We start from the raw sequence: 57671 nt of genomic DNA, 5'->3' as shown, positions 1-57671 counted from the left end.
CAATGGCTAGCAGCAGCATGGAGGCGTATGCGCCAGCGCGGCCACGGTCCCGGAACAGCCCCAGTGGGACCAGCGGCGTGCTGCTGCGGGATTGCAGGGCGATGAAGGCAGCCAGCAGCAGGGCTGCAGCGGCTACCAGACCAAGGCCCAGAGGGTCAGCGAAACCCTCCTCGCCAAAGCGGGTAATTGCGTACACCAGGGCGACCATGCCGCTGGTTCCCAATACGGCGCCCCTGACATCGAGACTCCCGGCGTGCCGTCCTGCGCTCACCAAGGTCCGGCTGCCCAGGAGCACGAGGATGCCGATGGGTACGTTGATGAAAAAGACCCACCGCCAGCCGAGGGTGTCGGTCAGGCCGCCACCAAGAAGCAATCCCACCACAATTCCGAGAGCGGACATCGCGCCGTACAGCGACAGGGCTGCATCACGGGTCTTGCGTTCGGAGAAGGTTGTCGCAATGAGGGCCAGGGCGTTGGGCGCAACCAGTGCTGCTCCCAGCCCCTGAACCGCTCAGGCGGCGATGAGGGTCTCGCTGTTGGGGCCAAGACCCCCGGCCAGCGATGCGATGACGAAGAGGGCGAGACCGGCCTGCAATGCATGCCGCCGTCCGTAGAGATCGCCAAGCCGACCGCCCAGGAGCAGCAGAGCCCCGAACGTGAGGTTATAAGCATTCACAATCCAGGGCAGATGCACGGCGTTCACCCCGAGTTCCTGCTGGATGCTAGGCAACGCGATGTTCACGATGGAGTCGTCGAGCACCAGCATCAGCTGTGCGGTCGCGATCACCAGCAACGGCACCAATCCGCGCCGCTGTCCTGTTTTTCCGGTCATAGCATGTCCTCTACAAATTGGCGGGCAGCAGAGCCCGCAGAAAGTTCAGGGGGTACCCGAGTCGGGTGTTTTTTGGGGTTGCGCGGCCTGCTGGGGTTCGGGTGGACCCCGCTGGCCAGTTGTGGAGGGATTCATTCGCCCGCGGGCGCGCTTCGATGCCTCCTGTTTCGGGAGGGGGCGCCAACTTCTGGGCCGTTTTTGCGGCGTGAAGTTCCAGGGAATTACTAGCCGCTAACCACGTAACCGGCGGCAATGACGGCTTGGCGTACAGCAGCCGCGGCGGCTTTGCCGCCCATCAGGAGGCGGGAAAGGCCACCAGGAACGAGCTCAATAGCCACAGAATCCACTCCCTCAAGGACCAGGACGGCCTTCTCGACTGTCTGGGCACAATGCCGGCAGGTTAGGCCCTCGAGAGTGAGCTCAGCAGCGGAGGAGGTGGGCTGCGAAAAGACGTTGGCTGTGCAGCAACTGCATCCCGCACTCGAGGCGAGGGGAAGCTCAGTGCGGTTTCCAGATTCAAACATGTCAGTTTCCATTCCTTGATGGAGCATCAATGGGCGCTGGGGTTGACGGGCCGTGAAAGCGGGTGTTGGCACCGGCCGGGACATGCCTTGTCACTGACAACGCATCCACTATACCCCCCGGGGGTATAGTGCGCAACGTGGGTAGATTTGAGCGCCGTTTATGCGTGCCTGCGGTATGGGGGTCAGTACAGCTTTCGTACTTGTCCGGTAGAGAGAGCAGGTCGCTGAATTGAAACAAGGCGTCACTGCGGACGCTTTACACGACGAAGGAGCAGAGGAAGAACTATGGCTGTAGACCTCACACGTATGCAGAAGGCCAATTTTGTCGACGAGGACAAGTACGAACTCATTACTATCGGGCGGATCACGAAAAGGATGGTGACCCTTGACGGGGCCAGCGCCCTTCTCGTCCGTTTCCCGGTGGGAGCATCAGTGACGGAGGATGCGGTCAAGACCGGAATTCTCGACACGGATATGTGTCCCATGCCGCATGTCGCCTACATCCTGGAAGGCAGTTTGGGGGTGCGCCAGCGTACCGGATCCGAGGAGGAATTCTCAGCCGGAGATCTTATGATGCTGCCGCCGGAGCATGAAGCATGGACCGTCGGGGACAGGGACTGCGTCTTTATCGAATTCATGCGTGGGACCAGTGACGTCTACGACTACTGGCCGGAGCACTGAGCGGGCGCGTAGGCGCCATGTGAAGTGCGGGCACGATGAGCGCTGAAGATAGCGCTCATCATGCCACGTCTCCCGTTGGGCAAGTCGCCGCGCCTAACGGGAGGCGTGCCAGAAGTCATCATCTAACTGTTCGCCGGCTTCGTCCCAGAGGGGATGGCGGCGCTGTAACATCGAGGGTGTCGACGACAGTCAGGCTGCCTACTTCCGTCGTCGGCGGTCTGCCTGTTCGACCAGTTCCGTAATCCATGGCCGATGTCCGCGTCGAAATTCCATCCACTCAGGCAGGCCCTGAATAGAGGGGCCGGACCTATCGATGTCGATGGTGATCCGGCCGCCACCCACAGGTGCGTTGGTGATGTGCAGATCACCATAGGCTTCCGGAAGCACAGGATCCATCCACAGTCCCCGACGGGAGACATGAACGTCGTACCGCATCAGGTTCGTCACCAGGAGGATCGGGGCCGTTGCTGCCCAAGCCTGGGGCGAACACGCCGTTGGATAGGGTACGGGTTCGGCGAACTGATCACGGCTGAAGCCGCAGAAGAGCTCGGGCAAGCGCCCGCCCGAGAATTCGGCGGCTTCCAATATCGCAGTGGTAATGCGCTGTGCTTCCGCCACGAAGCCGTATCGCAACAGACCGGCAGCGATGATTGCATTGTCGTGGGGCCATACCGAGCCGTTGTGATAGCTGGCCGGGTTATATGCGCCCATGTTGCTGGCCAAGGTCCGTATACCCCAGCCGCTGAACATCTCCGGAGACATAAGCCGCTCGGCAACCTGCGGAGCCTTGTCCTCGTCTACGAGTCCGTAGACCAGACAGTGGCCCATGTTGGAAGCACACGCGTCCACCTGTCGCTTCCTGCCGTCGAGTGCGATTGCATAGTACCCCCGGTCCGGCATCCAGAACTGCTCGTTAAATCTCCGCTTCAGTTCCGCCGCCCGATCGGCGAGATCATCTCCCCGTGCCGTGTCGCCCGCGTCGTATGCCATCCAGGCACGCGCGGTATACGCAGCATAGACATAGGCCTGGACTTCACAGAGCGCGATCGGGGGCTCCGCAAGTGTTCCATCGGCAAAATTGATGCCGTCCCAGGAGTCTTTCCAGCCTTGGTTTATCAGGCCCTGGTCGTTGAGCCGTTCATATTCGACGAAACCGTCGCCGTCCTTGTCCCCGTAGTGACGTATCCATTCCAGGGCGCGGTCCGCGTGGGGCAGCAAACCGGCGATAATATCTGCTCCGAATCCCCACCGGCTGACGGCTCCGAGCACATCCACAAATAACGGAGTCGCGTCGACGCTCCCGTAGTAGGCTGAGTTGCCTCCAAGGGCCAAACCGGCATTGAGGCTAAGCCTTACTTCGTGCAGGATCTTGCCGGGCTCCTCCTCGGTCAGCGGGTCCACGATGGTTCCTTGCCGGTCCGCCAGCGTCTGCAGCGTCCCCAAAGCCAGTGAGGGATCCACCGGTAACGCCATTTCCGAGGCCCACAGGGAATCCCGGCCAAAGAGCGTCATGAACCACGGCGCACCTGCCGCCACCACAACGCGTTCGGGATGATCCGGATCCTCGATCCGGAGGGCACCCAAGTCGTCGTAGCTCCGCCGTAACGTACGCTCAATGGATCGGTTACCCATGCGAACGACGGGAATCCTGGCAACCCATTCCTTGCGGCGCCGGTCACTGGGGGACAACTCCTCCCCCTCAGGGTGGACAAGGGTGGCGCTCCGGCCAGAGCCTTCAACCTCAACCCGGGCACTGACGACAGCGCTCCAGTCCCCTTGCGGTGGGACAGATACCAGAAAGGTGACCCCCTCCGGCTTCACCTCTGCTCCCGGAGCCTGAATGACGACCCGTTTTCGCATGCCTTGCCAGACACCGGAAATGGTCAGCTGGTCCCCATCCACGTACCGGGTTGCGTCCCACGCACGCTGGATCCGGGCTTCCTTCACTTCAAAAAGGTCCGCGAAGTCAGCTTCAACCTCGAGGGAAATCGCGCATTCGACGGGTTTGGTTGAATAATTGCGGACGGTAAGTCGCTCCTGAATACCCGCGCCGACTTCCCGCAGGCGCTCCACGATCAGCGGGCTGTCGGCATATCCGTCGGAACGGGGAACGCGACCTGCAAACAGGGCCCGGAACGGCTCGCGCGTCTCGGCAGCGAGGGACTCAAGCGGATGACTGTTGACTGTCAGGTTCCAGCGGGACAGGAATCGGGTGTCCTGCACGAACAGGCCATGCGGGTGCTCGGGATGAATGTCGCCATTGGGCAAAGAAATGCAGAACGAGGTTTCCTCGACCAGGGTGACGGTCCCTGCCCCTACTGGGCCGGCAGCCGTGTCAGCATTCCATCCAGCCATCCTGGTTCCTCCAAGAAAGCAGCGCCGGCACAACGTGGTCTCTTAGACACGCTTGGGCGACGGCACCTCTGTTTACTTGACCCTACTCTCCCCCGGCTAAGGGGTGTAGACCCTGTTTCATATCCCTGCATGGCATCCAGAAACAGGACCCAGTGCAACGTACCTGTATAGCAGGAAGCCGGGAAACGGCGGGCCTGTCAACCGCGGGGCACCGTATGGTGGGCGCTGACCGTTAGGAAGCTGCCCGAGGGGCGAACCAGCCGGAGAAGTCCGCAGCCCACTCTTGCGGGCCAACAAACCCGATGGAGCCCAGCTGCCGCGCCTCCTCACAGCGGCGCAGACCCCACCAGAGGTCGTAGAGCACCCGCGGGGCGACATGAACCTGAAGATCCGGGACACGTTCTGCGCGGCCGATGCTCGCGGTTGTCTTGCTGTTCTCTGTGCAGATCCAGCCATGAAGGGGAGCTCCCCTGACGTTGTCGAACTCGAACCCCAGGACAATCGACTTCCTGGGCAGGGAATCTGTCACAAGGCTGCGGCCCATGTGTTCGAGCAGCGTGCCAAGCCCTGTCCGCAGGTCATTCTCAAAGGGCGCATGCCAATGACTCGCCCAGAGGCCCAGCGACTCCAAGGTCTGCCGCAGCGCGTAGCCGACCGGCGTCAGTCTGTAGCGTCGTGAGCCGCGGGGGCCGGTTTCATCGTTGCGAACGACAAGCTCCAGCTGGACCAGGCGCTTGAGCCGCTGGGAAAGCAGTGTCCGCGAAAGGTCAGGCAGGGCCCGGGACATATCGTTGAACCCCATTTCACCGCAGAGGAGTTCGCGCACGATCAATAGGGACCAGCGGTCACCCAGCAGCCGCAGCCCTTGTGATATCGACCAATAATCGGCACTCGGGCGCCCTGCTGTTTTCGCCAGGTCGTCTTGTTCCCGGGTGAACTGCTCCGCAATGGTCGTCATCGTCCCTGAGCTCCAAGCGATCCGTGAGTTGTGCTGCCACCATTCTTCCCGACCCTTCGAGGTGCTGTGTGTGCGCCACGCACATAAGTTGATGCCCGCCTGTCCGTCGCAGGCCTTCACCGGTTCTGCCTTTAAGCAAGAATCGAAGGTTGGCCGATAACCGTCCAACCTTCGATTCTGCGGTCCGTTTGCTAGAGCCGGATGTCTGCAGACTCCCCCGGTTTCAAGGCGATGAGGAGTTCGCTGAGCCCGGCATCGGCGAAAAGCTTGCTGATCTGGTCCGCATTCTGGCTGAAATGTTCCCACGAATCCTCGTGCACTGGAACGACCTTCTTGACACCCATGATCTTGGCCGCCTCCAGGGCCCGGTCATTGCTGAGGGTGATGTACGCGCCATCTGCGATCACATCGAATTTTGCGCCGCCGACGAAGAGCACAGCGATATCAATGGCTGGAAAACGATCCGCAATTTCGCGCACGATATCCAGCTCGGAGTTATCACCGCTGATGTAAATCGTCGGCATGCCCTCTGCTTCGAGGACAAAGCCAATAACGGGCCCGAGTGCGTCCCACACGCCCTCCGGGCCATGATGCGCCGGCACTGCCGTGATTTTCATCTGCCTGCCATCGGGAAGCGTAACGGTATGAGTCTCGTAGTCGCTGGTCCCGCGGACGTTGGGGCCGAAGTTCTTCGCAGCCTCCGTCGTGGTGAGGGCAAGCGGCACCATCGTCAGAAAACCCCGGCCGGCCACGTCCAGGTTGTCGATGTGCTCGTGGGAGGCGAGTGCCAGGTCAACGTGGCCAAGCTCCTCGGGGGTGGCGCTGGGGGCGAGCTTCTTGATGACGGGTCCGGCGATTGGGTGGTGGTAGACCTGGGGGGAATCGAAGGTGGGGTCAGTGATCATCCGGTAGCCGGCGATCTCGAGGAGCAGGGTCGGTCCTCCAATGAGGGTTGCTTTGACGTCGTCCATAATTTCAGTCCTTTATCGGGTCGGTGGCGGCCGGGGTTCAGCTCTTGCTCGTCATTTGAGCCGTGATGTCTTCCGCCCCGTGCAGGACATAGACGAGCTTGCCGTCATCGTCGAAAGCCGGAGCGTTCAGGGGCTGGAACCACCGGGGCTCGAAAATCCCGTCTGAGTTCTCGATGTCATAGCGAACAGGCGGAAGAATATCGATCTTGCCGGTTTCGACAACACGCTCGATGGAGCTGCGCAGAATCTCTGTTCCCTTGGCGTCAGGGTTGTCCGGGTTGTCCGGAAAAGCCTCGAGGATGTCCATGCCGACGATTCCCTCGCGGCTCTTTCCCGTAGATGCAAGGAACGAGTCAGTGGCAGCGACGATCGTTCTGTCGGGGGTGACGATGATGTATTGGTTCGGCAGACTTTCGAAGATTTTCTGAAAGTCGGGGTTATGTGCATCTGAGGATGACACTTCGACTCCTTTCCCTGATGAGCGACTCTTTCGCGTCTCGTATTGCCATTGCAGCAGGTGGGGCCGCCCCCCACTAGTGCAATACATGGACTGGAAGGAGTCAGCGTCCCTGCTGTTTCGCCGACCAGGGCCTGCCGCAGATGTCGGGAAAAACGGGGATGCCCTTTGGCTTGGGCCATCGGCGGCATTTGTCCCAGATCCCTAGAGTCCGAAGGCGGTTCCGTGGCCATGCTCGAACACGAGGTTGGTCTGGGTGCCTGCGACGGCAGGATTCGATGACAGATGGTCCAGTACGAATTGACGGATGTGCTCGGTATTCCTGGCCGTGATGTGGATCAGGAAATCATCTGCACCGCCAAGAACGAAGAATTGCTTGATCTCGGGCAGGTCCCGCAACTCATTTCCGAAGGCATTCATCAGGTGCCGGGCCCCAGGCCTAAGCCGCACGCTGACCAGGGCCTGGAGGGGCAGGCCCATTGCTTCGGGTGCGACTTCGACGGTGAAGCGCTTGATTACCCCCGACTCTTTGAGCGCCTTGAGGCGGGCAAGACAGGTTGACGGCGCAAGTCCGAGGGCCTCCGACAACGACTGATTGGTACGCCTTGAATTATTGGACAGCAGGCCAAGAAGCTTGTGGTCCACTTCGTCCAATGGCACCTGTTGCAGTTTCTGCGAGTCCGACACCCTGTAACGCTCCTCACAATGCAGGAATTAATGAGCTGCTTCCATTCTGCCGCAGATCCTGCGAGCAGGGCTCACGTTTCCGCATTTTCTGTCATTCTTTTGCCCACAAGCATCAATCCCCTCAGAAAGCATGAGTCATGATCATCTCCGTCCCCAAGGAAATCAAGAACAACGAGTTCCGCGTCGCGATCACTGCCGCCGGCGTCCACGAATTCAAAGCAAACGGCCACGACGTGCTCGTGGAAACCGGCGCCGGCGCCGGTTCCGGCATCAGCGATCAGGAGTACGCCCTTGCCGGAGCCGAGATCGTCGAGACCGCAGAGGAGGCCTGGGCGCGGGCCGACATGGTGATGAAGGTCAAGGAACCCGTGGCATCCGAATACCGGCACTTCCGTGAGGGCCTGCTACTTTTCACCTACCTGCACCTTGCAGCGGAACCCGCACTGACCCAGGCGCTTGTCGAATCCGGTGTCACCGCCATCGCGTACGAGACCGTTCAGGAAGGCCGGGCACTGCCGCTGCTCGCCCCGATGTCCGAAGTGGCCGGCCGGCTCTCCGTCCAGGTCGGTGCGACCTCGCTCATGGCGCCGGCAGGGGGCAAGGGTGTGCTGCTCGGCGGCGTTCCGGGCGTCCGTCCCGCCAAGGTTGTCGTCCTCGGTGCAGGCGTCGCCGGCACCAACGCCGCGGCCATGGCGCTCGGCCTCGGCGCCGACGTCACCATCCTGGACATCAACATCAACCGGCTGCGCGAGCTGGACGCCCAGTACCAGGGCCGCCTGAAGACCGTAGCGTCCAACTCATACGAGATCGAAAAGTCCGTTATCGATGCTGATCTCGTCATCGGCTCCGTCCTGATCCCGGGCGCCAAGGCACCCAAGCTCGTCACCAACGACCTCGTGGCCCGGATGAAGCCCGGCTCGGTGCTCGTTGACATCGCCGTGGACCAGGGCGGCTGCTTTGAAGATACCCACCCCACCACGCACCAGGAACCCACGTACAAGGTCCACGAGACGATCTTCTACTGCGTGGCCAACATGCCCGGCGCTGTCCCGAACACCTCCACCTACGCCCTGACCAACGTCACGCTCCGCTACGCGGTGGCTTTGGCCAACTACGGCGTCAAGGGTGCTTTCGACCGGCTCCCCGCTCTCGCCGGCGGTCTGAACGTGGCGGCAGGCAAGGTCACCCACAAGTCTGTCAGCGATGCCCACGGGCATGACCTCGCCGACTGGCAGGACCTGGTAACGGTTTAAGGCATCGGCCGTGTCTGCCCGATAGAAGGCAGACACGGCCCGCTTCACAGGAAGGGAAAGCATCGAATGGCATTTCACCTGCAACCCAAGTGGCAGCCGCTGATTGGCCAGCCGGTCATTGTTAAACTTCAGGATGAGGAGATCCGGCGCGGAGTTGTCGATGCAGTCACCGACGATGATCAAATCCTGTGGCTCGACAGTGACGGCGCTGAGCCCCGCCGGCTATTTCACCGGGCAGACGGTTTCAACGTGTGGGTCGACTACAAGTGGGAAACCGAGAGGTTCAGCCGTTGCCCTGACTTCCAGCGGGAGGCTGCATCATGAGGGGCGGGCAGTCCAAGGCGGCTGGATACGTACAGCATCGGGAACGGTTTCACAGTGATAATGAATTGTCAGCAGCAATCACCAGGCTGCGTTCCCAACGGGACAACAGTGAAGCGTCAGGTGTTCTTGTCACCTGGCACGGCCCCTGGTCCTACACCCTGGAGCTCTGCCACCGGATTCCTCCCGGGCTCGTCTACGAGTGCATCGCGTCTGAACGACTGAATATGGCACTCTAATTCAGACCCGGCCTGACGGGCCGCGCCCATCAGCGCTCCCCCAGCAGGCTCGTAACCTCAACGACCGTCCTTTCCGATGGGCGCCAGGCACACGGTCCGCGCGAATGATGTGCCCGCAGTACATGTCGATCACCTGAACCGCCACGAAAATGGTCGAAGATGAACAGCCGCAAGCCCCTCCCCTACCTGGTGTGTCAGAGAGCGGGGAGCGCCACCGGCCCTGTGCAACCTGGCAACGACAAAGGAACCCTGATGTCCGAACTCACTGTTGAAAGAGCAGATCTCGGCATGGCATGGGCGGTCAAAGACAGCTTTGTCCGCTACGTGCAGTCCATGCATGACGGACGCATACTCTTGCGTGACGGTGCTGCCGTGACCAATACCCGGCAGTTCTATTTCCCGTTCAAGAGCCTGGACCAGTCTGCCGGTGACCACTTTGTGCTCCAGTTCGGTGGGGAGGCGCGCTTCCTCGCCCACCATGGGCTTATGTCGGTCGCAATTTGCAACCCAAAAATAGAAGTCGGGCCGGACGGGGCATGCCTGTCCATCGAGCAAGGAAACGAGACGGTGCAGCTCGCCGATCTCCGTTTGCCGGCGGTGTCGGTGGAAGACGGCGTAACCATGTGGGCGAATGTCCAGGTAGCGTTGACCAGCGCAGGAGCGGCTGTCTTCGCAGACAGCTACTCAGCCGGAGAGACCCTGGCTCCGCTGACCATGAGAGCACCATCCTTCGTGAAAGTACCGTGACGTCGTCTTTGAGGGAACCTGTTCGACACCGCTTGGGGCCGGTGCTGGGAAACACCTGAAGACACGGGTGCGTTTGTTTGTTGCAAGGAGCTCAAGATACGTAGGCGCTTCAACATACCTGGCCCTTCGCGTTTAGGCATGGTTCGTTTGTTTGATCCGGTAGGGGCGGTGGCCGCCGGCGGCGAGTAGGCATCTAAGTCTGTAGTTAGTGAAGTTGCGGAAGCCACGGGCGATTCTGCGGGTGGTTTCGATGACGCCATTTATCGCTTCGGTGGGTCCATTGGAGGCGCCGTTGGTGTCGAAGTAGGCCAGGATCGCTGCCTTCCATTGTTTGAGCGTCCGGCCCAGTCGTGAGATTTCCGGGATCGGGCAGGACGGGAACGAAGCGATCACTTCGTTGATTAGTTCCCTGCCTCGCTCGGGTCTGGCGTGGTAGATGTTGCGGAGCTTCTGGTAGCACTGCCAGGCCAGGGTGACCTCGTGGTGCGGGTCCCCGAGGGTGAGCTTCGCGTCGAGCCGGGCGGTTTGTTTGTCGGTGAGGTGTTCGGCGCCGACTTGCAGCGCCCGGCGGATGCCGTAGAGCGGATCGCCCTTGCGGCCGCGGTGTCCGAGGGTGTCCTGCTGGACGCGGCGGCGGACCTCATCGACCATGGCCGATCCGAGTTTTACGACGTGGAACGCGTCCAGGACGGTGATGGCTTCTGGCAATTCATCGCGGATTGCGTTCGCGTAGCCACGGAACGGATCCAGGGCCGCTGTCTTGATGCCGGTGGTGAAGGCGGCACCGCGCTCTTTGAGCCAGTCGGCGTAGGCCTTCCCGGACCGTCCTGGAACGAGGTTCAGCAACCGGGCGTGAACTATGCCGCGGGCGTCCCGTGTGTGGTCCACGATCCCGGTGACCATGCCGGATCCCGGCGGGCCCGTGTGTGACCAGACATGCTCGTCGACGCCGAGCGCGTTCACGCCGGCCAGCCGTTCCGTGATGCCGATGCGCCTGGTGGCCTCTGCCTTGATGGCGTCCCAGACGGTGTGCCAGGAAAAGCCGAGCTGATGGGCCAGGGCTGAAACGGAAGTGTCGAAACGCTGCAGCGCGTCGGTCGCCCATGCCACTGCCCGGGCGGTGAGTTTCGCCCGCGGCCCGGCCAACGGGTGTTCCTCGGTGAAGGTGTTCCCCCGGACAGTCCGGGTCGGGGCAGCGCCAGACGCGATTGGCCCACAGCAGCCGCACCGGACGACCGAAACACGGGGTGTCATGGAGACGAACCGGCCGGCGGCCGTGCCCGACCGCGACGACGCCGCAGCCCGGACAGCCACTGAGGGTTTCACCGGTTTCGACGTGCAGAACCAGGCCGTTGGCGGTTGCTGTGACGGAGTTGATGTGGAGGCCCTCGACACCGAGCAGCGCATCCGGCGCGCGTGCACCAGCGGCCACCGGAACAAGACATAGAGTTATTCATGTCAGGGTCTCTTTTGGGTGTTGGTTTGCTTGGCCGCAACCAATTCAAAGAGGCCCTGACCTTATTCCCACCGCACCACGCCGCACCGACAACATCCAATGCCCGGCGGGGACAGTCTCAGCCAGCACTAACCACGCTCATCTGCGAAGGGCCACATACCTGGCGCATCCGATCACGACGGATATGGCATGTTCCCGCCCCCTTGGAATGACTGGTGCCGGGGGCAGGAGGCGCGGCGCCGGATGTCCAGGACACGTCCAAGCCGCAACGGCAGCGCCGCCACACCACTTGGTCTACTGGGAAGCCACTGTTGCGGTCGTTCGGACCAGGTGGGCGAAGCGTCGTGCCATTGCCTCAGTATGCTCCCTCACAATCTGGTCTTGATTCTCGAACGCCTGCATACCATGCCCTGCCCGCTCCATGGCAACCGCGTCATTCTCGTCGACCAGGGATAGCCACTGGCGGTAGACCGCCGGCGACAGCTCAGGGTGAAACTGAACTCCCCACGACATTTCGCCTACCCGGAAAGCCTGATGCGGATATTGGGCGGTCATCCCGAGCCAGACCGCCGAAGGTGGCAGGTGGTCGATCATGTCCCCATGCATGGCCCCGGCGCAGAAAGGGCCCGGTAACCCGGCCATCAGGGGATCCCCGGCCGCCTCGGACCGTAATGCTACCTCTACGACTCCCGCCTCGAGGCCCTGGTCGCCCCTGGTCACCGTACCGCCGAAAGTCTGTGCCATCAGCTGAGCTCCGAGGCATATCCCAAGTGTGGGCTTCCTGTGGCTGGCAGCAGCTGCCATAAGGCTGCGGATGTGGGCAAGCCAGTGATAGACATGGTCGTCCAGCGAGCTCATGTCACCGCCCAGGACCACCAGGGCGTCCTCCCGAAGTATTTCCGGGATCACGTCGTCATTAAATGGCTGGACAATTCTGGTGGTTATACCCTCATCGTGCAGCCACAGGCCGAGACGGTCGATCGGGCAATAGGGATCCGGCTGTATGACGAGGGCCTGCAAAGTGCCGGCGCCTCGGGAAAGATCTGGCTGGTAGGTCATGCTCGAATTCCTTATCGGGCGATCGGAGTTTCCAATACTTCAAGGTAGCGAACGGCATCGCCGCGACCGCAGTGCCATTTGCACATGGAGATCCGAATGTGTGTGCTTGCAGAGCTGAGGCATTGGCGCTTCGGATGGCTGGGGTCGACACTATTCACACCATGGGACGGTCCTTGAACAGGAATTTAGTTTGGGCGGCCGTTGCCGTCACTGAAGAACCGCGCGCTGGCCTTCCCGCACCGCCAACCGTGCGGCAATGCCTGTGGGTAGCCAGTCTCCGGATTCTTCGAAGGAATGACCGATGAGCTGCTCTACGCGCTGGAGGCGTTGCCGGAGCGTGTTGCGGTGGATGTGCAACTTGGAGACCGTGTCCGCAATGGATCCCTTGTTGGATAGCAGCATGGCAACTGTTTCGGCCAACTGGGTTCCATTTTCTGCGTCGTAGCGCATGAGGGACCTGAGTTCAGCGAGCACGTCCTTGATCTCCGCAGACATCCCTTCCCCTACGAGCGGCACGTCCTGCAGATGTTCTATTTCGCTGAAAGAGGTGACCCGTCTCCCGGACGTCCTGGCAACCAGTTCTGTCCATGCCAGTGCGGTCTCGGCGTCGGAAAGCGCAGGCTGCAGGGAAGCGACATCGCGGGCCACCGGACCGAGGCCGGCGAAGGCTGAGACGCCGCGGTGTTCGTCGAGCTCAGAAAGAGTTGTCTCCAGCTTCGCCTTGATCTCCTCTCCCGTACCGGAGGGGGTATCAATAAAGAGCAGGCTGAGGGGTCCCTCCGTGAAGACGAGGGACCGTGGGCCGGCCAGTTCCTGCAGGTAGGGGGCAATGCGCCTGGACACCGCATCCGAGTCGAATTTCAGCCGTTTCACCCGTACCAGGACAGGCAGTGTGCGGCCCTTTGACCAGCCTGACTCCTCCAGAATGCGGGCGAATGTGCTCGTGCCGACGCTTCGAAGCAGGCGTGAAGCATGGGAGGAACCTACCGATTCCAGTTCTACTGCTTCAAACAGGGCGGCCAGTTGGGAGCAAATGGCGCTGAGTCGGTCAAGTTCCCTGGCGGAATAGCGGCGTGGACGGTAGCAGGTGACGATGCCCCGGGTGCTCGTCAGGCCGAAGGAAACAGATATCCGCTCATGTCCGGCGAAGTTGGATTCGATAAATTCGGAGGTTGCTGTTCGTGAGTGAGTGGTTCGAACCACTGTTCCGCTTCGCTCGCCCTTGTCCATTGCGATGGCAGTGGGCGGGGATGTGGCTGGACCACGACCGAAATATTCGATGACGCAACCGTCGGAGCTCATGTGCTTGAGGATCGACTGGGCGGCCACTTGAGCGCATTGCAGAACCGAAGTGGCGGAGTTGATCGGGAAATCTACAAGGAAATGTGCTGCTGCAGACTGACGCCGCAAGTCATCAACAGTCTCAGCCTGCAGCAGGCCGCTGGCAAGCAGCATGCCCACCTCGTCGGCAATCAGCTTTGACTCCCACGTGAAGGTTTCCTCGACATACGACCAGAGGCTGAATACACCCAGGAGCGTCCCGGTCGGAGCCACGATCGGGACTACCAGCATCGAGTTGAAATCTTCTTCCTGCAGTTCGCTGATGCTGACGAACCGCGGATCCTGCTGAATGTTTTTGTTAAGGACAACTGACTGCCGGGTAAGCCCCACCCAGCCGGTTACCCCCTCGCCGAGGCGAAGGGTGACCCTTCCAACTTGCTGGCTCTGCACTCCAGCGGTACCTGCACGCATAACAAGAACTTGTTCCTGTTCATCCCACAGGTAGACGAAAACCCCTGCTGAGTTTGTTGCCCTGGCAACCAGGTCCACTGCCCTTTGAGCAAGCGCGAGCGGATCGGGTCCTTCCATCATGAGCTGCGTGAGCTCAGACAGGGTATCTGCCCGGAGCTCTGCTATTTGGAGTTTTTGGCGATAGTCAGCCGGCAGGACCTCGTTCGGTTGCGGCGCCGCGGGCTCAGCAGGGGTATTCATCTTTTCAGCTTAGGAGGCTCATGCCCATGGAGGCCCGACTGAACTGCCTTGGCGCGTTGACGCCAATCCAGGCCGCCTCCTCCTCCGCGGATCCGATCCGGTACAAGGCGGCGTTGCGTTCCTCGGCAGCGTAGACCTGCACAAGTTCGCCTTCCGGCGGAAGCATCCCGTGTACCTGGACCTTTCGACCAAACTGCTCCGTCCATCCGTACGGAGCCTGTTCCAGTTCCATGGATTCGAAGCCGGCGAAGTATTCAGCCAGGGCTGCACCGTGCCGTTGCGCCTGAGTCCAACTCTCGAACCGCCGAAACGTTCCGTCCTCGGCCTGCCGTGCCGAAACGTCTCCGATAGCGAAGATCCCGTCAGCGATTTCACCGCTGGTCAGCAGCGCCTTCCCGTCGGCAGTGCAACGGACTCCGTTGGAAATGTCGAGGTCGCTGTAGGTCAGCCATTCAGTATTGGGCCGGGCGCCGACAGCGCTGATAACAAGGTCGGCGTGCAGGTCCAGGCCGCTGACCTGGACTGTCCATGCGGCATCGGTTTTCTGAATGGACTCCACAGCAACTCCAAAGTGGGTTACAACACCGGCCGAGTGCATCCATGCCTTTGCTTCTTCCCCCAGATGTCCTGAAAAGAAGCGCTGCATTGGTTGCGGAGCCAGATCCACTACGGTGACCGCAAGCCCACGCTGGGCCAGTGTGGAGGCGAGCTCCGCACCAATGGTTCCGGCGCCGATGATGATCGCACTGGCAGCCCCTGCATCCACGGCATTGCGCAGGGCGAGGGCATCCTCGGCGGTTCTCAGGCTGAGAACGCCTGCCGGCTCTTTTGGCAGTCTGATGGAACCGGCTCCGGATGCGATGACGACCGCGTCAGCCGCCACTTCTCCGAGCTTGTCCAGCAGAACAGTCCGCTTGTCAGGGAGCAGCCCGATCGCCTTTGCGTTGAGGATCGGCGTAGCCTCCGGCCACCACTCGGCCGGTTCGACGGAACCAGTGCCTAAAAGAAACTGCTTGGACAGCGGGGGCCGGTCGTAAGGCGCATTCGGGTCGGAATCTATGACGATAAATTCGCCTGCAAACCCAAGCTCACGGCTGCGTTCAATCAGCATCGCCGATGCAACCGAAGCGCCAATAATCGCGACCCGGTCTGGCAGATGTGTCACGACGCCGAAACCTCTGCGGCTTTTTCGCCGGCCTCGGTCGATTCCCGTTCAAGGATTGCCCGTTCAGGGCAGTTCCGGATGGCCTTGCGGACGTTCGGCTCGTCGCCGCTGTTTTCGCGGCCAGGAATGACGTGCGCATAGCCTTCCTCGTCGATCTCGAAGGTTTCGGGTGCCAGCGCCCAGCACCGGGCGTGGCCCTGGCAACGCCCTCCATCGACCCAAAGTTCTCCCATAGTGATCAAGCTCCAATCTTGAGGGTAAGCGGGCCGACGCCGTGCCACGGCTCGTCGTCATTCGCCCGTTCAAAGTGAGGGACAGCCTTCAGGAATTCCTCCATGGCAATAACCATCTCGGCGCGGCCAAGGTTCGATCCAAGGCACCGGTGGATACCGCCGCCGAAGGCCAGATGGCGGTTGTCTTCACGGTCAATCTTGATTTCATTGGGTTCTTCGTAGACCTCCGGGTCCCGGTTGCCCGCGCCGAAGACGAGCACGACGCGTTCCCCGGCCTTGATCTCCTGGCCACGGACAACTGTGTCTGCTTTTGCTGTGCGGGCCATGGCCTGGACCGGAGAAAGCGTCCGCAGGAACTCCTCGGCAGCTGTGGGGATCAGGTCCGGGTCTTCACGCAACTGCTGCTGGGCGTGCGGGTTGCCGGCAAGGTACCAAAGGGCGGACCGGATTGCCCAGGCGGTCGTATCCAGCCCGGCCAGGAAGAGCAGGTAGCAGTACGACAGCAGTTCTTCACGCGTGAGCTTCCGTCCCTTCACCTCCGCTTTCAGAAGCTGGGTGATCAGATCGTTGCTGGCCTCTGCTTCCGGTCCGGCCTTTTCCCGTTCGTCGAGAAGGCGGTCGAAGTAATCGTTGAGCTCGCGTCCGGCCGCGTAGGCCGTTTCAGGATGGGCCGTGCGCTCATAGATGATCTCATCGATCCACCGGTCGAAAATCGGCCAGTCCTGCTCCGGATATCCGGCCAGGCGGCTAAAGATGATTGTCGGCATCGGGCGGGCAAGCTTCGCCGAGACATCAACGACGTCGCCCGCCGCGAGGACCTCCTGGCAGAGCTGCCGGGCGGTCTCCCGCATTCCCGGGCCCAGCTTGGAAACATTCATGGGAGTGAACATCGGCAGCAGGATCTTGCGGAAGTCAGCGTGGGTCGGCGGATCGATGTCAATCGGGATAAGGGGGACATCGGTGCCGAAGGCAGGGAGGAGCATGGAGGGACCGACAGCGAAAGTGTCAGGATCCTGCTCTGCATTGAAGATGTCTTCGCTCTTGGTGATGTACCAAAAGCCCCCATACTTGTCGCTGTGACCGACAGGACCGTTGGCGAGCATGTCCTGGTAGTCGTCGAAAATGTTGTCGAGTGCCCGTCCGTGGAAGTCAAAGTCTGACTTGTTGTGGCTGAGCCCGCGCTCGGTTTCTGTGCTCATGAGAATTGCTCCTGAAGTAGTTGCTCTGACTGTGCGTGTGCCGCGGCCTTCTCCACGAGATCCACGAAGAGAGCCTTCTGGGCTTCGTCATAATCGACCATGTGTTCGGGATGCCACTGCACCCCGATCAGGCTGGCATCATCGGCTTCGATTGCCTCAATAACATCGCCTTCCCGTCCCACAATGCGAAGGGCTTTCCCGAGCCTTCCCAGGCCCTGGTGGTGGTAGCTGTTCACCGGGATGCTCAGGCCTTTAGCGATCCGGGCAAGTTCGGAATCAGGTTCCAGCTGCACCCTGTGCCACGGTTGGTGCGAAGGGTTGTCCTGCCAGTGCCCTCGGTCCGGGCTTACTTCCTGGACCAGGGTTCCGCCGCGAATGACGTTGACAAGCTGCATTCCCCGGCAGGTCGCCAGGACCGGTATGCCACGAAGCATGGCCTCGTTGTAAAGCTCGATCTCGAAATCGTCCCGGATATCGCAGACGTCATAGACCGTGTCGATCGGGTCCTCGCCATACAGTCGGGGGCTGATGTCGCCGCCGCCGGTGAGGATGAGCCCGTCGAACCCTTCAAGGGCCGCATCGGGGATTGTTGCCGTTGACGGAAGAATGGCAGGACGGCCGCCCGCGGCAAGGACGCCGTTGGCGTAGGCCATGTTCTGGACTGTTGAAGGCATCGGGCCGAAGGCGGTATCGACGGTTTGCCGAGCCGCTGAAATGGCAATAAGGGGCGCCCTCATGTCAGTAAACCAGCCAGCCACCGTCGACGTGGATGGTGGTACCGGTCACCCAGCTGGCCTCGTCGCTGGCCAGGAACGCGACGGCGTTGGCAACGTCGGACGGGCGGCCGATACGTCCGAGCGGCGTACGGTCAAGGAGGAACTTCACGGCCTCTTGGTTCTCCAGCACGGACTTGGTGAACGGGGTCTCGATGAAGCCCGGGGCAACAGCATTGACGCGGATCTTGGAAGCCGCGGTTTCGATGGCCAAAGCCTTCGTGAACATCAGGAGTGCACCCTTGGAAGCGTTGTAATGCACCTGGGGGTGCCCGCTGCTGGCGATGACGATATGGGCCTCGACTGATGTGATGTTGACGATGGCGCTGGTTGAATCGTCGCCTCGGGCGGCGGCGCCCTTCTCCAGCAGCGGACGTGCAGCCTGGCTGACCAGGAACGGGCCTGTGGAGTTCACGGCGAAGACCTGGTCCCATTCGGCAACGCCGAGGTCATCGAAGTTGCTGCCCTTGACGATGCCTGCGTTGTTGACGAGGGTGTCGAGCCGGCCGAACTTGGCATCGATCTCGGCCATGCCGCTGCCGACCGAAGCCTCGTCGGCGACGTCCATAACAACAGGAACCATTTCCGGGTGCTGGCCAACCAGGCGCTCGAGCGCGGCCTCGTCACGGTCGAGGGCTACGACGGTAGCGCCCTCCTTGAGCAGCTTTTCTGCGATGGCAAGGCCGTTTCCGGACGCGGCTCCGGTGACTGCGGCGATCTTTCCGGGGTGAGTAGTCATTGGGTGTTTCTTCTTTCTTGGTAAGGAAAATGGTGGATTGAACGCTTCTCAGCGCTGCACTGGGCGCTAGATTCGTTCCAGGTAACGTGCGATTTCGAAGTCGGTGACACTGGTCTGAAGCTTGCGGAGCTCCCAGCGCCTCGTCTGGACGTAGTGCGTGACGAAGGTTTCACCGAAGTACTCCTTGGCGACCTCGCTCTTCTCGAACTGTTCGATGGCCTGGCCGAGTGTTGCGGGGAGCTCCTTTACCTGGTGTCCCTCCTCCAGGGCGTATGCGTTGCCTACCACCCGCTTGGGAGCGGTCATCTTTGTGTCCACGCCGTGCAGGCCGGCGGCGATGCTGGCAGCGATGACCAGGTAAGGATTGGCGTCAGCGCCAGGTACCCGGTTTTCGATGCGCGCAGCACTGCCCGTTGACGGGATGGACCTGATGGCAACCGTACGGTTGTCCAGGCCCCAGGTGGCGCTGGATCCGGCCCATTGCCCGCCTTCGGTCCGCTTATAGGAGTTGATGGTGGGCAGGTAGAGGGCGGTAAGCTCCGGCGCCGTCTCGACGACGCCCGCCAGGTAGTTGTACCCGACGGCGCTCAGCTCGCCGGGCTCCTCGGCATTGGCGAAAGCTGACTTGCCGGATTCCGGATCCCAGAGACTCTGGTGCATGTGCCCGGAGGAGCCGGCCCACTCCGGGTTGATCTTGGCCATGAACGATGCCGTGTAGCCGGCTTCAGCTGCGACCTCCTTGACGGTGGCCTTAAGCCGGAGGGCGTTGTCCGCGGCTGCGAGAGCATCCGAGTAGTGGATGTTCATCTCGAACTGGCCCGGGCCGTTTTCGCTGTTGCTGGCCTCGATGAAAATACCCTGCTCAGACAGGCGGCGGCGGATCTCGCCGATGAGGAACTCGGTGCCTGTGTCCCTGACGAGGCTGTAGGTGTGGCTGCCAGCCGTGATGGGAGTCAGGTCACGCCAGCCGTTGGCGGCAAGCTCGGTTGGAGTCCCCTTGAACAGGTAAAACTCGAACTCGTAGGCGCAGACCGGCGAGTAACCGAGGTCTTCGGCTTTCTTCACAACCCGCTTAAGAATGCTCCGGGGACAGATCGCCGCCGGCTCGCCGGACATTTCGTAGGCATCGCAAATGACGGATGCGACCCCAGGTTCCCCCGGAACAACCTTCAGGGTGTTGAGATCCGGCAGCAGGGTCACGTCAGGGTAGCCCGAGTCCCACCCCGTGTAGCTGAGATCAGAAATGATCTCATCCTGAATGTCCCAGCCGAAGATGATGTTGCAGATGTTTGTGCCGCGCTCAGCGACACTTTCCAGGAAGTACCGGGCGGGGATGCGCTTGCCGCGCCACACACCGTCCAGGTCCACGACGCCCACTTTGAAGGTTTTGATGTCGTTTTCGGAGACGAACTTTTGCAGTTCGTCGTGGGCTGACCCTGCGGCGGTTTTATCCTGCATGTCGATTGCCTCGAGTTCTTGGAGGTCCTCCGGGACCTGTGTGATCGGATTCACTGTGTACCTCTTTATCCTCATTGATATCGGTTACTAAAGACACTAAATGCGGGGTCTCGCGGGCGTATGTGCAAAGTGCACATCATGATTGCCGGCTACATGCATTCGGTAAGCCACGTCACATTTGAGACCGCGTCCCTGCACTCAGGCCAAGGCTTTGTTGTGTTCCTGCCCGGTTCCAGGGGTGCGAAAATCCCCGGAACCGAGCGGGCAGGCAGGCTTAGTAGACGTCCTTGACGTAACGTCCTTCGCCTTTCATGGACTGCAGGTAGTCGTGCGCCAATTCGGGCGTCATTCCACCGTGGCTGATGAGCACGGCCAGCAAGGCTTCGTCAACGTCAGGTGCTATCTGTTTGCCGCCGCACACGTAGACCGAAGCACCGCCCGACAGCCAGGCAAAAACGTCTTCACCTTCCTCGCGGATCCTGTCCTGGACGTAGACCTTGCCCTGTTGATCCCGGGAAAACGCCAGGCTGAGCCGGTCCAGCACTCCATTGGTCTGCAGTTCTTCCATTTCATCCTGATAGAGCCAGGACGGCTTCTCGTGACGGTCCCCGAAGAGCAGCCAGTTCCGTCCCCGGGCCTGTGAGACTTCGCGCTCACGAAGGAAGCCGCGGAACGGGGCAATTCCGACGCCTGGGCCGATCATGATCACATCAGTTGAGCTGTCGTCGGGCAGGTGGAACTCGTGGGCCGGCAGCGGGAACACTTTCATGGCCGTCTTGGTTTCCGCGGCGGACTGGAGGAAACCGCTGCAAGCGCCCGAATGCCGGCGCCCGGCAGCCTCGTACCGCACGGAAGAGACCGTCAGGTGGACACGGTCACCGTCAGCAAGTGGACTGGATGCGATGGAGTAAGACCGGTGCTGCAAAGGCCGCAGCATTGGGATGAACTCGTGCGGATCAACATCTGTTGATCTCGTTTCCTGCAGGACGTCCAGCATGTCCCGTCCCCACAGCCAATTCTCCAACGCCAGGCGATCACCGGACTCGACGAGGTTCCGCACGGGATGATCGGGCGCGAGATCTTCAACCAGCCAGGCCACGATGCCCAGATGAGGCAGCCGAAGCTCATAGTCGTTTTGGAGGGACTCGCGTACTGTCTTGCCGTCGTTACCGAACACCTCGCTTCCCTCGAGGCCCAGAAAGGCGAGGAGGTCATCGACGAGCTCGCCGGAGTTGGCCGGGATTACGGCGAGTGAGTCACCCGGCCGGTAGTTGCGGCCGTCGCCGCTGACCTCCAGCTCATAGTGCCAGACCTCTTTTTCAGACTCCGGAGCGCTCAGGAGGCGGGCCTCGACGACAGTGGCCGTATCAGGTTCCCGGCGGGTGGTTTTGGGCTGCTCAGCGGGCGTTGTTCCCGGGGCGGAGGAGGCTTGCGGGGTTTTGCCTGGCTTCTTGGGAACAACTGTCTTGAAGGTCTCAAGCATGCCCTTGATCCACTTGCCCGACGTCAGGTCATAGTCGACATCGCAGTCAAGGCGGTCAAGGATCCGCTTGCCGCCGAGTTCGCCAAGACGTGTGTCAAGGTCGATGCCGGCCTTGCAGAAGTCTTCGTACATCGAGTCGCCAATGGCAAGGACCGCGAAGGGCACATCCTCAAAGAGGTCTGCGCCAGCGCTCTGAAGTTGATCCCAAAACGGTTGCGCGTTATCGGGCATGTGGCCGTTGTCGTGTGTGGCGGTAACGATCAGCAGCCGGTCCTTGCGCGCCGCATCTTCGGGGGTGAGCATGTCCAGGCTCATCAGCTCGGCTGCATAGCCCTGGGCGTTTGCCTTGTCCACGATCTTGGATGCCAGGAATTCTGCGTTCCCGGTCTGGCTGCCGTAAAGCACGCTCAGGGTCTGCACAGCACTGTCTGTTGCACCGGAAACTTCGGAAGAGATGCCTTGGTCGGTGCGGACCAGTTCCCCTGTCTCAGTTGTCACGATCAGTCCTTACAAAGACGGTTTTGAGTTCGGTGTAGGCCTCGATGGCTGCCTGGCCCAGTCCGCGGCCGATGCCGGACTGCTTGAAGCCGCCGAAGGGCGTTTGCATCCGGATCGAAGAGTTGGAGTTGACGGACAGAGCCCCGGATTCCACTCCCCGTGCTGTCCTGAGTGCCTGGCCTACATCGTTGGTCCAGATGGAGCCGCTGAGCCCGTAGATGGAGCTGTTTGCCAGGGCGATGGCTTCTTCCTCGGTGTCAAAGGGGATGACCGAGGCGATGGGGCCGAAGATCTCATCAGTTGCCACCCGGCTCTTGGGGTCCGGCGCAATAACGATCCGCGGTGCCATCCAGAAGCCGGGACCCTCCGGTGCCTCGCCTGCGGTGACAACGTTCAGTCCGTCACCGAGGAAGCTGGACACGGATTCGCGGTGGCTGGCCGATACCAGAGGGCCGAGATTTGTTGTGGCATCGAGCGGGTTACCGATCTTCAGGGCGCGGGTCGTTTCGATGAACCCTTCAACGAACTCGTCGAAGACTCCCCGCTGAACGAGAAAACGGCTGCGGGCGCAGCAGTCCTGACCAGTGTTGTCGAAGACAGACATAGGCGCCGCCTGGACGCACTTTGCAAGGTCTACGTCGTTGTAGACGATGCTGGCGGACTTGCCACCCAGTTCGAGGGTGACCCGTTTCATCGTCTTGGACGCTGCCTGGATAATCGACCGGCCGGTTTCGGTGGAACCGGTGAAACTGACCTTGTTAACGCCGGGGTGTTCGGCAAGGGCGTTACCGACGCGTGCCCCAGAGCCGGTGAGGACCTGCAGCGCGTCGCCGACGACGCCCAGTTCGTTCACGATTTGGCCAAGACGGACAGTGGACAGCGGGGTGAGGGCCGCAGGCTTAACGATTACGGCGTTGCCGCAGGCGAGGGCAGGTGCGATACCCCATGACGCGATCGGCAGAGGGAAGTTCCACGGGGAGATGACGGCTACGACGCCCATCGGCTCACGGAAGGTCATGCTGATGCCACCGTCGACGGGAATGGTGTCGCCGAGGATCTTGTCGATAATGCCCGCGTAGTACTTGAAGCATTCGGCTACTCCGAGCACTTCCTGCCGGGCGGCGGCCAGCGGTTTGCCCACGTCGGTTGATTCGAGCAAGGCCAGCTCGTCGGTGTGCGCGATGACAGCGTCCGCGATGGCCCAGAGGGCGTCACGGCGTTCGGCGATAGGCTTCCGCGCCCAAATGCTCTGCGCCTTCCGGGCACGCTCGACGGCCGCGTCAACCTCAGCCAAGTCGTACGAAGGGACTTCACCAATCAGTTCCTCTGTAGCGGGGTTGTAAACGGAAATAATGCTGCTCATACTCGGGTGCTCCTTCAGGAGAGTGGATTTCGTCAAAGATTCCTAGTCCCATGTGGAGTCTGGGAAGCTCCGTTGGTATCGAGCATGCCCGGGCTCCGGCCAGGGAGCGAGTGCGACGGGCACCACATCGATGTCAGGCATGTGCAACCTGCACACCGGGGTGACATGCGCCAAAACTGTGCATTGCGACCATGAGCGGTGGGGATAGTGTGCAGAGCTGACACAGCAGCGTGTAAGGAGCGACTTTAGGCTGTAACCCAGTTCACAGCAGCCGTGGCAAGGGGGCCACGACTGCAGTTGGATTTCAGCGGTGCTACTCATTTTCGCCCTGTCGAAAGCATCGTGAAATGACTAGGCTTCAAACGTCCGGGAGGGACGAATGGCAACTAATAATGTTCAATTTGAGCCGGTGGATGCCGGACCCAACGGACTCCTGACCCCCGACAAGTTACTCGGCCGCGGGCTAGGTGTCGGATCAATCGTGTTCATGGTTGTGGCTGGTGCCGCACCGATGACAGCTGTCGTGGCCGGCTGGCCTGTGGTGGTATCTGCCTCGGAAAGCACGGGCGGTCCACTGTTCTTCCTCATCGCCACGGCGATCCTGTTTCTGTTCGCGATTGGCTTCACGCGTATGACGCCGTTCGTGAAAAATGCGGGGGCCTTTTACTCCTACATACAGACTGGCCTCGGCCGGGGCATGGGGCTAGGGGCTTCCACCTTTGCACTGGGTACTTACCTGCTCCTGTTTCTTGCGCTGTGTTCATACTTGGGATCAGCGGCCCAGACCACTGTTCACGATCTGGGCGGCCCGGATCTGCCTTGGTGGCTGTGCAGTCTGGTGCTGATGGCGATCTGCGGTGCTCTTGCGTACCGGGACGTCGAGCTCTCCGCCAAGGTGCTGGGTGTGGTCCTGGTCATTGAAACGGTCGTTCTGTTGGCAGTAAACATCGGGGTGGTTGTCCACGGCGGTGCGGAAGGTTTGAGCGGTGACTCACTGTCCCCCGCCCGTCTGGGTGAAGGTGTCCCGCCGCTGGGCGTCATGTTTGCCTTCTTCTCATTCATTGGTTTTGAGGCCACCGCTGTTTTCCGCAACGAAGCGCGTGACCCCGACCGCACAATACCGCGCGCAACGTACATCGCCGTCCTCGCTGTCGGCATCTTCTACACGTTCACCGCATGGGCCATGCAGGCCGGTATCGGTGACAGCAACATCGTTGAAGTGGCTACGAATGATCCCACCAGCATCGTGGTCGGTTTGGCCGCGAAGTACGTCTCCCCTGTCCTGGCAACTCTCCTTCAAGTCTTCCTGATCAGCAGCCTCTTCGCCTGCATTCTCACGTTCCAGAACGTGCTGACGCGCTACCTGTTCACCCTCGGAACGCAGGGCGTGCTCCCCTCCGGGCTTGGCACGGTCCATCCCCGACACCGAGCTCCTTCCAGGGCCTCGTTGACTGTGTCGGTCGTGGCAATTGCCCTGCTTGGGGTCGAGGCGCTCCTCGGGCTAGACCCGGTGACGCAGGCGTACACCTGGTTTTCGGGATCAGCAACACTCGGCGTGGTGGTTCTGATGGCCCTCACGTCATTCTCGGTGCTCGTGTTCTTCCGGAGAAAGGCAACAGGAAAGCTGTGGGCCACGCTGTTTGCTCCCGCTCTTGCTGTGATCGGTCTCGGCGCGATTGTCTTCCTGGTCGTGCAGAACTTTGGGCTTCTTGTCGGCGGTGACCTGGCTGCAGGCATCCTGCTAACGGTCATGGGAGCCCTGTTTGTCGGCGGTTTGGTGACCGCACTGGTGATGCGCTCAAAACGGCCCGAAGCATACGCCGCGCTTCTGCCCCCGGTATCAAGCCAGGAGCACGAACCGGCCAAAAGCGAGAACTGCGCTACGGCGGAAAACAAGAGCTAACCCCCCGGGATTCCGGACTCGTGCCGGGCCCGAGGCACTGCTGTGGTGACCTCCAGAACGACGTCACCACAGCAGTGCCGAACCCGTTGATCTCTGATCACCCCACTTCTGGTCATACCTGACGGGGTCAACTCGATGGCCCGGCCTGCATCTTCTGAGGCCTGTGCAACACCGCCGGACCTCCACTGAGGCAAGCGACCATCTATCAGCCCTGGTACAAACGCCTCAGAAGGCTCGCCAGGACAGTAAAGGAGTATTCCATTTCTGAGAGCGCTCTGTTGAAGCAGACCATTGATAAGACATACCCGGTGGTCACCCATGGCCGGGGGGTCTACTTGTATGACTCAGCCGGTCTGCAGTACCTGGACGGGTGCAGCGGGGCCATGACTGCAAACATCGGCCATGGCGTAGAAGAAGTTGCAGAGGCGATGAAGGCGCAGTCATGCCGGGTGGCCTTTACTTACCGAACCCAGTTCACGAATGTGCCCGCCGAGGCCTTGGCAAGGCGGCTCACCGATCTGGCACCGGGAGACCTTGACTGGGCATTCTTCGTCAACAGCGGATCAGAGGCGTCCGAGTTCGCCATCCGGACAGCAGTCAGCTACTGGCGCGAAAGGGGGCTCCCGGGCAAAGTCAAAGTTCTCGGCCGGAACATCAGCTATCACGGCATGACCATGGGAGCCCTGTCAATGTCGGGACATGCAGCACGCCGCCCCGACTACGGGCCGTTGTTGCATGCGTTCTCCTTCGCCCCGCCGGCCTACGCGTATCGCTTCGCGCAGCCGGGCGAGAACGAAGAAGCATACGCGCTGCGGGCTGCGCAAGCCTTCGAAGATGCCATTCGGAACGAGGACCCTGGCACGGTCGCAGCAGTGATCGTGGAACCGATCGTTGGAGCCGCCGGCGGGGTCCTGACGCCTCCGGCTAGCTACCTCTCCCGGTTGCGCGAAATCTGTGACCGGTTGAATGTGCTGCTGATCATTGATGAGGTCATCACGGGCGTCGGGCGGACGGGAGATTGGTTTGCGAGTTCCTACGAGAACGTCGTCCCGGACCTTCTTCTCATCGGTAAAGGATTAAGTGCCGGTTATTCCCCTGTTGCCGGCGTCCTGCTCCGAGGCCATGTTGTCGAGGCGCTCAGGGAAGGCAGCGGTGTCGCTCCGTTCGGGCACACCTTTTCGGGGAATCCCCTGGGGGCAGCCACCTGCCTGGCGGTCCTGGACTTCATGGAACGCCGGAACGTCCTTGCAAACGTCCGGCAGCGGGGGAAGCAGCTCAAAGAAGGACTGCTCTCCCTGGCAGCCAGGTACCACTGCATGGCCGATGTCCGTGGCCGGGGCCTGCTGTGGGGCTTCGAGTTCGTTACGGACCAGGAAAGCAAGCAGGCGCCCGATCCTGCGCTCGGAGCGGCCAACACCTTCGTGCAGGAATGCCTCGCCCAGGGGCTTATTGTCTATCCGGCAGGCATTGCTCCGCTGAACAACGCGGTGATCCTGTCCCCGCCCTTGGTGATCAGCGAAGAGGAGACCCGGGTACTGCTGGCGAAGCTGGAGGAAGCCCTTCGCGCCATGGAACACCATGTTGAGCGGTGGGCCGCTGTGGATGACAGCCGGAGCGGATCCCGAGTTGGAAGCGGAAGCTGTCTTTAATCCCTGTCATTCCACCATGTGCCGACGCTGGTCACCTTGCACATAGTGGCCGTAAAGGCTGTTCCCTCCACACACTTTTGAAACTCTGCCAGGGCCGAAGATGGTCGAAGCGATCCATCTGCAAATGCCTAAACCCTCAAGGAAGCCAAGTGCCTACACCCATTCTTGCCGCCGTACTGGAAAAGCCCGGAACACCTCTCCAGATCCGCGAGCTGCTGCTGGATGATCCGGAGGACCATGAGGTCCTCATCCGGACGGAGCGAGTTGGCCTTTGCCACAGCGATCTGCACTACCTGAAGGGGGCCCTGGATATCTCCCTGCCGGCGGTCCTCGGACATGAAGTCGTAGGCATTGTCGAGCGCGTCGGCTCCGGCGTCACAAGAATTAAGACTGGAGACCGCGTCGTAACAACCGTAACCCCGTCCTGTGGCGCTTGCCGCAACTGCATCAGCGGGCGCCCGACCCAGTGCGAACGGGTCGACTCGATGCGTGAGCGGCAGCGGCCCAGACTCATCTCACATGATGGATCAAGCGTCGAGTCGCTCGGCGGTATCGGCGCATTTGCGGAGGCCTTCCTGGTGAAAGAGGCATCCGTTGCAGTGGTCGGCTCTGACCTGCCTCCCCAGGTGGCATGTCTTCTCGGTTGCTGCATCAGTACAGGAGTCGGCGCGGTCATTCACGGCGCAAAAGTAGGGCCAGAGGATACTGTCGCCGTAATCGGCTGCGGCGGCGTCGGAATAGCCGCCATCCAGGGTGCAAGGCTGGCTGGGGCTCGACGGATCATTGCCATTGACGCCGTGCCCGCGAAGCTGGAGCTCGCCCGCAACTTCGGTGCCACGGACACAGTTCTCTCATCACCTGACCCGACAGAAACACTCATCCAGGTCCGGTCACTTCTTCCCCAGGGTGTTAGCCATGCAATCGAGGCGGTCGGCCGCAGTGAGACAGCGGAACTCGCCTTTTCGCTCCTGAGCCCGAACGGAACCGCCAGCATACTCGGTCTCATGCCCACCGGGTCCGAACTGCGTATCCCCGCAGATGCACTCATCTACGGCGACCGACACCTCCAAGGCGCGTACATGGGTGCGAACAGGTTCCTCAGCGATGTCGACATGTTCACCGACCACTACCTGAACAATCGGCTGGATCTCGATGGAATGGTTACCAAAGAGCTGCCCTTCGACCGCATCAACGAGGGATTCGAAGCGATGGCGGATGCGTCGACGATCCGCGTCGTGCTGAACATGACCAACAGGCAATCGTGATCCAGATAACTGCGTAGATCGTTGCGGCGTCGGCCTGGTTACCGGTGATCGCGATCTTGCTTTGCGCCACAGCCGGGCCGGAACGAACGTTAGGCCGCTGCACAGCCTTCCGAACATGAACAGCAAACATCGGGGGCCAGCCCCTGCCGTCACTGGTTATGGACGACAAAACCCACAAACGAAACCAGAGGAGCAACCCTTAAATGACTGAAGGACTAGCCCAACTGACTGATATTGCCCCCGACCTCGTCGAGCAACGCTCCTTTGTCAATGGCACATGGCTGCAGCTCGAGGAAAACGGCCGCTACCTTACCAACCCAAATACTGGCGAACCCCGGCAGCCGATGCGCAAGACCGCAAAGGATGATGTCGAGCGGGCACTCGCGGCAGCAGCGACCCTTCACAGGTCCGGGAAACTTGAAGACATCAAACTCCCGGACCGCCTTGAGCTCTTGACGAAGGTAGCCGCGTCCCTCGATGCGAAGAGCGAAGAAGTCGCCCTCCAGGACAGCATCAACACCGGGGTTCCTATCCGCACCACCCGCCTGATTGCCGGTGCACTGGGTGACAGAGTCCGCGGAACTATTGCTGAAGCGGAACAGCTTGGTGAATCGGAGACCCTTGACCATGCCAGGTCTGTGGTCATCCTGCGCAAGCCCCTCGGCCCAGCCCTCATCGTCGGCCCCTGGAATGCCCCAACGTTCACCGTGGTCGGCAAGGTGGCGGCAGCCATGGCGGCCGGTTGCCCCGTCATCCTCAAACCCTCCGAGAACGCCCCCAGCGGTTGCCAGCTCTTCGCTGAGGCGATCGTGTCTGCCATGACCGAACTGGGATACCCGGGCGCCGCGTTTCAGCTGATTCATGGGAATTCGGAGACAGGAGCACTGCTGACATCGGACCCCAGGATCGAGGCTCTTTCATTTACGGGTGGCGATTCCGCAGGCCGGACGGTTGCGCAGGCTGCCGCGTCCAACCTGGCGGTCATGCAGATGGAGCTCGGATCCAACAATCCCGTGATCATTCTGAATGACGCCGACGTCAGCTCGGCGGCGCGGTCCATTGTGCAGGGCATGACGCGTCTCAACGGCCAGTGGTGTGAGGCGCCAGGCAAAGTACTGGTTGACGAGTCGATTCACGACCGTTTCGTTGAAGCTATGAAGTTTGAACTCAGTAAGCTTCGGGTCGGAAACGCCTTGGATGAGTCGACGCAAGTGGGTCCCCTGGCATTCCAGCGGCAGCGTGATGGCTTGAAAGCCTCAGTGAATCGGCTCCTCGAGCTGGGGGGAAAGCTCGTCACTGGCGGCGAGCTGCCGGGTCTTGACGGCTGGTTCATGGCACCGGGGATGATCGTCGGATGTGCCGCCGAGGCCGCCACGGAAGAGCTTTTCGGGCCGCTGGTAACGGTACATCCGGTGCATTCGGTCGAGGAGGCACTTGCCCATGCGAACGGCCCCGCAACCGGCCTGGATGCCTACGTATTCGGTGCCAATGAAGCAAGGGCCATCGAAGTGGGATCCCGTATTCGTGCCGGTGAAGTCCGCATCAACGGCACATTCATGAGCGACCTCGCCGGCAGTTCACGCCAGAGCTTTTGGGGCACCAGCGGTATCGGTGGCCACGGTCCGCAGTATGGCGTCCGCTTCTTCACCGGCGACCGCGTGGTTGGCGTGGACAGGACGGATTCCCCGCTCTAGGCGCCATATCCGACCCCAACAAGCGTAGGCCAGGCCCCGTGGGGGCCTGCGACAAACAGTCCGGGAACGTGACGCGTGGCTAAGACGGGGGTCCGCGTCCTCTCGGGAAAGCAGCAGGCCAGAGCCTGGCAACATGAGACGAGAAAGTCCTTCAATGACAGATACTTCAACGACAGATACGGTGCGGTTTTCACCGCTGAGTTTCCTTGAGGACGCCACAGCGGCGATCCCGGCCTATGGAAGCGACCTGGTCGATTTCCGTAGGGAAATGCACGCCGATCCTGAAGTCGGCCTGTATCTGCCCCGCACCCAGGCCCGGGTCCTTGAGGCACTCAAGGGACTCGACCTCGAAATAAGCCTGGGAAAAGCAGCCTCGTCCGTGGTTGCGGTACTACGCGGCGGGGCCACCCAGGCCCCCGTCGGGAGCCGTCCCACTGTACTGCTCAGAGGTGACATGGATGCCCTTCCTGTGGCAGAAAAGACGGGAATACCCTTTGCCTCGACTAATGGAGCGATGCATGCCTGCGGTCATGACCTGCATACAGCGGGCCTGATTGGTGCCGCCCGGTTGCTTTCGTCCGTACGTGACAGCCTGACCGGTGACGTCATCTTCATGTTCCAACCGGGGGAGGAAGGACATGAGGGGGCCCGCATCATGCTGGAGGAAGGCGTTCTTAACGCAGCCGGCAGGCGACCGGATGCTGCCTACGCCTTGCATGTCGTTTCGGACATCCCGTCAGGCGTGTTCACGACCCGTGCCGGCTCCTACATGGCTGCCTTCGGAGATCTGTCCGTCAAGGTTATCGGGCGTGGCGGGCACGGTTCACGCCCCTTCCAAGCTCTGGATCCCATACAGGTAGCTGCTGAAATGCTTGGCGCGCTCCAAACGTACATCACCCGGCGATTCAACGTTTTTGATCCCGTGGTACTGTCCGTGGGCCAATTCCATGGCGGTTCCGCCTCTAATGTCATACCTGATTCGGCGGAATTCAGGGCCAGCGTCAGGTCTTTCAGCCCCGGTGTCGAAGCGCGGCTCGCACAGGAGTTGCCGGATCTCATCCGGCAACTGGCGACTGCTCATCAACTGACAGCCGAGGCAACGTTCACTCCGGTTATGCCGGCCACCGTCAATCACGAAAGTGACGCCGAACTCTGGGGCAGGACCGCACGGACGTTCTTCGGAGAGCACCGGTTCGTGCCCAGCCCGTCCCCCAGGACCGGCTCTGACGATTTCTCCCGTGTCCTCGTGGAGGTCCCAGGAGCGTACGGGCACCTCGGAGCTGGGTCTCCAGATATCGACCCCATGGAGTGGGCCCCCATGCACTCGCCCAGGGCAGTGTTTGACGACAGTGTCCTCGTCGACCAGACACAATTTATGGCGGGCGTGGCGCTTGGAAAGCTCCAGGAGTTGGAGGTCCTGGGGTAGCCCCGGGCGCAGCTCGGAGGGCTTCCGGAGCGGCCCACGCCTCACTTGAGGCAGCGGACCTAGCAGGACCGGTCTCGAAGCCCCGAATGGATGGCAGTTCAACCACTATCAGATTGGTACACCCAACGTGACGTCAGCGCCCCATCCGGGTCCTGTCACAATAGAGTCCTCTTCTTTCCTTCCTGACAAGGACACGAGTGGGTCCTGGAATGCAATCTGACACATGGGGGCGAAGACGTTCTCCCCTTTGGAGCGCACAGCCCACCCATGGACCACTTCCGCCTTACCCCTGGCACCCGTGGCGCAAGCTGCTAACTCATGCCTACCATCCTTCTTACCGTTGGCCCGGTCGTCCTGGCGGGGTCGATGCAGGCGTGCGAAAGAATGTGCCGAGGCCCAGGGCTGATGGAGTTCAGTACCATCTGAAGACCAGACACTGTTAGCAATAGGGGTGGGTCCGAGAACGTTGCCTCATATGACCAATGAACCCCTCCGTGACTGATCAGGACCCATCTCACTAGATCTGACCGTCTTGCCGGAGACCGCCGCCCAGGCGAGGGCAGCAGCTCGGCCGGGCTCGTGCAGGCGCTGCATCCGCGATGAAAGTCACGAGCACGTTTTGACTGCAATTCAGCCACCGCTCGCGCCTTCACGCATGCATGGTTAAGGACATAGACCCGGCGGTCCGGTCAGGAGCATGTGGTGCCCGCCGGCTGCAGCGACTTCCAAGGCCCTGCGCGCCTCTCCCTGCCCCGAAACGTCACAGAGGTCAGGCTCCGGGAACCCGGTGGTGTCGTCATCCTCGGCAGTGTCAGTCCCCGATGGCTCGTAGTCCAGTACGAGGTCCTTGGGGTCTGCACCGAAATCGTAGGCGAGCCGCGCGAGCGTTTTGTACCCGTGAACCTTTGCCCCGGGCACCAGCGACGCCTCGGCGGCATTCGCCTCCGCCACGACGATGTCCGGAAAGCCTGCCTGCACGGCGGCCATAACCGCCGGGAGGATTCCACGAACAGGACGCAGCCGTCCATCCAGGCCAAGTTCTGCCATGAACACCGTCCTGCCAATGGAGCGGACATCGTTGGCTGCACAAAGGACAGCCATGGTGATGGCGAGGTCGAAGCCGGATCCCCGCTTAGGCAGTGAAGCCGGAATCAGATTGGCCGTGATCTTTCGCCGGCTCAGTGGGATGCCGGAGTTCTGGGCGGCGGAACGAATCCGTTCCTTGGCCTCGTTCAGTGCCGCGTCCGGAAGGCCCAGGATCACGAAACTCGGGAGCGTTTGTCCAATGTCCGCTTCGACCTCGACGATGTAGCCATTCAAGCCAACCAGGGCCACGCAGTAGCTGCGCCCCACCCCCATCTAACCCACACCCCGCAGGTGCTCCAGCAGGGGTCGCCCGATGCCGTCGTCGACAACGCCAACGACGTCAATGCGCCGGCGCAAGGCCCTCACCTCGTGGGCACGGCACCACGACGACGCGAGCCGGTGCAGGCGGGCCAGCTTGGCTGGACCTACGGCTTCGAACGGATGTCCGTAATCCAGGCTTCGACGGGTCTTGACCTCAGCGACTACGAGGATGTCGCCCTCGAGGGCCACAATGTCAATTTCGCCGTCCGTGCAGCGCCAGTTGCGATCTATGATCCGCATTCCCTGGGTCTCCAGGAACTCAGCGGCCAATGCTTCGCCATGTTGGCCAAGCAAGTCTTTTGCTCTCATGACCATCACCTCCGCTACCAGCTTTCAGGCTGGCAACGGCGGACGGCAGGGGGTCACTGCGCTATGTGGGTAACTCCCCGGTAGTCACGCTTGTGGAGGAACACTTGGGACTAGTTGCCAAGGTCGCCGAGTCCGCCGTCCTTCGGTAGCGCCAGGTCTTCACTCTTCGGAAGTTCTTCCACGTTGACGTCCTTGAAGGTGATGACCCTGACGTTTTTCACAAAGCGGGCCGAGCGGTACACGTCCCATACCCAGGCATCCTGCAACGTGAGGTCAAAGTAAACTTCACCATCCGCGCTGCGGGCCTGGAGGTCAACATGGTTGGCAAGGTAGAACCGCCGCTCAGTTTCGACTACGTAACTGAACAGTCCGACGACGTCCCTGTATTCACGGTAGAGCTGCAGCTCCATGTCGGTTTCATAGTTCTCAAGGTCCTCGGCGCTCATGCTTCCATCTTGCACCATCTTCAGGACGTGACGCGCCACCCGGGCCCGGCCTGGGGCTTGGGAGCGTCCATGGAGCGGATCAGTCGGCTCCGGAGCTGGTCAGGTTCCAGCTCGTCCGGTGGTAGGCGCTGGGACCTTGCTGCCGGATCATCTCCCTGTGGGCGGAGGTGGCATAGCCCTTGTTGACATCCCACCCGTAGGCAGGCAGCTCGGAGTGCAGGTCAACCATGATGCGGTCCCTGGCCACTTTGGCCAGGACACTGGCTGCCGCGACACTGAGGCAGCTCATGTCGGCCTTGACCTTGGTGTGGACGGGAGCTTCGCAGGCGGGACCCGCTGGGGTGTCAAAGAGGGAAGCCTGGACCTCGGGTGAAAGCCAGTTGTGGCTGCCATCCAGTAGCACGATGTCCGGGGTGATCCCGCCGGCCAGGATGTCGAACCACGCCCGCGTACCTGCCAGGCGCAGCGCGGCGATAATGCCGATCTCATCGATTTCCCGGGAACTCGCGTGACCCACGGCGCATGCAACAGCCCAGTCCCTGACCAAGGGCTCAAGCCGTTCGCGGTCCTCGGGCTTGAGCAGTTTGCTGTCCCGGACATCGGCCAGCAGGCCATGGTCGGCGAGGTTCACCACGGCGATCCCCACGCTCACGGGACCGGCCAACGCGCCTCGGCCTACCTCGTCCACGCCCGCAAGCAGGCTCACACCTGGAGCCAGGAACGTACGTTCGTGGTCAAGGGTGGGAAACCCAACGGCTTTCTTTGCCTTGGGCGCGGTTTTCTTGCCCTTGGCTTTCGCTGGGGACTTGCCCGTCGTGACGGCTGCCGTGGTGGTTGTCATTACTTGGTCGCTGTTGCCTTGGGGACATCCCGGAAGACGTCTGAGTGGTTGTCGAGTATTGTCCATCGACTCACAGGCCACGCGATGACGGTCGCTTTACCTTCAATGTCGTCGATGTTGATGAACCCGCCGTTGACTTCCTGGTGAGCCCGGGAATCGGCCGAGTGGTTGCGGTTGTCGCCCATGACCCAGACCTTCCCTTCCGGAACCACGACGTCGAATGTGCTCGGTTGGGGAATTTCCGCCGGGTTAATGTACGTCTCATTCAGCGGCACCCCGTTGACGCTGACGCGCCCTTGGGCGTCGCAGCAGGAGACGTGGTCGCCGGGGAGGCCGATGACACGCTTAACGAGGTGCTGATCGGTGTTATCGGCCATCAGCCCCACGAATTCGAGGCTGTCGTTCAACCAGTCCATGGGCCCGGCGGGCTTTTGCGGTACGGGTTCGAGCCAGGCCTGGGTGTCCTTGAACACCACTACATCACCGCGGGACAGGTCGAACGGGCCCGGAACCAGGAGGTTGATGAAGATCCGGTCGTTGACATCCAAGGTGCTTTCCATGGATTCCGAGGGGATATAGAACGCCCTGAACAGGAAAGTCTTGAGCAGGAAGGACAGCACCAAGGCAATCGCTACAACGGTGACGATCTCTTTCACCCAAACGAGGACGGGATTCCTGTGCGTCTTCCCGGGAGCATCAGCGTCATCCGGGCTCGTCTCCGCCAAGCCGGCAGTACTTGCCGTTCCGTCCGAGAGCCGTGCGTCGTCGTCGTACCTCTCAGGGTTCCCGGGAGCTTTGTCCGGCATCTACTGTCCGTTCTTCAAAGGTGTTTCAGCCTACGCGGAGCGAGGCATCTCTGCAAATCTATCAAGTGGCCAGACGATCTGGACCGGCCGGCCGATAACCCGTTCCACGGGCACCATACCGCCGCCCGGTGCACCCAGCAGTCCGCGGGAGTCCGCTGAACGGGAACGGTGGTCGCCCATCAGCCACAGACGCCCCTCCGGCACCACGACGTCGAACTTCTGCTTGCTGGGTTCATCCCCTGGGTACACATAGGGTTCATCAACAGGCTGATCGTTGACTGTGAGTCTTCCGTCGGCCGAGCAGCACCGGACGTGGTCGCCGGCGACTCCTATGACCCGCTTGACGTACGTGGTGTCACTTCCCGTAAGTCCGAACCACTGGCTCGCCGCAGAAACCGCATCGACCAACGGACCTTGGCCGCTGCTGAGCGGAGCGAATGAACCGCGGCCATCGAAAACGACCACGTCACCCCGGCGGATTGGCTCCGACGCGTAGGCCGTGCGGGAAACAAGGATCCGGTCCCCGGTTCCGAGGAGGGGTTCCATGGATTCGGAGGGAATGTAATAGACATCCAGCCACAACGAGCGCACCAAACCACTGATGGCGACAGCAAGGACCAGTGCGAGCAAAACAAAACGCCAGCCCTGTTTCCGGGGCTGGCGTTCTGATGTGTCCATGACTCGTATCCCTGTTGCGTTGCGGATTGCTCCGGAACTACCGGGCACGAATCCTGGACCCGTTGCGTAAGTCGCAGGACTACTTGGCGAAGTCGCGCTTTTCCTTGATCTTCGCAGCCTTACCGCGCAGTGCACGCATGTAGTAAAGCTTGGCGCGGCGGACGTCACCCTTGGTGACGACCTCGATCTTGTCGATGATCGGGGAGTGTACCGGGAAGGTACGCTCTACGCCGACACCGAAGGAAACCTTGCGAACGGTGAAGGTTTCGCGAACGCCGTCACCCTGGCGGCCCAGGACGAAGCCCTGGAATACCTGGACACGGGAGTTCTTGCCTTCGATGATGTTGACGTGAACCTTGAGGGTGTCGCCCGCACGGAACTCAGGAACATCGTTACGCAGCGATGCTGCATCTACGCTATCGAGGATATGCATTAATCCACTCCTGGTGAACGCCACAGGTCATTCACTTTGGGTTACGGCGGACAAGCCCGGGGGCACTTAAAGCCACCGGAAATTTCCGCCGAAGTTTCTTAGTGTCCGGTTCCGCCACTGATTGGCGTCACCGGGTTGCCCGACTGTTGGCTGAACTCCCCCTGTGGCAGGTGTCAGCCCAGCAGACACAAGGGTTAATTCTGCCATATGCGCTGCCGTCGGGCCAACTGTCAGGTCCCTTGAACGTTCGACGGCGGGAGCGCGCCCTTAGTTTGCGGCGTCGCCACCGGGCCGCGGACGCAAACGGCCCTCGACGATGTCGTACCCGAGGTCCGCCAAAGCGTTGCGGTCAGCGCGACTCAAGGCACCGGCGTCGAACGCTTCCAAAAGGTCCGGACGGCGCTCGGCTGTCCGCCTGAATTGCTCGTGGCGGCGCCATTGGGCGATCTTGCCGTGGTTGCCACTGAGCAGGATGGCGGGGACCTCATGGTCGCGCCATGCGGAGGGCTTCGTGTACACCGGGTATTCCAGCAAACCGTCGGAGTGGGATTCCTCAACCAAGGACTCAGGATTGCCGACAACCCCCGGGAGGAGGCGCCCAATGGCTTCCACCATGGCCAGCACGGCTACTTCGCCACCGTTGAGAACATAGTCTCCAAGGCTGACGGGACGAACCGTGAAGTGGTCCTGCGCCCAGTCGATGACGCGCTCGTCGATGCCTTCGTAGCGTCCGCAGGCAAAGACGAGTTGGTCCTCTTCGGCAAGTTCGTAGGCCAGGGCTTGGTTGAACCTCTCCCCTGCCGGCGAAGGAACGATCAGTACGGGCTTGGAACCTTCACGGGCCGCTGCAACGGATTCGAGGGCCTGGGCCCACGGCTCAGGCTTCATCACCATCCCTGCCCCACCGCCATAGGGGGTGTCATCCACGGTGCGGTGCCTGTCCGTGGTGAAGGAGCGGAGATCGTGAACGTTAAGTTCGAGCAATCCGTCCTGGCGGGCCTTGCCTATGAGCGAAAGCTCAAGCGGGGCAAGGTATTCGGGAAAAATGCTGACGACATCAATCCTCATTCAGGCATCATCCCCGGTGCCGTCCTTGGACTCCTCCGCGGTGGACTCGTTGATCTCAAATAGGCCGGCAGGGGGGGTGACCAGGATGTAGCCGTCCTCGACGTTGACTTCAGGCACGATCTCGTCGACGAATGGAATAAGGATTTCCTTGCCGTCCGGGGTCTTGACCGTCAGCAGGTCCTGGACCGGGAGCGTGGTGAGTGCAGCGATGGTGCCCACAACCTGCGAGCCAACCCGCGCTTCAAGGCCAACGAGCTCGTGCTCATACCAGCCTTCATCATCGTCCTCGTCGTCCAGTTCCTCGGTTTCGATGAAGAGCTTGGCGCCGCGGATGACTTCGGCAGCGTTGCGATCGGCAACTTCCTCGAAGCCCAGCAGGAGGATGTCCTTGTTCCACCGGGCGCTGCGGATGGTCAGGGGGCCGGCAGAGGCCGGCTCCACGACAAACTCGGTACCTGCGACAAAGCGCTCCGACGGGGCGTCGGTGAGTACCTGCACCGTGACCTCGCCGCGGATGCCGTGGGGTTTGCCGATCCGGGCCACCTGGAGCTGCATGGGTTCCTCTGAATTCTTGTTGTTCCCGCGCCGCCAGGCAGCCACGGTAATGAATGTTGGATAAAGCAATCCGGCCCCTCCACCATATTCGGTGAAGGGGCCGGACCTAAGACAAGATGTGCTGAGCGCGTTACCGGCGACGGTCGGTGTCGACGACGTCGACCCTGACCTGCTCGCCACCAGCCAAAGCCGCAACAACTGTGCGCAGTGCGCGGGCTGTGCGTCCTTGACGGCCGATTACCCGTCCGAGGTCCTCTTGGTGAACTCGCACCTCAAGGGATTCCCCGCGGCGGTTGTTCTTGGCACTGACCTTGACATCCTCAGGACTGTCAACGATCCCACGAACCAAGTGCTCGAGCGCTTCGGACAGCAACTTACTCAGCCTCGGTGGTCTCTGCTTCAGCCTCGGCCGGAGCCTCAGCAGCTTCGTCCTTCTTGGCCTTCTTGGTGATGGCTTCCGGGATGATGACGGAACCCTTCTCCGGTGCTACGAAGGCTTCCTTCGGAGCTTTGGTCTTCAGGGTGCCTTCCTGGCCCGGCAGGCCCTTGAACTTCTGCCAGTCACCGGTGATCTTGAGGATCGCAGCAACCTGCTCGGTCGGCTGGGCGCCAACGGACAGCCAGTACTGGGCGCGCTCGGAAGCGACCTCGATGTACGACGGCTCTTCGGTGGGGTGGTACTTGCCGATTTCTTCAATGGCACGGCCATCGCGCTTGGCGCGGGCATCCATGACGACGATGCGGTAGTACGGTGCGCGCATCTTACCGAAGCGCTTAAGGCGAATCTTTACGGCCACTTTTGTGGTCACTCCTGTTTCTGAAACGAGGTGAACCCGACGTTCTGCACCCGTGGGGCGGGCCATACTGGACGGTTCGAAGGACAAGATACGGGCACGGAGAGAGGGGCCGCACCGATCAAGTACCTGTCCATTGTGCCAGATGCCCGGTGCAATTACGACTTAGGCCGCAAAGGGTGGCGTGTTCTTGGTCACTCCGGACGGATCGTATCCGCGAAAACCGGGCAACTGTCAGGCGGACCAGACGTAGAGTCCGGAGCGGTCGGCTTTTTCCACATCCGTGGCGAGGGCGGCCAGTTGCTGGACGTACTGGCGCGATTGGGTAGCGTCAAAGGGCATGTCGTCCTGGGCGGCCCAGGCGGCAGCAACATCATCAAGGACGTTGCCATCGCCCTCACTTTCATAGGTGAGCAGTTCGGCAAGCGCGCGCACCATGGCCTCGGGAACTCCGAGGAGGGCATCACTCGTCACATCCACCAGGGCGAGCTCATAGTCTGCTCCCGCAGCATGGACGGCCTGTCCGGCGAGGTCGCCCAGCTGTTCTACCTCAAAGTCGGTGATGCCTTCGATCCTGACGGCGGGGCCCGTGGCTTCGGCACCGCGATCCAGTGCGGCTGCCCGTTTGAGTGCTTCGTCGTGGGTGGCTACAAATATTTCGGCAAAGCCCATGGAAAGTACTCTCAATCCTTCGTGCTGACGGGGCGGCGGCACCGGAACCGAAAGGTTCCGCGCCGTCAATGCCCAGCCTAGTGCAGCCATGGGCTGCCAGGACGATTCAGCGAACGGCGACGCGCAGCTTGTTCCGCCATGGGTCGTCGAACCGAAGCTCAGCGCCGGTGTGGTGGTTCTGGACGCCCGCCACCTTCAGCCGGTCCGCCAGCATCGCGACGTCATCAGCCGTGGGGACCTCGATCAGGACTTCCCCAAGCCCCAGCGTGTCCTTTCGGGGTCCGGCACCGCGACTGTTCCACACGTTCATGGCCATGTGGTGGTGGTACCCACCGGCGGAAACGAACAAGGCCTGGCCGTGCCAGCCCGCCGTCCGCTCGAACCCCAGGGTTTCCACATAGAACCTTTGCGCAGTTTCAACGTCCCCCACCTGGAGGTGCACGTGGCCGATCCCGGCGGCTGCCTCCCGCTGGCCGGTCACGGCAGCCTCACTCAGGTGCTGCTGCAGGAACCGCTGCGGCGGGAGTGCGACGTTGTCCATGACGACGTTCTTGCCGTCCCACTGCCACAGTTCGCGGGGCTTGTCATAGTAGAGCTCAATACCGTTGCCCTCGGGGTCGGTGAAATAGAACGCCTCGCTGACCAGGTGGTCGGCGCTTCCGGCAAAGGCGCGCGGCTCGTATTCTGCCGCCGTGGCAATGGTGGCCGCCAGGGATGGCTGGTCCTCAAAGAGGATGGCGGTGTGGAACAGGCCCGCTTCCCCACGGCCCGGGATCTGCAGACCTGAGGCAGGCGCCAGGTGGACAACAGGCTTTCCCGTGCGGCCCAAGTACAGTCCGCCATCCTGCTCGGCCACGATGTCCAGGCCCAAGGCGCGCTGGTAGTAGTCGCTCATGACCTTCATGTCGCCAACCTTGAGCATGACGGTGCCCATGGTGAGTTCGGCAGGAAGAAGATCCTGGCTGTTTGCTGTAGTCATGTGAAGCTCCTGGGTTTGAGGCTGCCGCCCTTTCGGCACCTTTCTACTAGTACTAAATTACTTGAAGCTTCAATTTATTCCTAACGGATGATCCCGCCACGCAAAACGATGTGCTGGAGTTCGGCCACGGTGTTGAGGGCGACCCGCGGATCTTCACGGCAGAGAACGACGTCGGCACTCGCCCCTTCGCTGATTGCTTCGGCACCGAGCCACGCCCTTGCGCCCCACGTTGCGGCCTCCAGGACAGCGGAAGGCGGCAGGCCGGCGTCGTGCAGTTCCTTCATCTCGTCCGCAATCCGGCCGTGCTTGATCACGCTGCCGGCATCGGTGCCCGTGTAGATGGTGACACCGGCTTCGAAGGCCTCCAGCACGCGGTCGTGGCGGCGTTCCCACAGCTTCGCCATGTGATCTGCGTAGACGGGGAACTTGGGCGCGGCCTGGGCGGAAATCTCCGGAAAAGTCGCAATGTTAACCAGCGTAGGGACAATCGGAACGCCCTGCTCCACAAGCCGCGGAAGGTGCCGTGGCAAGAGGCCCGTAGCGTGTTCGATGCAGTCGATATTGGCGTCCAGCATGTCGTCAATGGTGTCTTCTGCGAAGCAGTGGGCCGTAACCCTGGCTCCCTCATCGTGCGCGGCCGAAATGGCGTCCTTGACCAGCTTGGCCGGGAAGGACGCGGCCAGGTCACCAATGCCGCGATCGATCCAGTCGCCCACGAGTTTCACCCAGCCATCGCCGTCACGGGCTTCTTTGCGGACGGTCTCCACGAGCTGTTCGGGCTCGATTTCATGGCCCAGTCCTCGGAGGTACCGCCGGTCCCTGGCTATGTGCCGGCCAGCCCTGATCAGTCGCGGCAAATCCCCACGCCCTTGGACCCAGCGCGTGTCACTGGGCGATCCTGCATCACGGATCAACAGTGTGCCGGCCACCAGGTCTGCCCTTGCCTGGGCGAGGGTGGTCTGCTCATCAACCGCACCGCCCGGCCCCAAACCGATGTGGCAGTGGGCGTCGACAAAGCCGGGCAGGACCCAGCCGTCGAGCACAACGTCCGGTGCCGCCACCGGCTGGATGAACGTCAGGCGACCGTCAACGGACCACATGCCCCTGCGCTCCTCGCCTGCTGCTACGAGCACCGTACCGCTGAATTCGATGATGTTGGCCATGGCAAAAAGCCTAGCCCTGTACGTGCCGGGCAGGCCCGCAACGCCATATGACTGTGCGGCCGCAGGCAGCTGTGGTAGCTTCGTCTACGACCACACGGGGGCCCCTGCAGGGGCTGAGATCGGACTGAGGCAGTCTGCGACCGTTGAACCTGTCCGGGTAATGCCGGCGAAGGAAGTGAGCAGTCCCTTGAGCACCACAGAAACACAGCACAGCCCTGCCCAAAACGCGTCCGTCGTGGAGACCGGGGCACCGGAAACCGTGACGCAGTCGTTGAAATCCCACTCGCTGGGGTGGCTTGAAGATCCCGAACATGGCATTCGCGTTCCTGTCACCGAGATCGCGCTGGAACCCTCCCCCAATGGCCAAGCCAACCCGCCCCTGCAGGTTTATCGAACTGCCGGACCGGGCAGTGATCCGAGAGTCGGGCTGGAACCGTTCCGTGCACCCTGGATCGAAGGCCGGGGCGACACGGAGCCGTACTCGGGCCGGGAAAGGAACCTGCTCGACGACGGCAAGTCCGCGGTCCGGCGCGGTGCGGCATCGGCGGAGTGGAAGGGCGCACAACCGGTGCCCCGCCGCGCCGGCGAGCAGAAAACCGTCACACAGATGCACTATGCCCGGAAGGGCATCGTGACGGAGGAGATGCAGTTCGTGGCCTTGCGCGAGAACTGCGATGTCGAATTGGTCCGCAGCGAAGTTGCCGCCGGACGCGCCATCATCCCCAGCAACATCAATCACCCGGAATCCGAACCGATGATTATCGGCAAGGCGTTCCTGGTCAAGATCAACGCCAATATTGGCAACTCCGCGGTCACCAGCTCCATCACCGAGGAAGTCGACAAACTGCAGTGGGCGGCGCAATGGGGCGCCGATACGGTCATGGACCTCTCCACCGGCGATGACATCCACACCACGCGGGAATGGATCATCCGCAACTCCCCTGTTCCAATCGGCACGGTTCCCATTTATCAGGCACTCGAAAAGGTCAACGGCGAGGCCAATAAGCTCACGTGGGAGATCTTCCGCGACACCGTGATTGAACAGTGCGAACAAGGGGTGGACTACATGACCGTCCATGCCGGGGTGCTGCTGCGCTACGTCCCGTTGACTGCCAATCGCGTCACCGGCATCGTTTCCCGCGGCGGCTCGATCATGGCCGGCTGGTGCCTGGCCCACCACCAGGAGAACTTCCTCTACACCCACTTCGACGAACTGTGCGAGATCTTCGCCAAGTACGATGTCGCCTTTTCGCTCGGCGACGGGCTGCGTCCCGGCTCCATCGCGGACGCCAATGATGCCGCGCAGTTCGCAGAGCTGGACACCCTTGCCGAGCTGACCCAGCGGGCGTGGGAGTTCGATGTCCAGGTCATGGTTGAAGGCCCGGGGCACATCCCCTTCCACTTGGTACGTGAAAACGTCGAACGCCAGCAGGAACTGTGCAAGGGCGCCCCGTTCTACACACTGGGTCCCTTGGTTACGGATGTGGCGCCCGGCTACGACCACATCACCTCGGCCATTGGCGCGACCGAAATCGCCCGCTACGGCACGGCAATGCTCTGCTATGTGACACCCAAGGAACACCTTGGCCTGCCGAACAAGGACGACGTCAAAACCGGTGTGATCACCTACAAGATCGCCGCCCACGCCGCTGACCTCGCCAAGGGGCACCCTGGCGCGAACGAGCGCGACGATGCACTGTCCAAAGCCCGCTTCGAGTTCCGTTGGCGCGACCAGTTCGCACTGTCCCTCGATCCTGTGACAGCCGAGGCGTTCCACGACGAAACCCTGCCCGCCGAGCCGGCCAAGACCGCGCACTTCTGCTCGATGTGCGGGCCGAAATTCTGCTCCATGCGGATCAGCCAGGATATCCGCGATGAGTACGGTTCAGCTGAAGCGCAGGCCGCAATCGCCGGCATGTACAGCGGCATGAGGGAAAAGAGCCAGGAGTTCCTGGCTTCCGGCGGGAAGGTCTACCTGCCGGAACTGCAGGTACCCGGCACTGCGGGCAATGGCAGCTCAGGACGCCTGAACTGACATGGCCCGTCCCACGTCCGCGACGAACGAGCGGATGATGTGATCGCCATCCACTGAATCCTGGGGCCGGTGCCCGCCCGCTGCTACCCGGCGGAGGGCGCCGGTCTCCTGGAGGTATCCCGCAATTTCCTCGTAGAGCGGCTCCCAACCACCCGTAAGGACCAAGGTGGGAACGCCGGGCACAATGTGAAGCGGTGCCTCCCATGGCGGTGCCTGGAGCCTGAGCCGCCGCGCAGACTTCCGGGCCTCCGGCGTGTCCAGTCCCCCGGTTTCGGCCGAGAAAGCCCTGCGGAAGTATTCCCGCTGGTAGTCGGCGTCGTTCAGCTGTGCCCGGACGTCGAACAACGGCTCCATCAGCGCACGGTGGGAGGCCGTGGCCGGCAGTTCGGCTGTCAGCGACAAGCACGCCGGCTCCACCAACGACAGCGAATGCACAAGATCAGGACGCTCAATAGCTGCCAGCATGGCGGAAATGGCGCCCTGTTCGTGCGCCACGACGTGGCCTCCACCGGCATCGGCCAACGCATTGATCACGATGGCGACATCTGCCGCCACATTGGATGGCGCCGGTTCCTCGACCGCCGAAAAGCCGTGCCGCCTCAGGAACAGGGCGTCATAGGCCAGCGCCATGCCGTGTTGCTTCGGCCATGCTGCGGCGCCGAAACTCCCCAGGCCGTGAACGAAGACTACGCGCTGCTTGTGCATTGGTTCAGCCTATTCCACGGCTCTGACATCCCAACTGCCTGGCAGCTGGGACGCACTGTCTACTTACCGAGGAACTTGTCGAAGCCCTTGGGAAGGTTCAGCGACGACGGGTCGAAGTCCGCCGCGCCTTGCCCAAAAGCCGCGCCCGTGGGGGCCGCTGAAGCAGCGTTTGCCCGTTTGGCCTCCGCATCGCGAAGTTCTTGGGCTGCCTTGGCCGGGTTGCCGGACCGTGCCTTCTTCTTGGGAGTGTTCTTCCCGTTCTTGCGTCCGCCAGGGCCACCGAGGCCGGGCATCCCAGGCATACCCGGCATGCCGCCGCCCTGGGCCAGCTTCTTCATCATCTTCTGTGCCTGGGCGAAGCGTTCCAGCAGGCCGTTGACCTCGGAGACATGCACGCCGGAACCCTTGGCGATACGGGCGCGGCGGGAACCGTTGATGATCTTGGGAGCAACACGCTCGTGCGGTGTCATGGAACGGACGATCGCCTCGACGCGGTCGATCTCTTTTTCGTCGAAGTTCTCCAGCTGCTGACGGATGTTTTGAGCACCCGGCATCATCATGAGCATCTTCTTCATGGAGCCCATGTTGCGGATCTGCTGCATCTGGGCGAGGAAGTCGTCAAGGGTGAAGTCTTCCTGGTCGGCGAACTTCTTCGCCATCCGGGCGGCTTCATCCTTGTCCCATGCCTTCTCGGCCTGCTCGATCAGGGTGAGGACGTCACCCATGTCGAGGATGCGGGAAGCCATGCGGTCTGGGTGGAAGAGCTCAAAGTCGTCCAGGCCTTCGCCGGTGGAGGCAAACATGACGGGCTTGCCGGTCACGGACGCCACGGAAAGCGCGGCACCACCGCGGGCGTCGCCGTCGAGCTTTGACAGGACGATGCCCGTGAAGTTGACGCCCTCGTCGAAGGCCATCGCCGTGTTGACGGCGTCCTGGCCGATCATGGAGTCGATCACGAACAGGACTTCGTTGGGGATGATCGCCTGGCGGATCCGGCGTGCCTGATCCATCATTTCGGCGTCGACGCCCAAGCGGCCGGCGGTATCAACGATCACGACGTCGTGAAGCTTCTGGCGGGCTTCCTCGACGCCGGCCTTGGCGACGGCGACCGGGTCACCGGCAGGGTGTTCAAGTTCCGAGGTAGCGCCGGGGTGCGGAGCGAAAACCGGGACACCGGCACGCTGGCCAACAACCTGGAGCTGCGTCACTGCATTGGGACGCTGAAGGTCGCAGGCAACCAGCATGGGGCTGTGGCCCTGGGCCTTGAGCCACTTGGACAGCTTGCCGGCGAGGGTGGTCTTACCGGCACCCTGGAGGCCCGCGAGCATGATGATGGTGGGGCCGTTCTTGGCCAGGCGGATCCGGCGGGTCTCGCCACCGAGGATTTCCTTCAGTTCCTCGTTGACGATCTTCACGATCTGCTGGCTGGGATTCAGTGCACCTGAAACTTCGGCACCGAGCGCGCGTTCACGGATGCGTCCAGTGAATTCGCGGACCACCGATACGGCGACGTCCGCATCCAACAGGGCGCGGCGGATCTCCCGGACCGTGGCATCGACGTCAGCCTCGGTGAGGCGGCCCTTGCCACGGAGGTTCTTGAAGGTTGCTGTCAACCGGTCAGAGAGTGAATTGAACACGCGCCGTGCACTTCTTTCGATGGTCTACGAATGGCGGCCAATGCGGCACGCCAGAGTCTTGACGATTCTTGCCCCGGCACGATGACTCAACTACGGGATGACTCAACTGCGGGACTCGACTATCTAGGGTACCAAGTCGCACCTCCAAGATGGCATGCTGGCACGGTGACCAGTAAAACAACTGTAAAAACATTGCTCATCCTCGGCGCATCCGGAGACTTGACGGGCAGGCTGCTGCTCCCGGGCCTTGCTGGACTGTTGGCCGCGGGTGGCGCTCCAGGCCTGCGTTTGGTGGGAGCCGGCTCTGATCCCTGGTCTCCGGACCAGTGGAGGGAACGGGTCGACGGCGCTTTCGCCGCCGCGTCGAAGGAAGCCGACGCCCAAGGCAAGGCGGCTTTGGCTGCGGTGGCCGGGAGCACCGAATACCACCAGCTGGACGTGACGGCGGACGGACCGCTGGCAGAGTTGCTGTCGCAGCTGGAGGGCCCGGTCGCGATCTACTTCGCGTTGCCGCCCCACGTCAGCCAGAAGGCCTGCGAGGTTTTGCACCCTGGACAGTTGCCGGCCGGAACCCGCCTGGTCATGGAAAAGCCATTTGGATCAGGTACCGAATCGGCGCGCGAATTGAACAAGACGCTGGCTGCGCTGGTGCCGGAGGACCACATCCATCGGGTAGACCATTTCCTGGGCAAGGCAACAGTGCTGAATATCCTCGGCCTCCGCTTCGCCAACAGGTTCCTGGAACCGGTGTGGAACCGGGACCACATCGAAAAAGTGGAGGTCATCTTCGACGAAGACCTCGCCCTTGAGGGCCGTGCCCGCTACTACGACACCGCCGGCGCGCTCCGGGACATGATCCAAAGCCATCTCCTGCACATCATGGCGTTCCTGGCCATCGACGCGCCGGCCACCATTGGGGAACGCGACCTGCGGGACGCCGTCGCCACCGTATTGCGTGCCAGCAGCATCAAGGCCCCCTACAAGCTGTCGACGCGTCGTGCCCGGTACACGGCAGGAACCCTGGGCGAACGTATCGTGCCCGACTACGCCGCGGAGGAAGGCGTGGATCCTGCCAGGAACACCGAAACCCTTGCGGAAGTCCGGGTGGACATCGACAACTGGCGTTGGAGCGGCGTCCCGTTCATACTCCGCTCTGGCAAGGCCATGGGACAACGCCGCAAGGAAGCAGTCATCACGTTCCGCCCGGTCCCCCACCTCCCCAAGGGCTTCTCCGGCGTGGACTCCCCCAATCAGTTGCGGATCGGTTTCGGGCCCGACGTTTTGGAGCTCGACGTCGATGTCAACGGTCCCGGTGACATCTTCAGCCTTGACCGCGCAAGCCTGGTGGCCGAACTCAACGCGGCCGGGATGCTGCCCTACGGCGAAGTGCTCGAAGGCATCCTGACAGGCGATCCGCTCCTGTCCGTCCGGGGCGACACCGCTGAGGATTGCTGGCGGATCATCGAACCCGTCCTCAATGCTTGGGCGAACGGCGAGGTGCCCCTGGAAGAATACGCCGCCGGCAGCGCCGGGCCCGCGAACTGGCCCACCGGCGTCGAGGACTAAACGTCGAGGACTAAACAAGGCAACACAAAGCGGGCCGGGTACCTTGACTGGTACCCGGCCCGCTGCCGGTGTTTGAGTAACGAGTGGTAGCCGGTTGCCTAGATGGCCGCCGCGCCCCGTTCACCCGTTCGGACCCGGACTGCTTCATAGACATCCACGGTCCATACCTTGCCGTCGCCGGCCCTGCCGGTATTCGAGCTGGCGATGAGGACATCCAGGATGTCGTCCGCCTGTTCGTCCGTGGCCAGGACCTCGATCCGGATCTTTGGCAGCAGGTCCACGTTGTACTCGGCTCCGCGATACACCTCGGTGTAACCCCGCTGCCGGCCGTAGCCGCTGGCTGCACTGACCGTCAGGCCCTGGACCCCGTATGCTTCGAGGCCTTCCCGGACTGCTTCGAGCTTTTCGGGACGGACGATCGCTGTGATGAGCTTCATGCCTGGACACTCTCCTTGCCTTCTGCGGGAGCCTTCTCTTCGGACTTTCCGATCATGGCCTCGTGGAGCGGCTGGAAGCTGCCCCCGTGGCCGTTGACGCCGAACTCGTACGCCGTCTCAGCGTGCAGGCTGAGGTCGACGCCCACGTTCTCCTGCTCCGTGGAGACCCGGAAGCCCATGGTCTTGTGGATGGCGAGGGCGATGATGGCCGTCATGATGGCCGAGAAGACGATTGCGATGCCGGCCGCTGCGAGCTGTGCCCACAGTTGGGTCAGGCCGCCGCCGTAGAAGAGGCCGCCGGCGGTGACGCCTTCGCTCGGAACTGCAATGAAGCCCAGAGCCACCGTGCCGATGATGCCGGATACGAGGTGGACACCCACGACGTCCAGGGAGTCGTCAAAGCCCCAACGGAACTTCAGTCCAACCGCCAGGGCGGAGGCGACACCGGCCACTACGCCCAGTCCCAGTGCACCGACCGGGCTGACGTTGGCACAGGCGGGAGTGATGGCCACCAGGCCGGCGACCACACCGGATGCTGCGCCCAGGGAGGTGGGGTGTCCGTCGCGGATGCGTTCGGTGATGAGCCAGCCGATCATTGCCGCTGCGGGAGCTGCGAGGGTGTTGACCCAGATCAACCCACCCTGCTCAGCAGTGGTTGCTGCGCCGCCGTTGAAACCGAACCAGCCAAACCACAGGATGGCCGCACCGAGCATGACGAACGGGATGTTGTGGGGGCGGTGGTTCGGGTCTTTACCGAAGCCGCGACGGTTACCGATGATCAGGACTAGGACAAGTGCTGCCACACCGGCATTGATGTGCACCACGGTGCCGCCGGCGAAGTCGATGGCCGGGCCGAGGGCCTTTCCGATTGCACCCTCCGGGCCGAACAGGCCGCCACCCCACACCATGTAGGCCAGGGGGCAGTAGACCAGCGTGACCCAGACCGGGACGAAGATGGTCCACGCGCCGAACTTGGCGCGGTCTGCGATTGCGCCACTGATGAGCGCAACAGTAATGATGGCGAAGGTGGCTGCGTAACCGACCTTGATCAGGCCATCAGGGGTGGTAATGCCTTCGAGGCCGAAAGTGGCGAACGGGTTGCCCACGATTTCAAGGAAGCCTTCGCCTGAGCTCATCGATGCGCCCCACAGCACCCAGACAACTCCGACGATGCCGATGGAGATGAAACTCATCATCATCATGTTCAAGGCAGCCTTGGCGCGTGTCATGCCGCCGTAGAAAAATGCCAGACCAGGTGTCATGAACAGCACGAGTGCCGCCGCCACCATGACCCATACGTGACCTGCGGTAAGTTCCATGGTGCACGTTCCTCTCTTGCTTTGGTTCTGCGGTTCTACCGCTGTCCTGACGCCTTTTGCGTCCTGCTTAAGAGTTTTGTGCCGCTGTGTTTCACCTGCGCAGGTTTTATATTGCGGGCCGGTTACAACAACCTCCCCAACGTAAATGGTGCATATCCCCGCTGTTACGGATATGTTTCAGGCGTCAGACTTCACCCGAAAACCAACCCGAAGGACCCCAACCGCATGACCCAGCCGCCCCGATCCGTCAAAGCACCAAGGATCCGGCCTGAGAAGACTCCCCTGCCACGCGACATCAAGGTGATGTTGGCCGCGGCGTTCCTGATTGCGTTGGGCTTCGGCCTGGTGGCACCCGTGCTGCCCCAGTTCGCCACCACTTTTGACGTTGGTGCAACTGCAGCCGCCGTGATCGTGAGCATCTTCGCTTTCATGCGCTTGGTCTTCGCCCCGGCCGGCGGTGCTTTGATCGGCAGGTTCGGTGAGCGAAACGTCTACGTTTCAGGTCTTCTGATTGTTGCCGTGTCCACAGCGGCATGCGCCTTCGCCCAGGATTATTGGCAACTGCTGATCTTCCGTGGGCTCGGTGGTGCGGGCTCTGTGATGTTCACCGTCGCGGCCATGGGCCTGCTGATCCGGCTGGCTCCGCCCGAACGCCGCGGGCGGGTATCGGGGGCGTATGCCTCGGCATTCCTGATCGGCAGCGTGTTGGGTCCGGTTGTGGGCGGCTTGCTTGCGGGCTTCGGACTCCGCGTTCCATTCCTTGCCTACGCAGGAGCGCTGCTCGTGGCTGCTGCGGTGGTCCGCACCATGCTTAGCGGCGAGGGACAGGCCGCGACCAAGGCAAACCCAGCTCCTGCCATGACCCTGAAGGAAGCACTTGCAGACTCGGCCTACCGCGCCGCAGTGTTCTCCAGTTTCGGCAACGGCTGGGTGACTTTCGGGGTTCGCATGGCCACCATCCCGCTGTTTGCGGTGGCGGTGCTGCAGTCGAAGCCGGAGACGGCTGCCTGGGCACTGGCCATCTTCGCGGTGGGCAATGCCAGCGCGCTGACATTCTCCGGGCGGCTGGCGGATGCCTGGGGACGGAAACCCCTGGTGGTGCCCGGACTCGTCATCACAGGGTTGGCTACTGCCGTGATCGGCTTGACCACGGATTTGCTGGCCTTTCTTGCCGCTTCGGCTGTGGCGGGATTCGGCTCAGGTTTGCTGGGGCCGGCGCAACAGGCCGCCGTCGCCGATGTCATTGGCCGGGGACGTTCCGGCGGCAAGGTCCTCGCAGTGTTCCAGATGGCCGCGGACACCGGCGCCATTATCGGCCCCATCGTCGCCGGGCTTATGGCCGATGTTCTGGGCTACGGCTGGGCATTCGCCATTACGGGTGCGGTGCTGCTGGTGACTGCCATCGCGTGGCTCCCCGCGCGTGAACCCCTGGGAAACAAAAACTGACCGACAGCAAAAGGTGCGGAACACCCCTGCTGCCGGCCAGTTAACCGTGTTGTGCTGCTGAGCTGCTAGTTGAGCAGCGCGTCCACGAAGCTTTCCGCATCGAACGGTGCGAGGTCATCCGGGCCTTCGCCCAAGCCAATGAGCTTCACCGGAACACCCAGCGACTTCTGGATGGCCACCACAATGCCGCCCTTTGCCGTACCGTCCAGCTTGGTCAGAACGATGCCGGAGATGTTGACCACCTCAGCGAAAACGCGGGCCTGGTTGAGGCCGTTCTGGCCCGTTGTGGCGTCCAGGACCAGCAGGACCTCGTCCACCTCGGCGAGCTTCTCGATGACCCGCTTGACCTTGCCCAATTCGTCCATGAGGCCGGTCTTGTTCTGGAGTCGTCCGGCGGTGTCCACCATGACGACGTCGACTTCCTGGTCGATGCCGGCCTTGACGGCCTCGTAGGCAACCGAGGCCGGGTCCGCCCCTTCAATGTCCGACTTCACGGTGGGCACGCCCACGCGCTGCCCCCACGTAGCGAGCTGCTCGGCTGCGGCAGCACGGAACGTATCAGCAGCGCCGAGCAACACGTCCTTGTCTTCAGCCACGAGGACACGGGCCAGCTTTCCCACCGTGGTGGTCTTGCCCACGCCGTTGACGCCGACGACAAGGACGACGGCGGGCCGGTCGCCCTTGCGTTCGACGTTCAGGGAACGGTCCATGCCCGGGTCCACCAGCTTGATGAGCTCTTCGCGCAGCATGGCCTTGACCTCTTCCGGGCTGCGGGTACCCAGAACCTTGACACGTTCACGAAGCGCGTCAACCAACTGCATGGTGGGTTCGGTGCCGAGGTCGGCGAGCAGGAGAGTCTCTTCAACCTCGTCCCACACGTTTTCGTCGATTTTGTCCCCGGACAGAAGCGCCAGGAGGCCTTTACCCAGGATGTTGTTGGATTTGACCAGGCGGGCACGGAGCCGGTTCAGGCGGCCCTCGACGGGGTCCGGTGTATCAATGGCGATGGTTTCGAGCCCGGCGGCGTCGTCGGGAACATCGGTGCCGGCAACCGTTCCGTCAAAGGTGGGTGCCGGTGCTTTGACGGCGTCCGGGTGGTCCTCCACCAGAGTTCCGCCGCCTGCTGCCGAGGACTGGACGGGGTCGTTGGCGTCCCGCGGTCCAGGGTATTTGGCCCCGGATTTCCGGGCCTTCAGCAGTACCGGCACGAGTCCGCCGACCACTACGAGCGCAGCGACAATGGACAGAATTATGGGAAGGAAATCGTTCACTCCCCTACCTTCTCATATTGCTAAGCCCCGGCACCGAGCCTCTGGCTGATGACGGTGGAGACTCCGTCGCCGCGCATGGTCACCCCGTAAAGGGCGTCCGCTACTTCCATGGTGCGCTTTTGGTGGGTGATCACGATCAGCTGGCTGGACTCACGCAGTTCCTCGAAAATGGTGATCAGCCGGCCCAGGTTGGTGTCGTCCAATGCGGCTTCAACCTCATCCATGACGTAGAAGGGCGAGGGCCGCGCCTTGAAGATTGCCACCAGCAGCGCAACGGCCGTCAGGGAACGCTCGCCGCCGGAAAGCAGCGACAACCTTTTGATCTTCTTACCGGCAGGCCGTGCTTCCACTTCAATTCCCGTGGTGAGCATGTCGTCGGGATCGGTCAGGACAAGCTTGCCTTCGCCCCCTGGGAACAGGCGCGCGAAGACGTGGTCGAACTGGGCGGACGTGTCAGCAAAAGCCTCGGTGAAGACCTGCTGGACGCGGTTGTCCACTTCCTTGATGATGTCCAGCAGATCCTTGCGGCTGGACTTAAGGTCCTCCAGTTGGGAGCTGAGGAATTGGTGGCGTTCTTCCAGTGCGGCAAATTCCTCAAGCGCCAGGGGGTTCACTTTTCCCAGGGATGCGAGGTCGCGCTCAGCCTTCCTGAGACGTTTCTCCTGCTCCGCGCGGACGAACGGGACTCCTTGAACCACTGGTTCGCCATTCTCATCCACCGGTGCCCGCAGCTCGGCCCACTTGTCGGTGGTGGTTCCGGCGGGCAGGGGCACGGGCTGGTCCGGACCGTAATCAGCAATCAATTGTTCAGCAGATAGCCCCAGTTCTTCGATGGAGCGCGTTTCCAGGGCTTCGATGCGCAACCGCTGCTGGGTGCGCGCCATTTCGTCCCGGTGCACGGAGTCGGTCAGCTCAGCGAGTTCCTTGGCCAGGGCATCGTTTGAAGAGCGGACCCCTCCCAGTTCCCGCTCCAACTGCTCACGCGTTTGCTCCGCAAGATCCCGCTCACGCCCGGCAAGGTCAACTGATATGTCCACGAAGCGCAGGGTCTGCTCCACAGCCGACGCGACGGCGGCCGCTCGTTGAGCCTGGGCACGTCGACGCTGTGCCCTGCGCGCGGCCTCTTCACGGGCGCGTCGCTCGGTAGCGGCAGCACGCTCCAGGGATGCCGCCCTGTTACTGATGGCGCCGAGTTGTTCTTCCGCAGTCCGGAGGGCCAGCCGGGCTTCGGTCTCCAGCGCACGGGCAGTCCTGGCCTGCGCTGCGAGCTCGTCACGCTGGTCCGTGGACGGCTCTTCCTCGGGAGCTTCCTGGGCCGCTGCAAGGCGTTCCGCAGCGACTTCAAGGTCCAGTTGGGCCTCGGCGATATTGGCCTCGGCCTTTGCCATGGACGCGGCAAGGCGGTCGCTTTCGCCAACGGCGCTGCGCAGGATGGAGTTCAGGTGCCCCAACCTCTCCGCGACGGCGGCCAGGCGGGCATCCGATTCGTGCAGCCGTTCCAGCGCGGCGTCGGCGCGGTCCTGCGCTTCGGCGCGCCGGGCCTGGGCGCCGGCCAGGGCAAAGCGTCCACGCTCCAAACGGGCAGTAACCTCCTGGAGGCGGGCCCCGGCGTCGTCCACTGCGGCCTGGACTTCCAACAGCGACGGTGCGTTCGTTGAGCCGCCCACCACGGTGAGGGTGGTCAGGACATCCCCCTCCAAGGTAACGGCCGTAAGGTCCGGCCGTTCCGCGACCAGCGAAGCTGCCGCCTCGACGTCATCGACGACGACGGTCCCGGCCAGGAGCGCCAACGTACCTTGGGCAGCGGGATCGCCGATTTTCACGACGCCGGCAACCCAGCGACAACCGGCCGGAAGCGGGCTGCTGTTCCGAAGGGCCTGAACGTCGGTTCCACCGTCGGCCAAGAGCAGCGTCGCACGTCCGGCGTCGTCCTGCTTCAACAACCCGATGGCGGCAACAGCGTCGGCGGCACCGCCAACCACTACCGCGTCGGAGGCGCTTCCCAGGGCGGCGGCAACGGCGGCCTCGTATCCCGGTTCGACGCTGATCATGGCTGGCAGCGGACCAAGGGTCCCCTCCGCCGCGAGGAGCCGGCCGGAGCCGTCCTTGCGTTTAAGTCCCAACTGCAGTGCGTCCCGACGGGCAGTCAACGAGTCACGCTCGCGAACAGCGTCCCGCTCGGCAGCTTTGAGCTCTTCGATCTCCGCGAGGACTGCGTCCAGGACCTCGGTGGCTTCCTCATACTCGGCGTCGAGGCTCTCTTCCCCATCCTCGACACCGGCCACTTGGGTTTCCAGTGCCGTGAACTCGCTTTGGGCCTTCCGGCGCCTTTCGTTGCCCGACGCAAGAGACTCCCGGAGCCGGCCGCGCTCAGCTTCGGCAGCTTCTGCACGGGAACGTGCCGCGGCCACCTGGCCAGCCAGCCTGGCCAGGCCCTCCCTGCGGTCTGCCGCAGCCCTCAGCATTGCGGTAAGCCGCTTGTCCTCCGCGGCCGCGAGCGCTTCCGCCCCGTCCTTGGCGACGGTGGCTTCGAGGAGCGCCGCTTGCTTGGCGAGGATGTCATGTTCCAGTGCCGCTTGTTCCTCACGGACGCGCGCCGCTTGCCGTTCAAGCTGGTCCGGATCGCGCCCAGAGTCCACGGCCCCTTCGGAAGAACCGAGGAGCCGACGGCGTTCGGTAGCCAGGGAGCCAAGGGATCGCAGGCGCTCCCGCCCGGCGGAGAGCTGATACCAATGGTCGCGGGCCGCGTTGAGCCGCGGGGTCGCCTCTGCGGCCTGCTGCTCCAGGGCCGCCTGACGTTGACGGCCCACCAGCAGGCCGGCCTCGACCACCTGGCGCCGTTCCTTGAGTGCAGCTTCGTCGGCGACGTCCTGTTCGAGGGAGGTTGTCAGTTGCACGAGGTCGTCCGCGAGGAGCCGGGCGCGGGCGTCCCGGACGTCGAACTGGACCGTCTGTGCCCGTCGCGCGATCTCCGCCTGCTTGCCCAACGGTGTGAGTTGCCGTCGGATTTCCGCAGTCAGATCGCCAAGCCGGGCAAGGTTGGCCTGCATGGCCTCGAGCTTCCGGACCGTCTTTTCCTTCCGGCGGCGGTGCTTGAGGATCCCGGCTGCTTCCTCGATGAAGCCCCGACGGTCTTCAGGGGTGGCATGCAGGACACGGTCCAACTGCCCTTGCCCGACGATGACATGCATTTCCCGGCCGACGCCTGAGTCGGACAGCAGCTCCTGGATGTCCAGGAGCCGGCATGGCGCACCATTGATGGCGTATTCAGACCCACCCGTGCGGAAAAGGGTGCGGGAGATCGTGACTTCGCTGTACTCGATAGGGAGGGCGTTGTCAGCGTTGTCAATGGTGAGGGACACATGTGCCCGCCCCAAGGGAGGGCGGCCTGACGTCCCGGCGAAAATCACGTCTTCCATCTTGCCGCCACGCAGCGTTTTTGCGCCCTGCTCGCCCATGACCCAGGCCAACGCGTCCACCACGTTGGATTTGCCCGAGCCGTTGGGGCCGACGACGGCGGTGACGCCGGGTTCGAAGTCGAACGTCGTGGCCGACGCAAAGGACTTGAATCCGCGGACAGTCAGACTTTTCAAATGCAAGGCGCTTCGGTTCTCCTGGATGGACCGTTGGTTGTATCCCCAAATCTACTGCCGATAGGGCGAAATACAGGGATCTGATGCCGGAATGCCTTGCGGGCGGCCAGCCGCACCCCTACACTCCTGCCAAGGGTTACATGGACTTTTCGTTCCGGTGATCCGGCCCAGGCTCGAACTGTTGTTGGCCTGCACCGGATCCGGTCCCGTTTTTCGGAACGACGCGCCCATGTGGCGAACCCGTGTTCCACAACTGAAGATCTAGGTTTGACCCTGGCTGGGGAGTGACAAGCCGGGACCGCGCTTTACCCCGCGGGCCCGTCTTAGCTATCGGCGTACCACTCCAGGAGTTCTGATGCCCGGTCCTTCAGCTTCCCGACCACAGCGAGTCTTCAAGGGTCTCCTTTTGCCCGTGGTGATCGCCCTGGTGGGGGCCCTTTTGCCCCTCAGCGCAACGACGGCGATGGCTGTGGGACCCTGCGACCCCGTGGTGAACGCGGTGGCCTGTGAAAATTCGAAGCCCGGCAGCCCGCCCTCGGAGTGGGACATCAATGGCGCGGGCGATGACACCATCCAGGGCTTCGCCACGGACATCAGCGTCAATGCCGGCCAGCCCATCCGGTTCAAGGTCGACACCAAGGCGCCCACCTACACCATCGCGATTTACCGGACCGGCTGGTATGGGGGCAACGGAGCCCGCAAGATCGCCGATGTGACACCGTCCGTATTGCGCCAGACCCAGCCGGCCTGCCGCAGCGATGTCACCACCGAGCTTTACGATTGCGGTACCTGGGCCGTTTCGGCAACGTGGCAGGTTCCGGCGACAGCTGTGTCCGGTGTCTACATCGCGCTCCTCACACGCCCTGATACCGGCGCAAAGAGCCACATCACGTTCATTGTCCGCAATGACGGCAACCGTTCCGCCGTCGTCTTCCAAACGGCGGACGAGACCTGGCAGGCCTACAACACGTACGGCGGCTCGGACTTCTATCAAGGTGCCGCGAACGGCAGGGCCTACAAGGTCAGCTACAACCGGCCGATGGCAACCCGTGATGGTCCGAACGGGCGGGACTTCTACTTCGCCAACGAATACCCGATGGTCCGTTTCCTTGAACAGAACGGCTACGACGTCAGCTACATCAGCGGCCTGGACGCGGACCGCAGCGGCGCGGAGCTGCTGAACCACAAGGTGTTCCTTTCGGTGGGGCACGATGAGTACTGGTCCGGTCCGCAACGGGCCAACGTCACCGCCGCCAGGGACGCCGGCGTGAATCTTCAGTTCCTTTCGGGGAATGAGATGTATTGGCGGACCCGGTTCGAACCCTCAACAGTGGACGGCACAGCGAACCGCACCCTGACCTGCTACAAGGAAACCTGGGGAAATGCCAAGATCGACCCCAGCACCCAGTGGACAGGCACGTGGCGCGACCCCCGTTTCGCCTCGCAAGCCAACGGTGGTGGCCTGCCCGAGAACGCGGTGACCGGGACCATGTACATGTCCAACCACTCCGACTTGCCAATTACCGTGAGTTCGGACGAAGGCAAGACAAGGCTTTGGCGGAATACGTCCCTGGCATCGTTGCCTGCAGGTTCTTCCACGGCGCTGGCAGCCCACACGGTGGGTTACGAATCCGACGAGGACCTGGACAACGGCTTCCGGCCAGCCGGCCTGGTCCGGTTGTCAACCACCGTGGGAAGTGTTCCCGAGTACCTCCAGGACTTCGGCAATACCGTCAAGCCAGGCAATACCACCCATAACGTGACCCTCTACCGGGCAGCAAGTGGCGCCCTGGTCTTCTCAGCCGGCAGCGTCCAGTGGACGTGGGGGCTGGACCAGGAGCACGACGGCGCCGGCGCACCTGCCGATGCCAGGATGCGCCAGGCGCAGGTCAACTTACTCGCCGACATGGGCGCACAACCCGCCACCCGGGCAGCCGGCCTTGTTGCCGCTGTTGCGAGCACTGACACCACCAAACCCACCGCAACCATCTCTGCTCCGGCCAACGGTGCCACGGTGGCACAAGGCAGCAGCGTCACCGTTACGGGAACTGCCAGCGATGTTGGAGGCGTCGTGGCCGGCGTCGAAGTCTCCACCGACGGCGGCACAACCTGGCACGCGGCCCAGGGTAAG

General features: G+C 62.2%; 48 protein-coding genes, 3 pseudogenes and 1 riboswitch (2 of these 52 cut by a window edge). Of the genes and pseudogenes, 13 read left to right on the top strand and 38 right to left on the bottom strand.

Features of this window, described 5'->3' with window-relative positions; translation table 11 throughout:
• Both QRM57_RS14645 and QRM57_RS14640 read right to left on the bottom strand, forming a co-directional pair.
• Window positions 1-832 (bottom strand): annotated as a pseudogene (locus QRM57_RS14645) (MFS transporter) (it extends 602 nt beyond the left edge of the window).
• A gap of 224 nt (window positions 833-1056) precedes the next feature.
• Window positions 1057-1356: a heavy-metal-associated domain-containing protein gene (locus QRM57_RS14640; protein WP_133830822.1), complete on the bottom strand. Its 300-nt coding sequence runs from the start codon at window positions 1354-1356 to the stop codon at window positions 1057-1059.
• Window positions 1357-1641: 285 nt separating this feature from the next.
• On the opposite strand from QRM57_RS14640, the gene QRM57_RS14635 reads away from it, so the two are divergent.
• Window positions 1642-2037, top strand: coding sequence for a cupin domain-containing protein (locus tag QRM57_RS14635; protein ID WP_133830823.1), 396 nt, complete (start codon window positions 1642-1644; stop codon window positions 2035-2037).
• Window positions 2038-2235: 198 nt separating this feature from the next.
• On the opposite strand, the gene QRM57_RS14630 is transcribed toward QRM57_RS14635, so the two are convergent.
• The 5 genes from QRM57_RS14630 to QRM57_RS14610 all read right to left on the bottom strand — a co-directional run bounded on the left by QRM57_RS14630 (window position 2236) and on the right by QRM57_RS14610 (window position 7465).
• Window positions 2236-4392, bottom strand: a complete 2157-nt coding sequence (locus QRM57_RS14630; RefSeq protein WP_133830824.1) for an amylo-alpha-1,6-glucosidase — start codon at window positions 4390-4392, stop codon at window positions 2236-2238.
• Window positions 4393-4624: 232 nt separating this feature from the next.
• Complete coding sequence (locus QRM57_RS14625) at window positions 4625-5350, bottom strand: winged helix-turn-helix transcriptional regulator (RefSeq protein WP_133830825.1); 726 nt, start codon at window positions 5348-5350, stop codon at window positions 4625-4627.
• Between the two features lie 191 nt (window positions 5351-5541).
• A complete protein-coding gene (locus QRM57_RS14620) occupies window positions 5542-6321 on the bottom strand; it encodes an MBL fold metallo-hydrolase (protein ID WP_133830826.1) in 780 nt (259 codons plus the stop codon).
• Between the two features lie 37 nt (window positions 6322-6358).
• The gene (locus QRM57_RS14615) at window positions 6359-6781 is read right to left on the bottom strand and encodes a PAS domain S-box protein (protein WP_205679365.1); all 423 of its coding nucleotides are present in this window, start codon (window positions 6779-6781) and stop codon (window positions 6359-6361) included.
• A gap of 201 nt (window positions 6782-6982) precedes the next feature.
• Complete coding sequence (locus QRM57_RS14610; protein ID WP_056387789.1) at window positions 6983-7465, bottom strand: Lrp/AsnC family transcriptional regulator; 483 nt, start codon at window positions 7463-7465, stop codon at window positions 6983-6985.
• A gap of 137 nt (window positions 7466-7602) precedes the next feature.
• Here QRM57_RS14610 and ald point away from each other — a divergent pair, with 137 nt between their 5' ends.
• The 3 genes from ald (at window position 7603) to QRM57_RS14595 (ending at window position 10025) form a co-directional block, all read left to right on the top strand.
• A complete protein-coding gene (gene ald / locus QRM57_RS14605) occupies window positions 7603-8718 on the top strand; it encodes an alanine dehydrogenase (protein WP_166183130.1) in 1116 nt (371 codons plus the stop codon).
• 66 nt (window positions 8719-8784) lie between these two features.
• Complete coding sequence (locus tag QRM57_RS14600; protein ID WP_133830829.1) at window positions 8785-9042, top strand: hypothetical protein; 258 nt, start codon at window positions 8785-8787, stop codon at window positions 9040-9042.
• Window positions 9043-9530: 488 nt separating this feature from the next.
• A complete protein-coding gene (locus QRM57_RS14595; protein WP_242703048.1) occupies window positions 9531-10025 on the top strand; it encodes an HtaA domain-containing protein in 495 nt (164 codons plus the stop codon).
• 132 nt (window positions 10026-10157) lie between these two features.
• Here QRM57_RS14595 and QRM57_RS14590 read toward each other — a convergent pair.
• From QRM57_RS14590 to QRM57_RS14535, 11 genes and pseudogenes are all read right to left on the bottom strand, one after another.
• Window positions 10158-11482, bottom strand: a pseudogene (locus tag QRM57_RS14590) (ISL3 family transposase).
• Between the two features lie 293 nt (window positions 11483-11775).
• A complete protein-coding gene (locus QRM57_RS14580) occupies window positions 11776-12540 on the bottom strand; it encodes a type 1 glutamine amidotransferase (RefSeq protein ID WP_133830830.1) in 765 nt (254 codons plus the stop codon).
• Window positions 12541-12747: 207 nt separating this feature from the next.
• Window positions 12748-14532 (bottom strand): helix-turn-helix domain-containing protein, encoded by a 1785-nt coding sequence (locus QRM57_RS14575; protein WP_133830831.1) that lies wholly within the window; start codon window positions 14530-14532, stop codon window positions 12748-12750.
• Between the two features lie 4 nt (window positions 14533-14536).
• Window positions 14537-15697 (bottom strand): NAD(P)/FAD-dependent oxidoreductase, encoded by a 1161-nt coding sequence (locus QRM57_RS14570; protein ID WP_242703047.1) that lies wholly within the window; start codon window positions 15695-15697, stop codon window positions 14537-14539.
• Window positions 15694-15930, bottom strand: coding sequence for a ferredoxin (locus tag QRM57_RS14565; RefSeq protein ID WP_133830832.1), 237 nt, complete (start codon window positions 15928-15930; stop codon window positions 15694-15696). Before QRM57_RS14565 ends, QRM57_RS14570 begins: the two co-directional genes overlap by 4 nt.
• 5 nt (window positions 15931-15935) lie before the next feature.
• Window positions 15936-17129, bottom strand: a complete 1194-nt coding sequence (locus tag QRM57_RS14560) for a cytochrome P450 (RefSeq protein WP_133830833.1) — start codon at window positions 17127-17129, stop codon at window positions 15936-15938.
• Window positions 17126-17866: a gamma-glutamyl-gamma-aminobutyrate hydrolase family protein gene (locus tag QRM57_RS14555; RefSeq protein ID WP_133830834.1), complete on the bottom strand. Its 741-nt coding sequence runs from the start codon at window positions 17864-17866 to the stop codon at window positions 17126-17128. Before QRM57_RS14555 ends, QRM57_RS14560 begins: the two co-directional genes overlap by 4 nt.
• A 1-nt stretch (window position 17867) precedes the next feature.
• Window positions 17868-18641, bottom strand: a complete 774-nt coding sequence (locus QRM57_RS14550) for an SDR family NAD(P)-dependent oxidoreductase (protein ID WP_133830835.1) — start codon at window positions 18639-18641, stop codon at window positions 17868-17870.
• Window positions 18642-18707: 66 nt separating this feature from the next.
• Window positions 18708-20153 carry a glutamine synthetase family protein gene (locus QRM57_RS14545; protein WP_243835349.1) on the bottom strand — a complete coding sequence of 482 codons (1446 nt, stop codon included), beginning with the start codon at window positions 20151-20153 and terminating at the stop codon, window positions 18708-18710.
• 220 nt (window positions 20154-20373) lie between these two features.
• A complete protein-coding gene (locus tag QRM57_RS14540; RefSeq protein ID WP_133830836.1) occupies window positions 20374-22080 on the bottom strand; it encodes a diflavin oxidoreductase in 1707 nt (568 codons plus the stop codon).
• On the bottom strand, window positions 22070-23443 hold the full coding sequence (locus tag QRM57_RS14535) for an aldehyde dehydrogenase family protein (protein WP_133830837.1): 1374 nt from the start codon (window positions 23441-23443) through the stop codon (window positions 22070-22072). Before QRM57_RS14535 ends, QRM57_RS14540 begins: the two co-directional genes overlap by 11 nt.
• Before the next feature lie 379 nt (window positions 23444-23822).
• On the opposite strand from QRM57_RS14535, the gene QRM57_RS14530 reads away from it, so the two are divergent.
• From QRM57_RS14530 to QRM57_RS14510, 5 genes are all read left to right on the top strand, one after another.
• Window positions 23823-25346, top strand: a complete 1524-nt coding sequence (locus QRM57_RS14530; protein ID WP_133830838.1) for an APC family permease — start codon at window positions 23823-23825, stop codon at window positions 25344-25346.
• Between the two features lie 308 nt (window positions 25347-25654).
• Window positions 25655-26995, top strand: a complete 1341-nt coding sequence (locus QRM57_RS14525) for an aminotransferase family protein (RefSeq protein WP_207605890.1) — start codon at window positions 25655-25657, stop codon at window positions 26993-26995.
• A 149-nt stretch (window positions 26996-27144) separates the two neighbouring features.
• Window positions 27145-28260, top strand: a complete 1116-nt coding sequence (locus tag QRM57_RS14520) for a Zn-dependent alcohol dehydrogenase (protein ID WP_166651676.1) — start codon at window positions 27145-27147, stop codon at window positions 28258-28260.
• A 203-nt stretch (window positions 28261-28463) separates the two neighbouring features.
• The gene (locus QRM57_RS14515; protein ID WP_207604505.1) at window positions 28464-29954 is read left to right on the top strand and encodes an aldehyde dehydrogenase family protein; all 1491 of its coding nucleotides are present in this window, start codon (window positions 28464-28466) and stop codon (window positions 29952-29954) included.
• A 154-nt stretch (window positions 29955-30108) separates the two neighbouring features.
• Window positions 30109-31380 (top strand): M20 metallopeptidase family protein, encoded by a 1272-nt coding sequence (locus QRM57_RS14510; RefSeq protein ID WP_133830840.1) that lies wholly within the window; start codon window positions 30109-30111, stop codon window positions 31378-31380.
• A 675-nt stretch (window positions 31381-32055) separates the two neighbouring features.
• Here QRM57_RS14510 and QRM57_RS14505 read toward each other — a convergent pair.
• The 14 genes and pseudogenes from QRM57_RS14505 to QRM57_RS14440 all read right to left on the bottom strand — a co-directional run.
• Window positions 32056-32739: pseudogene (locus QRM57_RS14505) on the bottom strand (magnesium chelatase domain-containing protein); the annotation flags it as partial.
• A complete protein-coding gene (locus QRM57_RS14500) occupies window positions 32740-33105 on the bottom strand; it encodes a YraN family protein (protein ID WP_284987125.1) in 366 nt (121 codons plus the stop codon).
• A 101-nt stretch (window positions 33106-33206) separates the two neighbouring features.
• Entirely contained in the window at window positions 33207-33542 is a 336-nt protein-coding gene (locus tag QRM57_RS14495) for a DUF2469 domain-containing protein (protein ID WP_235522071.1), read from the bottom strand.
• A 79-nt stretch (window positions 33543-33621) separates the two neighbouring features.
• Window positions 33622-34383 carry a ribonuclease HII gene (gene rnhB, locus QRM57_RS14490; protein WP_284987124.1) on the bottom strand — a complete coding sequence of 254 codons (762 nt, stop codon included), beginning with the start codon at window positions 34381-34383 and terminating at the stop codon, window positions 33622-33624.
• Window positions 34383-35189 (bottom strand): signal peptidase I, encoded by an 807-nt coding sequence (gene lepB / locus QRM57_RS14485; RefSeq protein WP_284987123.1) that lies wholly within the window; start codon window positions 35187-35189, stop codon window positions 34383-34385. Before lepB (QRM57_RS14485) ends, rnhB begins: the two co-directional genes overlap by 1 nt.
• Before the next feature lie 30 nt (window positions 35190-35219).
• On the bottom strand, window positions 35220-35867 hold the full coding sequence (gene lepB / locus QRM57_RS14480) for a signal peptidase I (protein ID WP_284987122.1): 648 nt from the start codon (window positions 35865-35867) through the stop codon (window positions 35220-35222).
• A gap of 79 nt (window positions 35868-35946) precedes the next feature.
• Window positions 35947-36300, bottom strand: coding sequence for a 50S ribosomal protein L19 (rplS, locus tag QRM57_RS14475; protein WP_014922079.1), 354 nt, complete (start codon window positions 36298-36300; stop codon window positions 35947-35949).
• Window positions 36301-36567: 267 nt separating this feature from the next.
• Window positions 36568-37368, bottom strand: coding sequence for a tRNA (guanosine(37)-N1)-methyltransferase TrmD (gene trmD / locus QRM57_RS14470; RefSeq protein WP_284987121.1), 801 nt, complete (start codon window positions 37366-37368; stop codon window positions 36568-36570).
• A complete protein-coding gene (gene rimM / locus QRM57_RS14465; RefSeq protein WP_257369284.1) occupies window positions 37369-37923 on the bottom strand; it encodes a ribosome maturation factor RimM in 555 nt (184 codons plus the stop codon).
• Between the two features lie 130 nt (window positions 37924-38053).
• The gene (locus QRM57_RS14460) at window positions 38054-38296 is read right to left on the bottom strand and encodes an RNA-binding protein (protein ID WP_235522066.1); all 243 of its coding nucleotides are present in this window, start codon (window positions 38294-38296) and stop codon (window positions 38054-38056) included.
• A 1-nt stretch (window position 38297) separates the two neighbouring features.
• The gene (gene rpsP, locus QRM57_RS14455) at window positions 38298-38720 is read right to left on the bottom strand and encodes a 30S ribosomal protein S16 (RefSeq protein ID WP_024817151.1); all 423 of its coding nucleotides are present in this window, start codon (window positions 38718-38720) and stop codon (window positions 38298-38300) included.
• Between the two features lie 231 nt (window positions 38721-38951).
• On the bottom strand, window positions 38952-39389 hold the full coding sequence (locus QRM57_RS14450; protein ID WP_235522065.1) for a hypothetical protein: 438 nt from the start codon (window positions 39387-39389) through the stop codon (window positions 38952-38954).
• Between the two features lie 106 nt (window positions 39390-39495).
• A complete protein-coding gene (locus QRM57_RS14445; RefSeq protein ID WP_284987119.1) occupies window positions 39496-40368 on the bottom strand; it encodes a VOC family protein in 873 nt (290 codons plus the stop codon).
• An 80-nt stretch (window positions 40369-40448) separates the two neighbouring features.
• Window positions 40449-41531 carry an amidohydrolase family protein gene (locus QRM57_RS14440; RefSeq protein WP_284987118.1) on the bottom strand — a complete coding sequence of 361 codons (1083 nt, stop codon included), beginning with the start codon at window positions 41529-41531 and terminating at the stop codon, window positions 40449-40451.
• Window positions 41532-41615: 84 nt separating this feature from the next.
• Window positions 41616-41723, top strand: a riboswitch (TPP riboswitch).
• Between QRM57_RS14440 and thiC the strand changes: the two genes are divergently transcribed.
• Complete coding sequence (gene thiC, locus QRM57_RS14435; protein WP_284987117.1) at window positions 41719-43566, top strand: phosphomethylpyrimidine synthase ThiC; 1848 nt, start codon at window positions 41719-41721, stop codon at window positions 43564-43566. Its footprint overlaps the riboswitch before it by 5 nt.
• Here the strand turns inward: thiC and QRM57_RS14430 are convergent.
• Window positions 43549-44271 (bottom strand): alpha/beta fold hydrolase, encoded by a 723-nt coding sequence (locus QRM57_RS14430; protein ID WP_235522062.1) that lies wholly within the window; start codon window positions 44269-44271, stop codon window positions 43549-43551. The genes thiC and QRM57_RS14430 overlap by 18 nt on opposite strands.
• A 59-nt stretch (window positions 44272-44330) precedes the next feature.
• Window positions 44331-45908, bottom strand: coding sequence for a signal recognition particle protein (gene ffh / locus QRM57_RS14425; RefSeq protein WP_235522061.1), 1578 nt, complete (start codon window positions 45906-45908; stop codon window positions 44331-44333).
• 165 nt (window positions 45909-46073) lie between these two features.
• Between ffh and QRM57_RS14420 the strand changes: the two genes are divergently transcribed.
• Window positions 46074-47474 (top strand): glucose-6-phosphate dehydrogenase, encoded by a 1401-nt coding sequence (locus QRM57_RS14420; RefSeq protein ID WP_284987115.1) that lies wholly within the window; start codon window positions 46074-46076, stop codon window positions 47472-47474.
• Between the two features lie 98 nt (window positions 47475-47572).
• Here the strand turns inward: QRM57_RS14420 and QRM57_RS14415 are convergent, their stop codons facing one another.
• On the bottom strand, window positions 47573-47911 hold the full coding sequence (locus QRM57_RS14415) for a P-II family nitrogen regulator (RefSeq protein WP_017199639.1): 339 nt from the start codon (window positions 47909-47911) through the stop codon (window positions 47573-47575).
• Entirely contained in the window at window positions 47908-49230 is a 1323-nt protein-coding gene (locus tag QRM57_RS14410; protein WP_284987114.1) for an ammonium transporter, read from the bottom strand. The genes QRM57_RS14415 and QRM57_RS14410 overlap by 4 nt, the downstream gene beginning before the upstream one ends.
• 225 nt (window positions 49231-49455) lie before the next feature.
• Here QRM57_RS14410 and QRM57_RS14405 point away from each other — a divergent pair, with 225 nt between their 5' ends.
• Window positions 49456-50676 (top strand): MFS transporter, encoded by a 1221-nt coding sequence (locus QRM57_RS14405; protein WP_284987113.1) that lies wholly within the window; start codon window positions 49456-49458, stop codon window positions 50674-50676.
• Between the two features lie 65 nt (window positions 50677-50741).
• On the opposite strand, the gene ftsY is transcribed toward QRM57_RS14405, so the two are convergent.
• Window positions 50742-51947 carry a signal recognition particle-docking protein FtsY gene (gene ftsY / locus QRM57_RS14400; RefSeq protein ID WP_257369057.1) on the bottom strand — a complete coding sequence of 402 codons (1206 nt, stop codon included), beginning with the start codon at window positions 51945-51947 and terminating at the stop codon, window positions 50742-50744.
• 20 nt (window positions 51948-51967) lie between these two features.
• A complete protein-coding gene (smc, locus tag QRM57_RS14395) occupies window positions 51968-55546 on the bottom strand; it encodes a chromosome segregation protein SMC (RefSeq protein WP_284987112.1) in 3579 nt (1192 codons plus the stop codon).
• Between the two features lie 349 nt (window positions 55547-55895).
• On the opposite strand from smc, the gene QRM57_RS14390 reads away from it, so the two are divergent.
• Window positions 55896-57671, top strand: partial view of a DUF4082 domain-containing protein gene (locus QRM57_RS14390; protein ID WP_284987111.1) — the start only. Its footprint extends 3114 nt past the window's final position; only the first 1776 of its 4890 coding nucleotides appear in the window; the start codon lies at window positions 55896-55898; the stop codon falls past the right edge of the window.

The sequence above is a fragment of the Arthrobacter sp. fls2-241-R2A-172 genome (assembly GCF_030208885.1).
In the GTDB taxonomy this organism is placed as follows: domain Bacteria; phylum Actinomycetota; class Actinomycetes; order Actinomycetales; family Micrococcaceae; genus Arthrobacter.
Note: the sequence above shows the minus strand (reverse complement) of the source record. Positions and strands in the feature narration are given on the sequence as shown.

Coding starts and splice junctions, on each gene's coding strand:
- QRM57_RS14640 (WP_133830822.1), bottom strand. CDS start 1,356: ATGTTTGAATCTGGAAACCGCACTGAGCTTCCCCTCGCCTCGAGTGCG.
- QRM57_RS14635 (WP_133830823.1), top strand. CDS start 1,642: ATGGCTGTAGACCTCACACGTATGCAGAAGGCCAATTTTGTCGACGAG.
- QRM57_RS14630 (WP_133830824.1), bottom strand. CDS start 4,392: ATGGCTGGATGGAATGCTGACACGGCTGCCGGCCCAGTAGGGGCAGGG.
- QRM57_RS14625 (WP_133830825.1), bottom strand. CDS start 5,350: ATGACGACCATTGCGGAGCAGTTCACCCGGGAACAAGACGACCTGGCG.
- QRM57_RS14620 (WP_133830826.1), bottom strand. CDS start 6,321: ATGGACGACGTCAAAGCAACCCTCATTGGAGGACCGACCCTGCTCCTC.
- ald (WP_166183130.1), top strand. CDS start 7,603: ATGATCATCTCCGTCCCCAAGGAAATCAAGAACAACGAGTTCCGCGTC.
- QRM57_RS14600 (WP_133830829.1), top strand. CDS start 8,785: ATGGCATTTCACCTGCAACCCAAGTGGCAGCCGCTGATTGGCCAGCCG.
- QRM57_RS14595 (WP_242703048.1), top strand. CDS start 9,531: ATGTCCGAACTCACTGTTGAAAGAGCAGATCTCGGCATGGCATGGGCG.
- QRM57_RS14580 (WP_133830830.1), bottom strand. CDS start 12,540: ATGACCTACCAGCCAGATCTTTCCCGAGGCGCCGGCACTTTGCAGGCC.
- QRM57_RS14575 (WP_133830831.1), bottom strand. CDS start 14,532: ATGAATACCCCTGCTGAGCCCGCGGCGCCGCAACCGAACGAGGTCCTG.
- QRM57_RS14565 (WP_133830832.1), bottom strand. CDS start 15,930: ATGGGAGAACTTTGGGTCGATGGAGGGCGTTGCCAGGGCCACGCCCGG.
- QRM57_RS14560 (WP_133830833.1), bottom strand. CDS start 17,129: ATGAGCACAGAAACCGAGCGCGGGCTCAGCCACAACAAGTCAGACTTT.
- QRM57_RS14555 (WP_133830834.1), bottom strand. CDS start 17,866: ATGAGGGCGCCCCTTATTGCCATTTCAGCGGCTCGGCAAACCGTCGAT.
- QRM57_RS14550 (WP_133830835.1), bottom strand. CDS start 18,641: ATGACTACTCACCCCGGAAAGATCGCCGCAGTCACCGGAGCCGCGTCC.
- QRM57_RS14535 (WP_133830837.1), bottom strand. CDS start 23,443: ATGAGCAGCATTATTTCCGTTTACAACCCCGCTACAGAGGAACTGATT.
- QRM57_RS14530 (WP_133830838.1), top strand. CDS start 23,823: ATGGCAACTAATAATGTTCAATTTGAGCCGGTGGATGCCGGACCCAAC.
- QRM57_RS14515 (WP_207604505.1), top strand. CDS start 28,464: ATGACTGAAGGACTAGCCCAACTGACTGATATTGCCCCCGACCTCGTC.
- QRM57_RS14510 (WP_133830840.1), top strand. CDS start 30,109: ATGACAGATACTTCAACGACAGATACGGTGCGGTTTTCACCGCTGAGT.
- QRM57_RS14495 (WP_235522071.1), bottom strand. CDS start 33,542: ATGAGCGCCGAGGACCTTGAGAACTATGAAACCGACATGGAGCTGCAG.
- rnhB (WP_284987124.1), bottom strand. CDS start 34,383: ATGACAACCACCACGGCAGCCGTCACGACGGGCAAGTCCCCAGCGAAA.
- lepB (WP_284987123.1), bottom strand. CDS start 35,189: ATGCCGGACAAAGCTCCCGGGAACCCTGAGAGGTACGACGACGACGCA.
- lepB (WP_284987122.1), bottom strand. CDS start 35,867: ATGGACACATCAGAACGCCAGCCCCGGAAACAGGGCTGGCGTTTTGTT.
- rplS (WP_014922079.1), bottom strand. CDS start 36,300: ATGCATATCCTCGATAGCGTAGATGCAGCATCGCTGCGTAACGATGTT.
- trmD (WP_284987121.1), bottom strand. CDS start 37,368: ATGAGGATTGATGTCGTCAGCATTTTTCCCGAATACCTTGCCCCGCTT.
- rimM (WP_257369284.1), bottom strand. CDS start 37,923: ATGCAGCTCCAGGTGGCCCGGATCGGCAAACCCCACGGCATCCGCGGC.
- QRM57_RS14450 (WP_235522065.1), bottom strand. CDS start 39,389: ATGGGCTTTGCCGAAATATTTGTAGCCACCCACGACGAAGCACTCAAA.
- QRM57_RS14445 (WP_284987119.1), bottom strand. CDS start 40,368: ATGACTACAGCAAACAGCCAGGATCTTCTTCCTGCCGAACTCACCATG.
- QRM57_RS14440 (WP_284987118.1), bottom strand. CDS start 41,531: ATGGCCAACATCATCGAATTCAGCGGTACGGTGCTCGTAGCAGCAGGC.
- QRM57_RS14430 (WP_235522062.1), bottom strand. CDS start 44,271: ATGCACAAGCAGCGCGTAGTCTTCGTTCACGGCCTGGGGAGTTTCGGC.
- QRM57_RS14415 (WP_017199639.1), bottom strand. CDS start 47,911: ATGAAGCTCATCACAGCGATCGTCCGTCCCGAAAAGCTCGAAGCAGTC.
- QRM57_RS14410 (WP_284987114.1), bottom strand. CDS start 49,230: ATGGAACTTACCGCAGGTCACGTATGGGTCATGGTGGCGGCGGCACTC.
- QRM57_RS14405 (WP_284987113.1), top strand. CDS start 49,456: ATGACCCAGCCGCCCCGATCCGTCAAAGCACCAAGGATCCGGCCTGAG.